The following is a 51,979-nucleotide window of genomic DNA, read 5'->3' as shown; positions in this document are numbered from 1 at the left end:
GGGTGGCGCCGCTGGGGGCGGGGGCGCCGGGGAGCACGGTAACGAGCTCCCAGCCGTCTTCACCCCAGTTATCGAGGATCTGCTTGGTTGCGTGAATCATCAGGGGCACTGTTGCGTATTCCCATTTTTCCATAGCACCAAGCCTAGACCACCGGGGCTAAAAAGACGACTCTTACACCTCTCACAGGTTTTTCTTGGGTGGCTGTGACATGCACGCCGGTGCGCTTTTCGCCCTGAGCCGATAAACTGATGCAATGGCTTCTTCAAAGAATGTGCGAAAGAGGCGCCGTAGCCCCGGCGACCTTGTTCAGTTTGTTGCGCTGAGCATCATTGCCGGTTTTATTGCGGCGCTGATTATGGTGCCGCCCACCACGGCCCTGAGTGCATCTATCAATGCATCAATGAACTGGTTTAAGAGTCTGCCCGCTTCCCTCAGCGACGGACCGCTCTCTCAGCCGTCCGTTATCTACGCGAATGACGGCAAGACTGAGCTGGCGTCCTACTACTCTCAGAACCGCACCGAGGTGGCGCTGAATGATATTTCCCAGCACATGAAGGACGCGATTCTTTCGTCCGAAGACCGTAACTTCTACGAGCACGGTGCGGTTTCCCCCATGGGTATCGCCCGCGCCCTGGTCAACAACGTCATTAACCCTGAGACCCGTCAGGGCGCTTCTACCCTGACCCAGCAGTACGTCAATAATCTGCTCATTGACGCAGCTGAACAGGCAGGTACCGAGGCCAGTACCCTGGGTGCTAATAAGGACTACCTTGATAAGATCAAGGAAATGAAGCTGGCTATCTCGATGGAGCAGAACCTCTCTAAGGACCAGATTCTTGAGGGCTACCTCAACATCATCAACCTGGGCGGTTCCAACTACGGTGTAGAGGCCGCAGCCTACTACTACTGGGGCATCTCAGCCTCAGAGCTCAGTATCTCCCAGTCGGCGATTCTGGCGGGCATGGTGGTTTCACCCAACGTCTACCGCCCCGATGTTAACCCCGAGCTGTCTAAGCAACGCCGCGATGTAGTGCTGGGCACCATGCTCCGCGACGGCAAGATTACCGAGGACGAGTACTCGGACGCCCTGAATGAAGAGATTACTCTCGATATTCACACCACCCCCATGGGCTGCTCAACCGCCGGCGACTTTGCGCATTTCTGCTACTACGCTATCTATGATTTCCTGAACGACGAGACCTATGGTGCCACCGAGGACGACCGTGCGAATGCCCTCTACCGCGGTGGCTACAAGATCGTTACTACCGTTGATGCTGACGCTCAGAAGGACGCCAAGACCCAGGTTGAGACTACCCAGCCCTCAAGCAACAATCCCGACCGCGTTAGCGCATCTCTGGTTTCTGTTGAACCCGGCACCGGCAAGATTATTGCCATGGCTCAGAACTCCGGTTACGGTGACTCTGACCAGACTGACTTTGCGGATAACTACTTCAACTTCAACGTGGGTGTCTCCCACGGTGGCACCGCAGGCTTCCAGCCCGGCTCAACCTTCAAGTCCGTGATTCTGGCCCAGTGGATTAAGGACGGCAAGGGCGTCAACGCCACCATTGATGGCACTTCCCTCAGCTACCCCAAGAGCTTCCAGTGGCCTGCTAAGTGCGAGGACGGCGGCTTTGTTACCTCCGAAGATGCTGATGGCTACGTCTTCACCAACGCTGAAGGTGGTAACCAGAGCTGGGGCACCGTGGCCTACGGCCTGAAGAACTCCATTAACTCCTACGCCATCAAGATGGCGTCGGTGACCGATGCATGTGCCCTCAACGACCTACGTGCCAAGCTCCGTATCACCGACGGTAATGGGGCAGACCCCTACACCATCACCCGCCCCTCCTACCTTCTGGGTGGTTGGGACCAGGGTACCACCCCCCTGATTATGGCTTCGGCCTACGCCACTTTTGCTAGCGGCGGCACCTACTGTGAGCCCCGTTCACTTGAAACCGTCAGCAAGAACGACACCGAAGTTAAGGCCTACGAGTCCACCTGTGAGCGCGTACTTGAAGAAGACGTTGCCAACGGTGTGAGCTACGTACTCAAGCAGGTTCTGGTAGACGGCTCAGGTTACCAGCGCGGTATCGGCTTGGCCGATGCGTCCGCCGCTAAGACCGGTACCACCAACAACTCAACCCAGACCTGGATGGTGGGCTACACCCGCGGCCTCTCCACCGCATCATGGGTAGGCAACATGGAGAACGGTTCACGTTCCCTCAACGGCCTTTCCATCAACGGTAAGGTTCTGGACTACGTGGACGGTGCCACCTACGCAGGTGCCCAATGGCAGAAATTCATGCAGGCCCAGGCTAAGAACTACAACACCGATAAGTTCGATACCCCCTCGAACACGGTTCTTGGTACTAACCAGTAAGGACTCCCTTGAATTCTCAGAATTCTCGTGGCGTGGCGGCTTCAGCTGGCGCTCTTGCCCAGACCCTTTCAGCGGTTCTGGCAGCGGGTGCCGTAGCTGGGGCCGCCACGGCCGCTTATGCCCACTTTATTGAGCTCAATAACTTCCAGGTGCGCCGGGAAACCCTGCCGATTCTGCCGGCAGGTAGCCCCGACTTCAAGATCCTGCATATCTCGGATATGCACATGATTCCGGGGCAGACCCAGAAAACCGCCTTTATGCATTCTCTGGCCGAGCTAGAGCCTGACCTGGTCATCAATACCGGCGATAACCTCTCCCACCTCGACGGCCTTCCCGCTCTGCTAGAGGCCCTGGACCTCCTGCTGGATTATCCGGGTGTCTATGTGCCGGGCTCTAACTGCTACTTTGCCCCGGTGCCCAAGAACCCGGCCCGCTACCTCTGGAAGAAGAACACCGGGGACGAGGCCAACGACCAGACCCGCGCGGTACTCCCCACCCAGGTGATGCACGATGCCTTCGATACCCGCGGCTGGGTAGGGCTGATTAACCGCTATGAGACGCTCCCCCTGGGAGGGCTGCGCCTAGAGTTCTCCGGGGTGGACGACCCCCACCTGGAGTACGACCGCCACCCCGGTTTCTCCCCCACCGCTTTCGACGCGGAGCCGGGCCCGAGCGTCCGCCTGGGTGTCTGCCATGCCCCTTACCTGCGCACCCTGGACCGGTTTGCGGACGACGGCGCCCAGGCTATCTTCGCGGGCCATACTCACGGTGGGCAGGTGTGCCTCCCGGGTGGGCGGGCCCTAGTGTCCAACTGTGACCTACCCCCGGCCCGGGCCAAGGGTCTCTCCTACCAGGGGGACGTGCCTGTGCAGGTAACGGCTGGCCTGGGTACCTCACGCTATGCCCAGGTGCGACTCTTCTGCCCGCCCGAAGCTGTACTGGTGACGCTGACAACCCGGTAACCTATCTGGTTTTTGCAGGAATGCAAATATAAGATAGATTACTATGGCTTCTCGACTACTGCGCGTCTCCCCCATACCCATACCTCCCCCTGTGCCCCACGGTGCCCGCACCGAACAGGACATCACCCTCTGGCAGTATTCCCGCCCTATTCGCGCGCGCTGGGTCTGCGGGCTTTTCGTAGCACTCACCGCAGCCATTATCGCTATCTCTATCCCCCAGGTACTGGGCTGGATTGTCGATGCCATGCTGACCGACCAGCCCACCGTGGGGGCAGTCTGGGCAGGCGGCGCCCTGGTTTTTGCGCTGGGTCTAGCCCAGTCCGCCCTTTTCTTCTTACGCAGGCAACTGGTTATTGAACCCGCCAGCACGGTAGAAAACACCATGCGCATCGACCTCTTCGACCGTCTACTGCGCTCCCCCGTGGCCTTCCACGACCGCTGGCCCTCGGGCCAACTCCTGACCCGTGTCATGAGCGATTTGGGCACTATCCGCCGCTGGACGGCCTTCGGCCTGATTCAAATCATTACCGTAGCCGTACAGGTAACTGTCGGCAGTTTCTACATGTTTACCGGCTCCTGGCAGCTGGGACTGGTCTTCCTGGCCAGCATGCCGCTGACTCTCTTCTGCGTCTGGCGGTTTGTGCTGACCTTCCGCACCCTGACCCGCAAGGCCCAAGAACACACCGGCGACCTGGCAACAACCGTCGAAGAATCGGTGCAAGGTCTACGCGTGCTCAAGGCCTTGGGGCGGGGCCCGCACGCCCTGGCCGGGTTCCGCCAAGAAGCCCAAGAACTACTAGACCTTGAAGTTGCCCGAGGCCGGGCCATGGGGCGGGTCCGTATGCAGACCACCCTCATTAGCGGAGCCTCCCTCTGTGTGGCCCTGCTTTGGGGCCTGCACTTGGTGAGTACCGGCGTCATGACGGTTGGTGTCCTCACCAGCTATTTCGCAACCGCCACCATCCTGTTTACCCAGGTGGAGCGCTCGGGCATGCTGATTTCCATGTATCTGGCATCGAGTGTTTCTATGGACCGCCACCGCCAGGTCATGGTGGGCGAGGCCGGTGAAGATATCGACATGCTGCCCGTCCACCGTGAGCGCCCCGAGGCGGCAGCTGCCCGCCTCGATTTTAAGGACGTCGCCTTCAGCTACGGGAAGCAGGAGCAGCAGGTACTCACCGGCTTCTCCCTGCAGGTACGCCCGGGAGAGATTATTGCCCTGGTCGGTTCGACCGGGTCGGGTAAGTCTACCGTCCTTCAGCTGGTGCAGAGGCTCTATGAGCCGACTTCGGGCAGCATCAGCCTGAACGGTCGCGATATCGCCTCCCTTCCCCTGCCTGAACTGCGTTCCCAGGTGGCAATTGCCTTTGAAGACCCCCTGCTGTTTTCGGCGAGCGTGCGCAATAACGTCCTGCTGGGTCTAGACCGCAGCGGACTTACCCCGGCTGAGGAAGAGGCCATTCTGACCCGTGCCCTGACCGTGGCTGCCGCTGACTATGTGTACCAGCTCCCAAATGGACTCGATACCGTCATCGGTGAAGAAGGTATGAGCCTATCTGGCGGCCAGCGCCAGCGCCTCTCATTAGCGCGCGCTATCGCCGCGAGCCCGGCCGTCCTCCTGCTCGATGATCCGCTCTCTGCCCTCGACGTGACGACCGAAGAAAAGGTGGTGGGGCTGCTCAAGCAGGAGCTGACCGAAACCACCACTCTGCTCACGGCCCACAGGCCCTCTACGGTGGCTCTGGCCGACCGGGTTGTGCTCTTGCAGCAGGGGCAGGTAGCTGCGGTGGGCACCCACACCGAGCTGCTCAGCAACCCCATCTACCGCGACCTGATGAGCACCGACACCCAGCTCACTCCCGCAAGGCCGACGGACACCGGTGAGGTTGAGAGCAAGATGCAGGAGGGCGGGCGATGAGCCAGAGAATTACCGATTCAGAAGATAAGATTCAGCTCTCTCAGAGCGAGGCTAAGGCTGTTCGCCGCCGGTCGGTGGCGCTCTTACTCGATGTGCTGCGGCCGGTACGGGGCCACCTGCTCTTCACCCTTTTCCTGGTGATTCTGGCAACAGCCCTGACCACGGCCATGCCCTGGCTCATTTCTACGGCTATCAACGACGCCCTAGAACCCCTGCTGGCTGGAGACAGCAGCTACGCGATTGTGTTGGCGGCCCTCTATGTAGCGGCAGCGGTCGTCGCCGGTTTAGCCACCTACACCAATATTCTGCTCACCTACAAGATTTCCCAGAAGGTACTCTTTGACCTGCGCCAGCGCATGTTTGAGCACGCCCAAAAACTCTCGGTGGGCTTCCACGACACCTACACCTCGGGCCGCGTAATCTCTCGCCTCACCAGCGACCTCGATACGATTCGGCAGTTCCTCGACTCGGGGCTTTCTGAGCTTGCAGCTATGCTGCTTTCCATCTCCTTTACTATTGTGGCCCTCTGCCTCATGGACTGGCGGGCTGGCCTCGCCCTGCTGGTGATGATGCTTCCCGTCGCCTGGCTCACCGTCTGGTTCCGCCGCGAATCTGAACTGGCCTACCGGGCCCAGCGGGTGGCGTCCGCCCGCATCATCTCCCGCTTTGCCGAGACCTTCACCGGCCTACGCGCCGTCAAGGCCTTCCGCGCCGAGGCAAGCTCGCGCGCAGCCTACGCGGACGCCGCCGAGGACTACCGGGTGCACGTCATGCAGTCCATCAAGGTGCACGGCACCTACATGCCAGCCCTTCAGGCTCTGGGTAACACCTTTGTTGCCATTGTGCTCGTCATCGGTGGCTACTCCATTCTGGGCGGGTCCATGCAGGCCGGCACCCTGCTAGCCCTGGTCATCTACGCCAACCGGGTCTTTGAACCTATCTTCATGTTCTCGGACTACTACAACATGTTCCAGTCAGCGGTCTCCGCCCTTGAAAAGGTGTCGGGCTTCCTCGCCGAAGAGCCCGAGGTAGCCGAACCCGAGCGTCCGGCCCGCCGAACCGCCCCCGCAAGCGGCCATCTGGTCTTTGACGAAGTTGAATTTGAGTACGTCGAAGGACGCCCCACCCTACACCGCCTGAACCTCGACATCCCTGCCGGGCAGCGCCTAGCCCTGGTGGGAGAAACCGGCGCCGGTAAATCAACCATCGCCAAGCTCATTGCCCGTTTCTACGATGTCACCCACGGTCAGCTCACCCTCGACGGGGTAGACCTGCGCGACCTATCCGATGAGCAGCTGCGCCGTGAGGTCGTCATGGTCACCCAGGAGGCCTACCTTTTCAAGGGCACCGTGGCCGACAATATCCGCCTGGGCAACCCGGCCGCCAGCGATGAAGAAGTGTTCGAGGCGGCCCGCAAGGTCGGGGCCTACGACTTCATCACCGGCCTACCCCAGGGTTTCGATACCAACCTCTCTAAGCGCGGCGGGCGGGTCTCTGCAGGCCAGCGTCAGCTCATTTCCTTTGCCCGGGCCTTCCTCGCCGACCCAGCCGCCCTAATTCTCGATGAAGCCACAGCCTCCCTCGATATTCCCACCGAAAAGCTGGTGCAGCAGGGGCTTGAGTCCCTGCTGGCGGGGCGCACCTCTGTGGTGATTGCCCACCGCCTCTCCACGGTCCTCACCGCCGACCGGGTGCTGGTGGTGTCGGACGGACGCGTGGTGGAGGACGGCTCCCCCGCCGCCCTGGTCGAGGCCGGCGGCCGCTTTGCCGCCATGGCTCGGGCCTGGGAAGAGAACAACAGCACCGAGGGCTAAATCGGGGTGATTTGGCAGGCTTAAGACCACCGCGCTATACTTGAGAGGTTGTTATACGCAACAATCGGGATGTGGCGCAGCTTGGTAGCGCGCGTCGTTCGGGACGACGAGGCCGCAGGTTCAAATCCTGTCATCCCGACCAAGCATAACCGCCCCTGGTTCTAGCCGGGGGCGGTTTTTTCTTGCTCTCTTCTGCTTTCATAGGGTCACACAGCGTCACAGATGCTTGCCTTGTAAAGTTTATTGGGTGTAGGCTGAAGAAAAATGTAGAAGTGAAAGGACGACCCGTGTCACAGAAAATTCTCGTTATCTCCGGCTCAGACCGCGACGGTTCATTCAACACCCAGCTCGCCGAGCAGCTCGTCGAAGCCCTAGAAAATGAGGGCCAGCGCGCTGAGGTCTACGATTTCTCGGCAGTTCCCCTGCTCAGCCAAAACTCCGAATTCCCCGCGCCCGAATCTGTGCAGAAACTGCGCGCCGATATCGCTAACGCCGCCGGCCTGATTCTGATCTCCCCCAAATACAACGGCTCCTACCCTGCCCGCCTGAAGAACCTGATTGACTGGGCATCACGCGCTGTTATCGCGGGCGACCGCGAGTCCCCCACCGTATTGAACGGCAAGAAGGTCGGTATTGCCTCGGTTGCTAATTCAACCTACGGTAAGTTCGTGCGCGAGAGCCTGCGCCACCTGGTCCCCTACGTCCGTGCCAACCTGATGGAGGGCGAGGGCCTGGGCGTCCGCATCCCCGGCGAGGCTTGGGGTACCGGCAAGCTAGAACTAGATGAAGAGCAGCAGAAGAACTTTGACGAGTTCGTCGCTAACTATATGAAGTTCCTCGGCACCTAAAACGGCACTAGGTATGCGGCGGCCCTCCCTGCTTGGCAGGGAGGGCCGCCGCATGTCTATCTTTACAAACGATAACCTAGCTGGTGAGGCTCTCAGCCTTCTCTAGTTCTTCAGCTAATTGGTTACCGATAACCCAGGTGTTAAGGGGACCTTCAACGCGACGGCCATTGATATAGAGAATAGGATCAGCTGATTCGCGAAGCTCTTCTGGCAAATCGCTATTATCTCGATCAATTCTGGCCTGATCTATACCACTGCTAATACGCTCCTGCATAGCAACAAAGTCTAGTCCCAGAGAATCAGCAAGTTCTTTCACTATAGACTCGTCATAACTAGCGACCTCATCAGCAATATGCGAGATAGCATTATGGTACTCACCAAATTTTCCTTGTGCCGCAGCGGCTTCGATAGAAAGTGCAAGGTAGTTTGAGAGAGCTCCTTCTGTCTTATGACGCACGGTATATGAAATTCGCGAATCATTATCTAGTTCATTGTAGGACTGCCAGAGTGCGCCTGCGAATTTAGCGACCTTGTTGGGGCTGTAATCGGTATAAAAAACTACCTGAGCCACTGCGTTAGGGTCACCGTAAAGATGGTCCTTTTCAGGATCGATAGCCCGGGGAAGGCGTTCACCAGCTGGCGGCTCAAGCGGTGCGAAACGGTCACCCAAGCGGAAAATGATGGTTGCCAGGATAAGGGCAAAGAGAGATGCAAGAAGCACACCGATACGGGCCTGGTCACGGACCACTTCATCATCAATAGCCATACCAGCAACTAGCAAGGAAATCGTAAACCCGATGCCAGAGAGAGCGCCAATACCTGCGATGCGAGGCATATCGAGACCGGGGAGACGGCTTGAAGGCATCAGCCTAGTCACAGCCCATGCCCCTAGAACAACACCCAAAAGCTTGCCTAGAACAAGACCAAAGATAACACCCCAAGTAACAGACGAAGTAGCTGCTGCTGAAAAGCTCTCACCTGTAATCACAATACCCGCGTTGGCTAGAGCAAAAAGTGGCACAACCAAGTAATTCACATACGAGGGCAAAAAATCTGATAGACGCTGATTAAGCGGGATTGCATATAGCAAGCTTTGACGGACAGCCATAGCTGTACCTGGGACAGGATCTTGTCGATAAAGATTAAAGAGGCCACTCGCGGCATCGGCGTCAGAGCGGCGAGGGGCATAAACTGGCATCAGCAGAGCGATCAGTACGCCTGCCAAAGTTGCATGGATTCCAGATGAATACATTGCTGCCCAGGTAAAAATACCAATGACAATGTAGGGGAAAGATTGCCATGCACCACGACGGGCCATTAGCCATATAGCGGCCAGGCCGAGAGCTACAAAGAATAGCCCTGTGGGGTTCAAATCGTCAGTGTAGAAGATTGCGATAACACTCAGTGCCCCGATGTCATCAATAACCGCAAAAGCCAATAAAAAGGCTCGCAGACGGGGAGCATTTTTGGGGCCAATGAGGGCCAGCATACCCAGTGCAAAAGCTGTATCGGTGGAGATAACGATTCCCCAGGCTGATTCAAAGCCTGAACCGTTTGTCATGAAATAGAAGATTAAGGCAGGAACAGCCAAGCCGCCCAAAGCTGCAACTGTGGGAAGTACCGCCTGTTTGGGATTGCGCAGCTCTCCTAAAGCGATATCACGTCGGACATCTAAACCCACCATAAAGAAGAAAAAGGTCATCAAACCTTCGTCTACCCATTCATGGAAGGTGAAGTGAAGGTCAAAGTTGGCAATAGTGAACCCGGCTTCAGTGTGCCAGAAGTGGCTGTAGCTCTCGCCACCGAAGTTAGCCCAGATAAGAGCTGCAGCAGTAGCTAGTGCTAGAGCTAGGGCAGCGTTAGTTTCACTTCGCAGAAAACGATATCGTCGAACGTACTTCCGCAAATAGTTACTGGTTATTATTGATTCTTGAGACACGACGGTCCTTAGCTCATCAGGTAGTGGTGTGTTTCCCTGCATTTCCTATCTATAAAGTTCAGATAGGTTTAGTGATGGCAGAAAAGAAGTTAGTCTGAATAGACTAGCCTTTTTCTGCCTAGCCAGGCAGGCACACAGGCTGTGATGTTGGTAGCCTTGGGGCAAAGTAAAGCCGGGCCCTATAGCAGCAGGCCAAGCATATGACGAGCAGGGCGATCTATCCCCTGCCAGAGACCCAGGCTAAGGTGGTCTCAAGCGGGCCGCGCCATAAGAAAGTCTGGCCGAGCAGGCGCTGCCAGACCCAGGCAAAGAGCAGGGCACCCAGAATCAGGCCAAACATCATGGCCCAAGAGTTATCAGAGGCAGGCAGGCCGTAGGCTGGGGCGTAGTTAGCGTACAGGGCCAGCACGGCAATCTGGAGCACGTAAAGGGAAAGGGTCATACGCCCGGTTCCCACCAGGGCACCGGCCAGGTGCTCCCGCCCGGCTAGAGCACGCGCCAGCAGGCAGCACCAGCCCAAGGTCGCCAGGCAGGCTGCCAGGCTAAAGGCAATCTCAAGCCGGCTGGAAGTGTAGGGAAGGAACTCTGCAACAGCAAAACGGGAGTACCAGAAGAGGCCACCGGTTGCCAGGCTTCCCAGCAGGGCCAGGGCTACATCACCCCAGACACCCCAGCGTTCGATGAGGAAGGCGATCACCGCACCGATGCAGGCGTAGGTCAGCAGGGTAAAAACCTGGTAGTTCTGGCCGGTGAACGTCCACTCGTAGAGGTAGGCAGTGTAGCTGCCGTCGAGAGAGGCCTGGATAGCATGGGGCTGGAAGTAGGTCCGGGCGGACGCCGCAAACCACCAGCTGCCCACAGCCAGGAGGGACAGGGCCCAGGAGGGCAGGAAGACAAGGGGGGCCATGAGCAGGCTCAGCAACCCCAGGTACTCCAGCACGATATCGACCTGGGCACCCCAGGTACCGATGTAGAGCCCCAGAGCAACCAGCACAATAGCCCGCACCACCGAGGAGGCAAAGAGGGCAGGGAAGCTCATACGCTGAGATGAGAAGAAAGCGCCCGCTCCCAGGAGGAAGGCAAAGAGCGGGGCGGTCAGAAACTCACTCAGGTTCAGCACCCCACCGGGGCCACCGCCGGGGGCTCCATGGACGATAAACATGCTGATCAGGGCAGCACAGCGAGCCAGGTCAATACCGATAACACGGCCTGCGGTCTTTAGGTCGGTCACGCAATACTCCTCAATAAATACCTGCTTTAGCCTAACACTGCCCCGCCACCCTGCGCGGGCAGGGGCACACATGGCACACTGGTTAGGTTGCCCCTCACCTCTTTGAAAGTCACTATGAGCACCCACTCCACCGACGTCGTCCTTCTGGCCGCCAGTTCATCGGCGACCAGCGAGTATATTTCTATTTTCTGGATTACCGCTGCGGCGCTTTTAGCGCCCCTGGCGTCCGCCCTGGTGAAAAAGAAAATTCCAGATGTTGTCTTCCTGATTATCTTCGGCGTACTCATCGGCCCGCAGGTTCTAGGGCTTGCCAGCACCGATGGCGGGGTTGCTCTGGTGAAGGATCTGGGTCTGGGCCTGCTCTTTTTGCTGGCTGGTTACGAAATTAACGCCGGAGCCCTGCGCGGACGACAGGGGGCTTTCGCTGTGGGGTCCTGGCTGGTGAGTTTCACCCTCGGCCTGGTTCTGGCGGTGAGCCTCTCCCAGTTTTCGGGTTCTTTCTCGACCTACGCGGTCATCGGTATTGCCCTGAGTTCTACCGCCTGGGCACCCTGCTGCCCCTGCTCAAAAGCCACGGTAAAGCGGGCACGAAAGTCGGCAACGGGGTGATGGTGCACGGGGCTATCGGCGAGGTGCTCCCTATCTTTGCGATGTCCCTGCTGCTCTCGTCGCACGCCCCCTGGGTTGCGGTGCTGATTCTGCTGGCCTTTATGGTCATTGCTGTCATTTCAGCGGTTGTGCCCCACCGCCTCTTCGAGCATATTCCGGGCCTGCGCCGCACCATGGCGGCTGAGGCTAACACCACCAGCCAGACCATGCTTCGCCTGGCCATGTTCCTTCTGGCTACCCTCATGATGGTCGCCGCGGTCTTTGAGCTCGATGTGGTGCTCGGTGCTTTTGCCGCCGGCATTATCCTGCGCTCTCTCACGCCCGAGGGCGCCTTTGAGCCCTTCTCCAAGCGTCTTGAGGCCCTGGGCTTTTCCTTCCTCATTCCCCTCTTCTTCGTGAGCTCGGGTATGGGTATTAAGGTGTCGGTCATCTGGGAGCAGCCGTTGCTTCTTGCCGGCATTGTGCTCGGCATTCTGGTAGTGCGCGGCCTGCCGGTCTTTGCCGCTGAAAAGTTCTTCGACACCGGTTCGGGGCTCACCACCGTGCAGGAAAAGCTCCAGCTGGGGCTCTACTCTGCTGCGGGCCTGCCCATCATTGTTGCTGTTACCGAGGTGGCACTGGCCAACGACCTGCTCAGCGAACAGAATGCCTCCCTGCTGGTGGCAGGTGGGGCGCTGACCGTCCTTCTCTTCCCCTTGTGGGCCTCGGCCATCGGGGCAGTGGGGCGCAAGGACGCTGGCCCCCGTCCGGGTGCCTCTGGCGGCTCAAGCTCGCGGCAGCGCCGCAGCGCTAAGAAACTAGAGCGGGCCGCCGCGGTGCGGGCGGCAACGGGCGCTCTTCCCGTCATCAAGCGTCCGAATTCCTAGCCTCCCCCTAAAGCACCCGGCAGAAAGGGCCCCCTTGCCTGAGCAAGGGGGCCCTTTCTATCACAGAGCGGGTTTCAGCCTACTTGAGGATGATGACGTCCAGGGTACGGGGGCCGTGCACACCTTCAACGCGGATCAGCTCGATATCTGAGGTCGCTGAGGGGCCTGAGATCCAGGTGATGGGCTTGTCGAAGTTCAGACGGGCCACGGTCTCGGGAATCAGCTCGACGATGGTATCGACGGGGACCACGCAGATGTGGTGGTCGGGTACCAGGGTGATGGCGCGGCGGCCTTCGGTCTCGGTGCTGTTCAGGGCGATGGTGCCGGTCTCGGCGCAGGAGACGGTTGAAGAGGTGACAACCGCGTCGATGGCGTCGAGTTCGCGTACGGAGAGGGCACCGGGCTTGTTGGCGTTACCGGAGTCAACCACGCGGGAGCGGGCTGCGGTGTCTTCGGGCAGCCACTCGGTCTTGAGACCGGTGGGCACCACGTAGCGGGAGGACTTACCGAGCAGTTCGCCTACGCGAGCGGCGATGGTCTCTTCGGTCTCGTGGTAGACGTTAGCCTTGTAGTCGATCAGGCGGTCGACCAGCATCTCGATAATTTCTTCGGTGCCCTTGTCGCTTTCGCGGCGGTAGGCGCGGACGGGCTCAGCCGGCTGGGGATTGTCCCAGAGGGAGGCGCGGATGCGGCCCAGGATTTCTGCTTTTGCATCAGACATTAGTTGGCCTCCTTGGGGGCGATGGGGTTAGCGGTCTCAGCGTTGGCGTGGGCCTCGGCAATCTTGGCCTGGTTAGCGGCAATGATGGCCTGCAGGTCAACGCGTTCGCCGCCTACACGCTTGGGGGCAGAACCGCGTTCCTTCTTCCACTCGTTGCGGAAGGAGGACTTGGGGGGTGCCGGGATGTCGCGGTATTCGGTCCAGCCGCCGACGATACCGGGCAGCTTGGTGATCTTGCCCTTCTTGCCGGTAATCAGCTTGGAGGCGGGAAGGCCCTTGGTGGCCAGAGCCATAAGGGCACCTGAGCTGAAGAGCTTCTTGGCGCCGAACATCATGGCGTCCATCTGCACGTGGCGTTCCTTCTTGCCGCCTTCGAACTCGCCCTGGGCCTTTTCGTGGTCAACTGCCTTGCCGCGCAGGTGAACCAGCACGTCGGGGATGTTGATCTTGACGGGGCAGGCTTCGTAGCAGGCGCCGCAGAGGGAGGACGCGTAGGGCAGGGTGGAGTTGTACTCGTTCTCGATACCGCCCAGCTGGGGGGAGAGAATTGCGCCGATGGGGCCGGGGTAAGTGGAGCCGTAGGCGTGGCCGCCTGCGCGTTCGTAGACGGGGCAGACATTCATGCAGGCTGAGCAGCGGATGCAGTGCAGGGCCTGGCGGCCGACCTGGTCGGCCAGGGCTGCGGTGCGGCCGTTGTCCATGAGGATGACGTGCAGGTTCTGGGGGCCGTCACCGGGGGTTACACCGGTCCACATGGAGGTGTAGGGGTTCATGCGCTCACCGGTGGACGAGCGGGGCAGCAGCTGGGTGAAGACCTCGAGGTCCTGCAGGGTCGGCAGCAGCTTTTCGATGCCCATGAAGGTGATTAGGGTATCGGGCAGGGTCAGGCACATACGGCCGTTACCCTCAGACTCAACGATGGTCATGGTGCCGGTTTCGGCGATACCGAAGTTGACGCCTGAGATGGCGACCTTGTTGGTCAGGAACTTCTCGCGCAGGCGGAAGCGAGAGGCTTCTGCCAGTTCTGCCGGGTCGTTGGTGAGGTTGGGGTTGACGCCCTCAATCTTCTTGAGGAAGATGTCGCGAATCTCGGTGCGGTTGCGGTGAATTGCGGGCACCAGGATATGGGAGGGGCGGTCGTTGTCGCCCAGCTGGACGATTTCTTCTGCCAGGTCGGTTTCAATAGCGTGGATGCCGTGCTCTTCGAGGAACTCGTTGAGGCCGGTTTCGGCGGTGGCCATTGACTTGATCTTGTTGACCTCGGTGACGCCTTCTGCCTGGATCAGCTTGAGGGCGATTTCGTTGGCCTCGTGTGCGTCGCGGGCCCAGTGTACGTGTCCACCGCGGGCGGTGAAGTTCTTTTCGAACTCTTCGAGGTAGGTGTCGAGGTTGGCCATGACCTTCTGCTTGATCATGGAACCTGTGGTGCGCAGATCCTGCCAGTCGGGCAGTTCTGAGATGACGGCGGCGCGCTTGTTACGGATCTTGTGGGTAGCAAAGCCCAGGTTGGCGCGCAGCTGCTCGTTCTGGAGTTCCTTCTCTGCATATTCGGGGAAGGGCTCGAATTCGAAGATGTTGCCGACGCCGTGGCGGACCTTGGGCATACCGAGTGCGGTGGTTGACATGGCTTTACTTACCTCCTGCGGTAACAGCTACGGGGCCGGTGACCTTGAGCGGGTTTTCCTTGGTGGATGCAAGAATCTCGGCGAAGTGTACGGTCTGTACGGGTGAGTTCTTGCGGGAGAGAGCGCCGCCGATGTTCATCAGGCAGGATGAGTCGCCGCCGGTGCAGACCGATGCGCCGGTTGCTTCAATGTTCTCTACCTTGTCGGCAACCATGGCGCCGGAGGTGTCTGCGTTCTTGAAGGAGAAGGTTCCACCGAAGCCACAGCACTGGTCAAGGCCGTCAATCTGGGTGTATTCCAGGCCCTCAACGGTGCGGATCAGGTCTTCCTGGCGGGTACCCAGACCCAGCAGGCGCATGCCGTGGCAGGATGAGTGGTAGGTGACCTTCTCGGGGAAGTAGGAGCCCAGCTGTTCTGCAGCGTTGGTGATGCCGCAGACGTCGATGAGGAACTGGGAGAGCTCGAAGGAGCGGGCAGCCAGTGAGGCGGCAGCGCGGGCGGTGGCGTCGTCGCCTGCTCGCTCTGCGATCATGGGTTGCTGGTGGCCGAGGGAGGCGACGCAGGAGCCTGAGGGCGCAACGATGGCGTCGAAGTCCCATTCTTCAAAGGCCTGTACGTGGGTTTTGACGATGGGGTAGGCGTCGTCGAAGTAGCCCGAGTTGACGTGCATCTGGGAGCAGCAGGTTTGGCCCTGCGGGAAGACGACCTCGTGGCCGAGACGCTCCAGGATGTCAACGGTAGCCTTAGCTACCTTGGGGTACATTGCGTCGACGATGCACGTTGAAAACAGTGCGACACGCATGTTGGTTCTCTCTTCTTCTGTGCGGCATGGGTAGCCTGCGTCTTCCTCACCGATTCAGGGGCGCGGACGCCGGCGGCTGGGTGGGAGAGGAAGGGCGGGCAGGTGCCTGTTAGATTCTTTTCCTACTCCCTCATTTAACACGATGGGGTAGGTGTTTCGATACTTTAAATAGGGCATATTTTCTTATGCAAATAATCTAACGGTCTGACCACATAAAGAAAGCTGAAAGAACTCCGCTCCCCCGCCGTGGGCGTCCGCGTCCCCCAAGACCCACACAAGCAGGCGCATACCAACACAAGAGCGCACCCAAAAACCCCGAAAAATCCATAAAACCACAGGGGTGAAAAAAATACCGCAAATAGATGCGGCCACAGCTTGGCGAAGGTGAACCACCTCATGTAACGTAGACCTCGAAAAACAACGGTCTGACCACAGGAGGTTAGGCCTCATATTTTTTGGCTCAGCGCCCCACAGATATGACGCCCAGCCATACCACACATCACTAAGGAGAATACGGTGGAAAATACCTATACCGCTGTAACCGACGCCGTAGGAGGAAGCCTCGCGCTCAGCGCCCTGGTCTCCACCCTGCCGCTGTTGGCATTCTTTATCATGCTGCTCGGCCTCAAGGCCCGCGCCCACGTCGCCGGCCTGGTCTCCCTGCTGGTCGCCCTGCTCGTTGCCATCTTCGGCTTCGGCATGCCCTGGGACCTCGCCGGTATGTCCGCCTTCCGCGGCGGCATCTACGGCCTCTTCCCCATCGTCTGGGTTATCCTCATGGCCATCTGGTTCTACCAGGTCACCGTGCTCTCCGGCCGCTTTGAAGACCTGCGCCGCACCTTCGACCTCATCGGCGGCGGCGACCTGCGTATTCAGGCCATCCTCATCGCCTTCTGCTTCGGCGGCCTGCTCGAAGCACTCGCAGGCTTCGGTGCCCCCGTTGCTATCACCGCAACCATGATCCTGGCCCTCGGCGTCAAGCCCCTCAAGGCTGCCACCACCGTCCTCATCGCCAACACCGCCCCCGTAGCCTTCGGCGCCGTTGCTATCCCCATCACCACCGCCGGTGAAGTCGGCGGCAAGGACGCAACCGTCATCGCAGCCCTCATCGGCCACCAGGCTCCCTTTATCGCCTTCTTCGTGCCCTTCATCCTGCTCTGGATCCTCGACGGCGTAAAGGGCCTCAAGGACGCATGGATGCACGCAGCCGTCATCGGCGCCTCCTTCGCCATCGCCCAGTGGTGGGCAGCAACCTACTTCGTCTACCAGCTCACCGACGTCGTAGCCTGCATCGTCTCCATCGCAGCAGCCGTTGTCTTCTTGCGCTTCGTCAAGCCCCGCGGCGTTGAAGGTATCCGCGAACGCTATGGCATCACCGCCCCCCTCGAAGTTGAGCACCTGCCCGGTCGCCGCATCTGGATGGCCCTCATGCCCTACCTGGTCGTTGTCATCATCTTCGGTGTCGCCAACCTCTACACCCCGCTCGTCGACTGGATGAAGACCACCGCCATCAAGTTCGACATACCCCTGCTGGCTGAGCGCCTACTGACCGCCTCCGGCGACCCCGTCAATTCCGCCTACACCTGGTCCTGGCTCAACAACCCCGGCACCTACCTGCTGATCTCTGGCATCCTGGTCGCCATCCTCTACGCCATCTTCAACGAAAACGGCAAGTACAAGCTCTCCATCGCCGACGCCTTCAAGGAAATCGGCGCCGTAGCCTACAAGATGCGCTGGTCAGCCGCCACCATCGCCCTGGTTCTGGCCCTAGCCTTCGTCATGAACTACTCCGGCCAGACCGTTGCCATCGGTGAATACGTCGCCTCCCTCGGCGTAGCCTACGCCTTCCTGGCACCCGTCCTCGGCTGGGTCGGCACCGCCGTCACCGGCTCCGACACCTCAGCCAACGCCCTCTTCTCCAAGCTCCAGGTCACCGCCGCTGAGCACCTGCAGGAAGGCGGCATGACCGGTGCCCACCCCGAACTCATGCTGGCAGCTAACACTACCGGTGGTGTGGTCGGCAAGATGATTTCGCCCCAGTCCCTCGCCATCGCGGCCACCTCGGTCAACATGGAAGGCAAGGAGTCCGAAATCTTCAAGGCAGTTCTCGGTTGGTCCTTCATCCTGCTGCTGGCCGTCTGTGCCCTGGTCTTCCTCCAGGCAACCGTTCTCTCCGGTCTGCTGGTTGAGCCCTACCTCACCGGCCACTAATCACAGGTTCACACCTATGAGCTAGGCACACAAAGGGCGGTGCAGTCCCACGTAACATACGTTGGAACTGCACCGCCCTTACCTATACCTTGTCTATAAGGTTTATTCAGAAGGTATGCCAGGCTCACGCTCGCTGCGAGCCTGCCTAACCTTTCCTTAATCTAGTTATCTCTCAATCTGAAAGACAGCGCGTGAAAGAAAAAGAGCCCACCTATACCGCCCTGCTCGAGTCCATCGAACACCGGTTGCGCCACGGCCAGCTGCGCGTCGGCGACCGCCTGCCCGGTGAACGCTCCCTAGCAGAGGAATACGGCATCTCACGGGCTTCGGTGCGCGAAGCCCTGCGTATTCTCTCCGCGGTGGGGCTCATTCGGTCAGGTGTAGGCTCAGGCCCCAAGGCCGGTGCTGTCGTGGTCTCGGAGCCCTCGGATGCCCTCGGCTGGGCCCTGCGCATGCACATCGCCACCCGCACCCTGCCGGTGGCAGACATCGTGAGCACCCGCGTCCTGCTCGAAGGCGAAGCCGCCGCCCACGCCGCCGACGTAGCCCATCAGCCCGAACACGCCGCGTCCCTAGCCACAGCCCGCCGCTACCTCGAAGAAATGGACCACGCAGATATTAGCGACGACCGCTTCCACTTCTGCGACACCCGCTTCCACTACGAAATATCAACCCTCAGCGGGAATATCGTGATGGACACCGTCATCGACTCCCTACACCTAGCAACCGTAGGCTACGTGCAAGAGGCCGTACCCTACCTCGACGACTGGGAGGCAACCAAACGGGAACTCCAGGACCAGCACCGGGCCATCTACGCGGCGGTTATTGCCGGAGATGCAGAACGTGCCCAGCGAACAGTCGCTGAGCACATTCGTTGGTTCTACGCCCTCTCAGAAATCGGGGCCGCCCACTACGAGTACCACCAGAAGGTACGCGATACGCAGGTCTAAGCCTCGAACTTCTGCCCGGTCAGACGCTCGTAGGCCTCAACGTAGCGGGCGCGGGTCTTCTCCACAACCTCGGCGGGAAGCTCAGGCACGGGGCCGGTGCCATCCCAGCCCGACTCCTCGCTCTTGAGCCAGTCGCGCACGTACTGCTTATCAAAGGACGCCTGGGCGCGGCCGGGCTCGTAGTCGTTGGCATCCCAGAAACGCGATGAATCAGGGGTCAGTACCTCATCGCCCAGGGTAATTTCACCGCGGTAGGAGTCGGTACCGAACTCAATCTTGGTGTCGGCCAGAATGATGCCGCGCTCACGGGCAATCTTCTCAGCGGTCTCGTAGACGTAGAGGGTCAGTTCCTGCAGGCGGTCGGCGATAGCCTCCCCCACCTCAGCGTCGAGCTCTTCACGGGTGATGGGCTCGTCGTGCTCCCCCACCTCTGCCTTGCCGGTGGGTGTGAAGAGGGCAGGCTCCAGACGGGAGCCATCTACCAGGCCGGCGGGCAGCTCAAACTCGTTGACCTTACCGGTCTTGCGGTAAGAAGCCAGGCCGGAGCCGGTCAGGTAGCCACGCACGATGCACTCAACCGGGAACATGTTCAGAGACTTACAGATCATGGCGCGGCCAGCCACTACCTCGGGCACGTCGGTAGACAGCACGTGGTTGGGCACACCCTTGAGCTGCTCAAACCACCAGAGGGACATCTGGGTCAGAATCTTGCCCTTATCGGGAATCTCGGTGGGAAGCACCTGGTCAAAGGCGCTGATACGGTCGGTGGCAACCACCATCACGGAGCCGGCACGCAGTTCGGCGTCGTCCTTCACGTTCAGGCCGGTGACGTCCTGGGTGTCCTCGTCAGGGATGTAGAGGTCACGGACCTTGCCGGAATACACGTGCTTCCAGCCGGGAATGTCTACGGGGGTATGGCTCATGATTTTCTCCTGGGGGCGTGCAGGTGGGCTGTGAGGTGATAGAAAAGTGACTGCCCACGCGGGTGCGGTGGGCAGTCACAGGAAGCTAGTTCTGGGTGGGAATCTGAATACGATTCTCGGCGGCAGCGAGCGCAATGTCTGAACGGTACTGGGCGCCATTCCAGGCAATGTCGCGCACGCCGGCGTAGGCGGCCTCGCGGGCTTCGGTGAGGTTCTCGCCCAGGGCGACGACAGCCAGCACACGGCCACCGGCGGTGACGATTTCTTCACCGTCGAGGGCGGTACCTGCGTGGTCAACGTGCACGTTCTCGCGCTGGTTGGCGGCATCCAGGCCGGTGATGGCATCGCGCTTGCGGGGAGTGTCGGGGTAGTTCTCTGCGGCCATGACCACGTCGACGGCAGTGCGGGGGTCCCAGTCAAGAGCAAGATCAGCAGGCAGTTCACCCTTAGCAGCAGCCAGTAGGACGCCACCCAACGGGGTGCGTAGACGAGCCAGTACTGCCTGGGTTTCGGGGTCGCCAAAGCGGGCATTGAATTCGATTACGCGGATACCGCGGGAGGTAGCTGCCAGACCACAATAGAGAACACCCACAAAAGGTGTGCCACGGCGAGCCATCTCGTCGATGGTGGGCTGGGCTACGCGTTCAATGACTTCCTCTACGAAACCTTCAGGCAGCCAGGGCAGGGGGGTGTAGGCACCCATACCGCCAGTGTTGGGGCCCTCATCGTTGTCAAAGATGCGCTTGAAGTCCTGGGCAGGTGAAAGGGGCAGGCAAGTGCTGCCGTCGGAGATCACAAAGAGAGAAACTTCAGGGCCGTCCAGGTACTCTTCAATGACTACAGTGCCACCAGCGGCAAAGCAAGATTCAGCATGAGCAAGAGCAGTATCGAAGTCCTCGGTGACAACAACGCCCTTACCGGCAGCCAGACCGTCATCTTTAACAACGTAGGGGGCGCCGAAAGTAGCGAGAGCGGTTTCAGCTTCTTCGCGGTTGGTGGCGACCTTAGCCATAGCGGTGGGTACATTGGCGCTGGCCATGACTTCCTTGGCAAAGGCCTTAGACCCCTCGAGCAGGGCAGCGGGCTTGGACGGACCGAAAACAGCGAACCCGGCATCGCGCAGGGTGTCTGAGACGCCTGCGACCAGGGGGGCTTCGGGGCCGATGACGACCAGGTCAGCAGCCAGCTCAGTGGCTAACGCAAGGGCTGCCTCGGGGTTATTTGCATCGATAGCGTGCACGGGGACGTCCTGGGCGATACCCGCGTTGCCGGGAGCTGAGTGCACCTCGGTAACGGCTGGATCTTTCAGGAGTGCTCGAATAATTGCGTGTTCACGACCGCCGGGGCCCAGTACCAAAACCTTCATTCTTTTAGGCTACCGGCAAGGTCACGATTTGATGAAGTCTTTACCGCAGTTTGAGCGCTTTTTGCCGGTAGTTTTTTGCGGACGCCCGCACCCGTTCCGTGCCCAACCCCACACCTCAACTATTTGCAGTTTCTGCAATATTGCAGTTACTGTAAATACATGCTCAAACACACGCCACCCCTCGACCAGCGCCGGGCCCGATCAACAGCATCCAAACGCAAAATCGCTGCTGCCGCCGAACACATTGTTCGTACCAGCGGACGCACAGGCCTGACCGCCTCAACACTGGCAGAGCAAGCGGGAGTATCAGAACGCACCGTCTTCAACCACTTCAAAAAACTTGAAGACGCCCTCACTTACCAGCTCTCTGCCCATCTCGAACCCTGCATCGATGAGCCTCCCTTTCCCCGAGGCCTTGCCATCGAAGATCTACCGCAGGCTTTGGTAGAGCATTTTCACGAAGCGGTTGAGACCGAACGAGTACAGCAGGACCTCGTCCGTTTCATCACCCTGGGCGCAGCCCTCGTCGAGGAAGAGTTTGACCTTGTAGCACGCGAAGTTACGCTGACTCTAGGCGATATCTGCAATACCCTTTGCAGCGAAATTGACAGGCTCTACCCCGATTTATCAATCGACCAGTCACTAGCGCTTGGTCTCTTCTCCTACAACCTGCTCATGGGGTACGTTTTTGCTTTCGTTCGGTTCGCGCAAGAACTTGACAAAAATATTTTTGAAAGGCCGTCTGGGCAGCTCGTGATTGAACCTCAGATGTTCGTTCCCCATATCCACGCTTACATCAACCAGGTAGCTGCCGGGGTTCCGGTATTTACCGCAGACGGCTCTGTTAGCGCGCACCAGACCATTTAGAGAAAACACAACCACACGAAAGGGAAACTGACAGACCATGTCTGAGTTCCTCTATAAAATCGGCAGCTTTGCAGCTCGCCGGGCCTGGGCCGTCATCGGTATCTGGGCACTCGTCATCGCCTTAGCAGGTGGCGCATACGCGTCCTTTAAAGGCGAGTTGACAGATTCCATCACTATTCCTGGTACCGAAGCACAGCTGGTTCAGGAAGAGCTGACCGATACCTTTAACCTGAATCTCAACGCCGGTACCGGCTCTGCTATTGTGCAGACCGAAGACGGCTCGGCCTTTACCGACGAGCAGAAAGCTGCTGTAGCGAGTGCCGTTGCAGAGGCTGCAACGGTAGAGGGTGTCGATAGCGTCAGCGATCCCTTCGCTGTAGCTCAGCAGCTGGCTGATGCCCAGTCTCAGCTCACTTCAGGTGAATCTGAGCTGGCCAGCGGCGAACAGCAGTTTGCGGACGGTCAGACGCAGCTTGATGCGGCTAAAGCTCAGCTAGATTCTGGCCAGGCTGGGCTTGATACCCGCCGTGCGGAGCTGGACGCAGCCCAGCAGCAGCTCGATGAAGGCTACGCCCAGCTTGAGGACGCCCAGAATCAGCTCAACGAGAACCGCACCCGCCTTGAAGGTGAAGGCGCCCCGCCGCAGGCTTTTGGTGAACTTAATGCGCAGCAGGCCCAGCTGGATGCTCAGCGAGCTGAGCTCGATGCAACAGCTGAACAGCTCAATCAGGGCCGCACTCAGCTAGACGAGGCTCAGGCTCAGCTTGTTCAGGGTCGAGCTGACTACGAAGCTGGCCTTGCTCAGCTTGAAGATTCACGTGCTCAGCTAGAAAGCGGCAAGACCGCTATCGAGCAGAACGCTACTCTGCTACAGATGTCTGAGAGCGGCGTCGCGATTTCTGATGACGGTTCTACCGCGATTATCACCGTTACCTTCGATGCCGAGACCGGCTCAATTCCCGCTGAAACTCTAGAAGAAACCCCGCAGCAACTGAGCGTGCTCTCTGATAACGGGCTGACGGTCACCTATGACCAGAATATGCAGGGCGTAGAGACTGAGCTAAACGCAACCGCTGAAGCTATTGGTATCGTCATTGCTTTTATTGTGCTCTTCTTGATGCTGGGCACTCTGGTAGCTGCTGGCCTGCCAATTATCATGGCGATTATTGGTGTGGGCGCTTCTGCTCTGGCAGTGCTCTCGCTCTCAAGCGTTATTGAAATGACCTCCACAACCCCCACTTTGGGCACTATGTTAGGCCTGGCTGTGGGTATTGACTACACCCTCTTTATTCTGAACCGTCACCGCACCAACCTTGCTAAGGGCATGGGGGTCAAGGAGTCGATTGCCCTGGCAACAGGAACCTCTGGCGGCGCGGTCTTCTTCGCGGGTGCCACCGTGGTTATCGCACTGCTGGGTCTGAACGTTGTAGGCATTCCCTTCCTGGGCGTTATGGGTAATGCCGGCGCCTTTGCGGTTGCCGTTGCTGTGGCTGTAGCTACTACCCTCTCTCCCGCTGTGATGTCTCTACTGGGTGAGCGCGTCCTGAGCAAGAAGCAGCGTGCAAAGATCGCTGCTGGCCATCAGGCTGCTAGCGAGGACGATACCCAGGCAGCGGCTATTCGTGCAGAGGCTAAGCAGGCGGCAGCTGACCATGAAGAGGCTCGTCGCGGTTGGATTGGTCTGATTCTTAAGAAGCCGATTGCGACCGTCGCCGCTGTTGTCTTGGCCTTGGGCACGGTTGCTCTACCCATGACCGACATGCGTCTGGGCCTACCGACCGGTGCCTCTCAGGCTACCGACTCAGCTGCCTACATCTCTTACACCACCATTGCTGAAAACTTTGGCGAGGGTAAGAACGGGCCGGTTGTAGTTGCTGCCCGTCTGCCTGAAGGTACAACTGAGGAGCAGGCTAAGGCTCTGCAGGTTGAAGTTGGTCAAGATCTTCTGGAGCAGAGCGATGTCGCAGCTGTCGTTCCCGCCATGATTTCTGATGATAACTCTGCTCTGCTCTACCAGGTGATTCCTGATGAGGGCCCCAACGCCGAGTCAACCACCAATCTGGTGCACACCCTGCGCGACCTGACTATTTCAACCGACAATGGCGACGTCACCTTCGGTGTCACTGGCCAGACTGCCATGGCCGTCGATATCGCCCAGAACCTGGCTGAGGTTCTCCCCATCTATGTCGCTCTGGTGATGGGCCTGTCGCTCCTGGTTCTGATTCTGGTCTTCCGTTCTATCCTGGTACCGGTGACCGCTACCGTTGGCTTCCTCTTCTCCCTACTGGCGGCCCTCGGTGCAACCACGGCGGTCTTCCAGTGGGGCTGGGCAGCTGAACTGTTCAACGTTTCAACCCCCGGCCCGCTGCTAGCTTTCCTCCCAATTCTGGCTGTAGGTATTCTCTTTGGCCTTGCCATGGACTACCAGCTCTTCTTGGTTTCAGGCATGCGAGAGGCTTACTCCCATGGACGCGGCGCGAAGACCTCAGTTATCGTGGGCTACCACCACGGTGCCCGCGTGGTTACCGCTGCAGCACTCATTATGGCCGGTGTCTTTATCGGCTTCGTGTTCTCGGGTGACCCCATGATTGCCTCTATCGGTTTCGTGCTGGCTGCCGGCGTCCTTCTCGATGCCTTCGTGGTGCGAATGACCCTGATTCCGGCTCTCATGTACCTACTGGGTGAAAAAGCCTGGTGGCTGCCAGCCTGGCTAGACCGACTGCTGCCCGATCTGGATGTTGAGGGCACCAAGCTCGAAGCCCAGGCACAGGCTCAGGAGCAGGCGCCCGCCCCGACTCTGCCCGCCACAGCAGCTGCTACGGTTCAGGCACCAGCTGCTCCGGAGCGTCCGGTGAACCCCACCCAGGTAGTGGCTGTAGAGTCCACAGCTGCTCTGGCTCAGGCAGCTGTGGTGGCTGCTGACCAGGCTCTGGCAGCGGCAGACGAAGCTCAGGCTGAAGCCCGGCGAGCTGCTAAGGCGGCCCGCGAAGCGCTCAAGGCAATTTCTGAGCAGCAGAAGGATCAATAGAGCTTCCGCCTATAACACACAGTGTCAGCCCGCATTTATTCTGAAAACACCGCAGCTAGTTGCGGATGAATCAGAATAAGTGTGGGCTTCACTCAACACAGAGCAGGAGCTCACGAGTGGGAGTTTTCCCTCCGGCTCATCAATCGCCCATAGCCCCTTGCGCGCTCACGCCTCGGGCACTATAGTGGGTCACATAACAGTTATGACTAACTGGCAATCCTAGGGTTGTTACTTAGGCAGGTTCACCTAGAACCTGCACTGGAGGCAAGACCTAAGCATTATCGCTCTATCTGTAGCGTTAAGGCTTGGGTCTTTTTTGTATCTTCGGACGCCGTACCCCTCCCCCTCGTGGGGCAGGGCAGTGGCGCATTCGAGAGTATGAAGAAGACCCCGGCACCGCGTACCTGAGCTTTCTTTGCTACACATTGATTCATGTAGTGAAGAGAAGCAGATGTACTGACGGCCCGGGATTGCCTTCAGTTCTCAGGGAGAAGACCGTGGCAACCACCAAGGTTGATTACGCCAAGACCGGCCTCGATGTGCTTGAGGCTGTGGGCGGCGAATCCAACATCAATTCACTGGCGCACTGTGCCACCCGCCTACGCTTCAAGCTCAAAGAGGAGTCAATCGTTGATAAGAACAAGGTTCAGTCCATTGACGGGGTTGTCACCGTCATGCAGTCTGGCGGGCAGTACCAGGTGGTGATCGGTAACGATGTGCCGGTGGCCTATAACGCTATTGCCGGTGCCACCAGGTTCGGGTCGGATGCCGGTGGTGAAGACAGCGCCGGTAGTGAAGGGAACCTGCTCAACCGCTTCATTGAGCTGATTTCATCGATCTTCCTGCCGATTCTCTGGACTCTCGCCGGCGCCGGTCTGATTAAGGCTTTCACTGTTCTTGCCGTCACCCTGGGGTTCAGTGCTGAGAGCCAGGAGTACCAGATTATTAACGCAATCGGTGACTCCATCATTCACTTCCTGCCCTTCGCCATTGCGATTACCTCTGCTAAGCGCTTCCGCGCCAACCAGTTCACCTCTCTAGCTATTGCCGGAGTGCTGCTCTACCCCTCTATCATCACCATGAACGATGCCGGTGAGACAGTGAGCTTCTTCGGTATCCCGGTCTTCCTTGTCTCCTACGTTTCATCGGTGGTACCGGTCCTTCTTGCGGTCTGGTTGCAGGGTATCGTCGAGCGCTGGCTCAACCGGGTACTCCCTTCCACCATCCGTAACTTCACTGCCCCGCTGATTACCCTCCCGCTCATTTCTCTTGCAACCCTGCTGACCGTAGGGCCTCTGACAACCTTCCTCTCTAATGCGGTAGCCGGTGGGGTTACCGGCCTGTGGTCCGCGGCCCCCTGGTTGGGTGGCGCCATCCTCGGTGGATTCTGGCAGGTTCTTGCTATCTTTGGCCTGCACTGGGGCTTAGTTCCAGTGATGCTCAATAACCTCACCACTCTGGGCTACGATGTGCTCGTTGCCGCGATCTTCGCCCCCGTCCTGGCGCAGGGTGCTGCCGCTCTCGCCGTCCTTTTCAAGACTAAGGACGCCAAGCTCAAGCAGGTTGCTGGCCCCGCCGCCCTCTCGGGTATTCTGGCCGGCATTACCGAACCGGCGATTTACGGCGTCAATCTTCCCCTGAAAAAGCCCTTCATCTTCGCCTGTATCGGCGGTGCTATCGGTGGCGGCATCTCGGCATCAGGCGGTGCCTATCTGCCAGCCTTTATCGTGCCCTCCGGCCTGTCTCTTTCAGCTTTTGCAGGCTCCGGGTTTGAGGTTTCGATCTTTCTGGGCGTCGGTATCGCTATGGTCATCACCTTCGCCCTGACCTACTTCTTCGGTGTCCCTCAGCAGCAGATGGAAGAAGCGAGCAATCCTTTTGTCGAGAAGCTCGATAACGGTGAAGATTCAGGTGTGCCTGCCCCAACCCTCCCGGCTGACTCCAAGGTAGTTCCCGCGGACGCCCTGGTTGTGCCCGCCAATGCGATTGTCACTCTTCCGGCAGATGCCACCAACACCACTGATTTGGTTGCCCCTGCTACCGGTCACGCTATCCCCCTCTCAGCCATTGACGATCCGGTCTTCTCATCCGGCGCTATGGGCCAGGGCTTGGGCATTGAACCAGTGGACGGCTACGTTTACGCTCCCATTGCAGGTAAAGTCATTACCGCCATGGCATCAGGGCACGCCTTTGGTATTCGCTCCGAAACCGGCGTTGAAGTGCTCATCCATGTGGGGGTCGATACCGTACAGATGAACGGCGACGGATTCACCTCCCACGTGGCCAAGGGCGATACGGTAGAAGTAGGCCAGGCTCTTCTCACCTTCGACCGTGCCAAGGTTGCCGCCGCGAGCTACCCCGATACCGTCATCACTATCATCACCAACTCGGGTTCTTTTGCCACCATCGAACCGCAGGTTGGCCGCGACCTCACTGCCGGTGAGATTGCCGTCATCGTAGAACGATAAACCACTTTTTAGAGTAAGGAAGCACCATGTACCACAAGCAGCCCAAGCCCTTCCCACAGGACTTTCTCTGGTCAGCGTCCACCTCTGCCTACCAGGTAGAGGGCGCCTGGGACGAGGGCGGACGCGGCCCCATCGGGGCAGATCTACGCGCAGACTTTCCCGAGGGAACCAGCGACTACAAGGTCGGCGCAGACCACTACCACCGTTTCAAAGAAGACGTAGCTCTCATGGCTGAGATGGGCTTTCGCGCCTACCGGTTCTCTATTGCCTGGTCACGCATTATGCCTACCGGTCGGGGTGAAGTGAACCCCGAAGGCGTTCAATTCTACCACAATTTGATTGACGAGCTGCTGGCCCACAAGATTGAGCCCATCGTGACCATGTTCCACTTTGACACCCCCGCAGCCCTCGATGAAATCGGCGGTTGGGCTAACCGTGAGGTATCAGAGCTCTTTGTTGACTACGCCAAGGTGCTGTTCACCGAGTACGGTAGCAAGGTCAAGTACTGGCTAACTATCAATGAGCAGAACATGATGATTTTGCACGGTGCTGCTATCGGTATTCTCAAGACCCTGACCGATAACCCGGCCAAGGAGCTCAACCAGATTAACCACAACATGTTCTTGGCCCAGGCTAAGACTATGATGCTGCTGCACCAGATGCACCCCGAGGCTAAGATTGGCCCGGCTCCCAATATCGCCTACGTTTACCCGGCCTCTTCCCGCCCCGAGGACGTCATTGCCGCCGATAACTACAATGCCGTGCGTAACTGGCTTTACCTGGATCTAGCGGCCCGCGGTGAATACAATTCAACGGCCTGGGCCATTATGGAAGCCAAGGGCACCCAGCCCGATATTGCTGAGGGTGACATGGAGATTCTTAAGGCTGCCAAGCCTGACTTCATCGCCTTCAACTACTACGCTACTCACACTATGGCGGATGCCCCCTGGGGCGAGGCTGCCTCAGATATGGACGCCGAAGCTGACCAGCAGATTGCTATGGGCGAGGAGGGTTTCTTCAAGGCCGTCTCTAACCCCCACCTGCGTAAAACCCAGTTCGGTTGGGAGATTGATCCCGTGGGTATGCGTATGACCTACCGGGCTATTTGGGACCGCTACCATCTGCCGCTGATCGTGACCGAGAACGGCCGGGGCGCTTTTGACGAGCTAACCGAGGACGGCCGGGTACACGATGACTACCGCATCGACTACCTGCGCCAGCACCTGGAGCAGACCCAGCTAGCTATTAGCGACGGCGTTGAGGTCCTAGGCTACTCCCCCTGGAGCGCCATCGACCTGGTTTCTACCCACCAGGGTATCTCTAAGCGCTACGGCTTTATCTACGTCAACCGCGACGAGTTCGATCTCAAGAATCTGGCCCGCTACCGCAAGGATTCCTTCTTCTGGTACCAGGAGCTGATCCGCACCAATGAGCTGCCGTCAGCTGACTGGAAGCCCACCTACCCTCAGAGCTAGTCCTTTCGCAAAGACGTTATAAGGAACCACCATGAAAATCGCCCATATCTATAACAACAACGTGGTGCTTGCCCGAACTGCCGAGGACAAGGATGTTGTGGTAATTGGGCGCGGGCTGGCCTTTAACAAGAAGAAGGGCGCTGCTATCGACCCCGCCCAGGTGGAGCAAACCTTTGTTCCTGAGAATCCAGGCACCGACTACGCAGCCGCCATGCTCGCAGAGCTGCCCTCGGACGTCCTTGCCCTGGCCTCTGAACTGGAGCAACATGCTTCGCGTGTTTTGGGCTTCAATCTGGCGCATTCCCTGGTGCTGCCGCTGGCAGATCACCTGTCGTATGCGATTGTTCGGGCTCAGCAGGGGCAGACGATGGAGTTCCCGCTCTCCATCGAGGTGGCTCAGCTCTACCCGCGGGAGTACGGTTTTGGCCAGTATGCAGTGCAGCTGGTTCAACAAAAATTGGGGGTTGCCTTGCAGCCAGAAGAGGCAACAGCGTTTGCGATGCACCTGGTCAATACCCAGTTTGAGGCTGATGACCTGAACAAGACCTACCGTATGACCGAGGTCTTCGCACAAATTTTTAGCGTTATCTCTTTTGCCTATAACCGGCCACTGGATCAGAACCATATGTCGGTCGCTAGGTTTGTGACCCACTTGCGGTATGTCTTTGTGCGTACGGAAAAGGACGCCGGTGCCACGGGCGCAGGGGCAGGTGCAGAAAGTTCTATTCCGGCAATCTATGAGGCCGTGAAATCTAGCTACCCCAAGGCTTTTACCTGTGCGGGAAAGGTCAAGGTGCTCTTAGAGATGCATCTTGGCACTGAGCTCAGTGCCGATGAGCAGACCTATCTCGCCATCCATATTTCTCGCCTGGCTCAGGATTTGTGGGGAGACCCGTCCACCGCTTAGAAAGTACCTACTCATTTAGGTTGTGTCTTTCCGCATTTATTCTGATAACCCCGCAACTAGTTGCGGATGAATCAGAATAAGTGCGGGCTTCACTCATTTCAACGGTAAGGGCTACCCAGTAGACTGGAAGGCATGCAGACTTTTACCGCGCAGCAGGCAGCAGAGCTGGCAGTCGTCACCCGTGGCGATTTCATCGAATCGCGGCATGTGGGGTCACTGGTGGTGCTCAACCCCGATGGCTCTACAGCTCTGAGTTTAGGAGCCCCCGAGGCTCTAATCTATGCTCGTTCTGCGCTTAAACCTCTGCAGGCTATTGCGTCGATGAACGCGGGGGCTGAGCTACAGGGGGCTCAGATTGCGCTGGCTGCTGGTTCCCATACCGGTTCTTTTGAGCATATGAAGGTTGCCCAGTCGGTGCTGGCTGAGGCCGGGCTGACGGCTGAGGCTCTGTTGTGTCCACCGGCTTGGCCTGCTGATGTGCCCAGCTATCATGCCCTCGTGAAGGCAGGGCATGGCAAGCAGAGACTTGCCTTTAACTGTTCGGGTAAGCACGCGGCCTTTCTGTGGGCCTGTGTGAAGTCGGGGTGGTCCACTGAAGATTACACAGACCCCGCCCACCCCTTACAGGAGCTAGTTCTTCAGACTATCAAGGACTTCACCGGCGAAGCACCTCAGCATGTGACGATTGACGGGTGCGGTGCGCCTGTAGCCGCTATTTCGTTGGTGGGACTAGCCCGTGCTTATTCCACCCTGGGGTCAGCTGTTGAAAACATTAAGGCTGATGCCCGGGCCGCTACCGTTGCTACCGCTATGGTGGACTACCCCGAGTACGTTCACACGACCGGTGGGTCCGACACCGTTTTGGCAGAGACTCTTGATGCTGTGGTCAAGCGGGGCGCTGAGGGGGTGCTCGCTCTTGGCCTGCGTTCTGGTGCTTCAGCTGCCCTGAAGATGCTAGACGGTTCTAACCGGGCGGCTTCTCTTGTTGCTGTGCGAGCGCTGCAGGCGGCTGGCTTCCTTGAGGCTGAGGTTGCTGACCGGGCGGTTGCGGCCACGGCCTTCCCCATCACCGGTGGCGGGCAGCCCGTGGGTTCTATCGAGCCCGGTGCGGCTTTTGAGGGGCTCCTCTAATGGCGATTCGCCGCAAGATTACCGAGGCGGACGGCCTCGCCGCCCTTGCCCAGGTACGGCAGGTTTTTGAGGGTACAGAGGGTGAGGACGCCCGCGCGGCGGCTTTCGCTGCCCTGCCCCGGGGTGTGAGGGCGGCGTCCGTCCGTTTTCTGCTCGAGGAGCTGGCGACCCTTGCCCCGGGTAATTCTGTGGAGGTGCGGGTGCCGCCCATGGGCGTTACCCAGTGCATTGCCGGGCCGCGCCATACTCGCGGTACTCCGCCTAACGTTGTTGAGACTGACCCGCTGACCTGGTGCGCTATCGCGCTGGGTTATGCCAGCTGGCAGAGTGCCGCCCCCGCGATTTCGGCTTCCGGGCTACGGGCAGATCTGAGCGACTACCTGCCGTTGCTTTAGCCCCGGTGCTCGTTTACGCCTCGCTGCCTGCGGCTTCTTGATAAGGTTGTTAGCTATGAGCATCCTGTCGAGATTCCGTCGCCCCACCGAACCTGCTGCTCCCCTCACCGAGGCTGAGAAGCAGGCAGCCCCCGGCCAGCACTTCGCGCCGGCATCCGCGCCTGACCGTGCCAACCTGACGGTGCGCCGTGCCCCTTCCCTACCTGCTTTCGCTATCACAGGCCTGCTGGTGGGGCTGGTTGTAGCTTTCGTGGTGACAGCCCTGGGCCCCGAAAACCCCAGCTACACCTTCGAAGCAATTTACGGGGTTATGGCAGTTATCTTCGGAGCGCTGTGCACAGCTGTAGCTATTGTGATTGCTCTTCTGCTCGATAAGCGTTCAGCAAAGCGCACCACCACCTATCAAGCAGTCAGCAGCAAAGACTAAACCAAGCCCACTTGTCAACCGTAAGGTTCACACGGTGGGCTTTACTTATCACTTATGCATTGGGCAGGTACACTTTTAATGTTCGCTCGCTCATGTGCGCTACCCCACGCTGCACGGCGAGATAACCACCCCACAACAAGAGACGGAAAACCACCTTGGCTCGTCCTGACGGAAAACTATCCTTCGACCTTGACCCCGTTGACCACGGCCCTAAAGACGAATGCGGCGTCTTTGGCGTATGGGCCCCCGGCGAAGATATCGCTAAGCTCACCTACTACGGCCTCTACGCCCTGCAGCACCGTGGCCAGGAGTCAGCCGGTATCGCCACCAGCGACGGCAAACATCTAAACGTCTACAAAGATATCGGCTTGGTATCCCAGGTGTTTGACGAGGCCACCCTCAACTCAATGACCGGCCACATGGCAGTAGGCCACTGCCGCTACTCCACCACCGGTGGCAACATTTGGCAGAACGCGCAGCCTACCCTGGGTGACACCCCCCACGGCACGCTCGCCCTCGCCCACAACGGCAACCTGGTTAACTCAGCTGACCTCTACGACCGCCTGCTAGCCAAGAACGGCGGCAAGCGCCCCGAACGCGGCGAACTCGCCCAGGGCAACACCACAGACACCGCCCTGGTCACGGCCCTGCTCAAGGACCACGACTTTGACAGCCTCGAAGAGGCCGCCCTCGACCTACTCCCTACCCTCTCAGGGGCTTTCTGCCTGGTCTTCATGGACGAGCACACCCTCTACGCTGCGCGCGACCCCCAGGGCGTGCGTCCGCTGGTCTTGGGCCGCCTTGACCGCGGCTGGGTTATTGCCTCAGAAACCGCTGCCCTCGACATCGTCGGTGCCTCCTTCGTGCGCGAGGTAGAGCCCGGTGAGTTCATCACGATCGACGAGGACGGCCTGCGGTCCCAGCGCTTCGCCGAGGCCAAGCCCGCCGGCTGTGTCTTTGAGTACGTGTACTTGGCCCGCCCCGATACCACGATTTCGGGCCGTAGCGTCTACGAGTCCCGTGTTGAGATGGGGCGTCAGCTGGCCCGTGAGCACCAGGTAGAAGCTGACCTGGTCATGCCTACCCCCGAATCTGGTACCCCGGCGGCGATTGGTTACGCTGAGGAGTCGGGTATTCCCTTCGGCAACGGCCTGGTGAAGAACGCCTATGTGGGCCGCACCTTCATTCAGCCTTCGCAGACCATCCGCCAGCTGGGCATTAGGCTCAAGCTCAACCCCCTGCGCTCCGTGGTGGAGGGTAAGCGCTTGGTCGTGATTGACGATTCTATCGTTCGCGGCAACACCCAGCGGGCCCTGGTACGTATGCTGCGAGAGGCAGGTGCGAAAGAGGTACACGTGCGGATTTCTTCCCCGCCGGTCAAGTGGCCCTGTTTCTACGGCATCGACTTTGCCTCGCGCTCCGAGCTGATTGCTAACGGCCTGACCATTGAAGAGATCGGTAAGTCGCTGGGCGCAGATTCCCTGGGCTTCATCTCAGAAGAGGGCATGATTGCCGCTACCGAGCAGCCCCGCGAGCGCCTGTGCACCGCCTGCTTTACCGGTAAGTACCCCATCGAGCTGCCCAGCGAAGACCGCCGTGGCAAGTCCATCTTTGATGATTCCAAGGGAGGCCCGCTGGCCGGTACTGCGGCTGAGGTGACGGTGGAGCGTCCTGTTGCTCATAAGCCTTCTAAGGCCAAGGCGGTGTCTATCGAAACCCGCCCCGGCACCGAGGCGCTGGAGCATAAGTTTGATGGTGCCCCGGCAGCGTCATCGGGCACCGGTTCTTGTGAGCCTGGCCCCGATTCAGACCTTGAAGATTTAGTCCTTCCCCAAGATACGATTCCTGCCGATTCTACCGGCACTGACCGAGAGGCCCGCTAAATGAGCGAGAACCAGAACGCAGTTACCTACGCTTCGGCTGGTGTAGATGTTGAGGCGGGCGACCGCGCTGTTGAGCTGATGAAGGACGCCGTCAAGGCAACTCACGGGGCCGGTGTGGTTGGCGGGGTGGGCGGCTTTGCTGGCCTCTTTGACCTGTCTGTGCTCAAGGATTACCGTAAGCCCTACCTGGCGACCTCCACCGATGGTGTGGGCACTAAGGTGGCAATTGCCCAGAAGCTCGATATCCACCACACCATTGGCCATGACCTGGTGGGTATGGTCGTTGATGACATCGTTGTGACCGGTGCCCGCCCCCTCTTTATGACCGACTACATTGCCACCGGCAAGGTGGTGCCCGAGCGCATTGCCGATATTGTGCGCGGTGTGGCTGAGGGCTGCTCCCTGGCTGGTACTGCCCTGGTGGGTGGCGAAACCGCTGAGCACCCCGGTCTGCTGGCTGAGGACGAGTACGACGTGGCAGGTGCCGCTACCGGCATCGTTGAAGCCGACGAGCTGCTGGGGCCCGACCGCGTGCGCGAAGGCGATGTGCTGATTGCTATGGCCTCCAGCGGTATTCACTCTAACGGCTACTCCCTAGTGCGCAAGGTGCTTTCAGTTGCTGGCTGGGAGTACGAGCGTGAGGTGGCCGAACTGGGCCGTACCCTGGGTGAGGAGCTGCTGGAGCCCACCCGCATTTACACCGCTGACTGCCTGGATCTGATTGAGGCTTTCCCCGTGAACGGTGAGGACGACCAGACCGGTTCGGGTGTGCGCGGCTTCTCGCATGTGACCGGTGGCGGCTTGGCCGCTAACCTGGCCCGTGTGCTGCCCGTGGGCACTGTGGGTGTGGTGGAGCGTTCTACCTGGGAGATTCCCGCTATCTTCAAGCTGATTGGTGAGCTGGGTTCTGTTCCCCAGGCTGATCTGGAACGCACCCTGAACCTGGGTGTGGGCATGATTGCTGTGGTTGACCCCTCTGTTGCCGATGCGGCTGTTGAGCGCCTGAATAAGCGCGGCCTGCCCTCGTGGGTACTGGGTACCGTACAGAAGGATTCTGGCGAGCACAAGAGCAACCCCGACTACGTGCAGGGTGCTAAGGGCGTGGACGGCGGCGCGGCAGTGCTGCTGGGCTCCTACAAGTAGGCCCTACAGGAACATATACAACGGTGGTGGGCCCGGTCTTTTGACCGGGCCCACCACCGTTTTCCGCAATTGTTAGGGGTTAGGCAACCTTGAGCAGGGCTTGCTGCTCACTTGCCTGCTCGCCCGGCGCAGGCGCGGGGAGGGCAGCGTCCGCGCTCTTTGTCGGTGTGCCCTGCTCTTGATCGGCAAACACCCAGCGGCGCTGCGCCGCGAAACTGACCGAGATGAGTACCAGCTCGACCAGCACCTTAGCTGCCAGCAGCGGCAGCCCTACCTAAGTGAGGGCCTCCAGCAGAGCGGTGTTTGTCGCCAGAATCGCTACAGCTAGTACCGCGTAGCGCCCCAGGGAGTCCCGGACCGGGTTGAAGTGGCTGGTAGGGTTACCCGGCTCGTACACCTTAGTAATCGGCACCTGGGTCAGTTGAACCCCAAAGCGCGGGGCCCGCAGCAGCATATTGAACTCGTACTCGTAGCGGTCACCGGGCAGGTCGAACGCCCAGGGCAGAATCTGCGGGGTCAGCCCGCGCAGACCGGTCTGGGTATCAGCCAGTTTCTGCCCGGTCGACAGGCCAAACAGGGCGGCGGTCAGGGCGTTGCCCACCCGGGAGCGCAGCGGCACCCCGGTCTCGGGGGCGGTGGGGTCGGCAATGGTTCATACACCCATCACCAGGGTTTTTTGCCCGGCGGACGCCTGCACCTCAGCCTCCCTACCCACGGCCAGGATATCAGCGGGCGGGTGCTGACCATCAGCGTCCGCGGTCACGATAACCTCACCGGGTGCCTCAGCCTGAGCCCAGGTGATTCCCGCCCGCAGCGCTGCACCCTTACCGCCGTTAGCGGGCAGGTGCAGCACAGTCACCGATACCAACCCGGACCGGGCAAAACGACGCTCGACCGAGGGGGCAGGGGCTAGCCGGGCACCCAGCTGTTCGACCTGCTCAAAGATAGGAGCGAAGTCTGAGCCGGAGCCGTCGTTGACCACCAACACGCGGGCACTGGTGCCCTCGGCGTGGGCACGGGCGTCTATATCGTCGATAAGACGCACCAGGGAGGTATCGGGCTTGTAGGCGGGAATCAGAATCAGCATGGCGTTTAGGCTCCTGCGATGTAGAGAATGTCGCTGGTTTCGCGTTCTTCGCCCTTACCGAGCGGGTTGTTGACCAGTGAGTCGTTGAAAATCATGACCGATGAGCCGCCACCGTCAATGTTGTAGGCGGTGGTGCAGCCGGCGTCAATCATCATCTGGGCCAGTTCGGTCATGGTGGCACCGCGGGAGTAGCCCTCTGAGCGGCCGTCAACCACCATGAAGAGCAGGTGGTTGGTACCGATGACGCCCACTGCGGTGCGAGGCTGCTCGCCCTGGATTGAATGGTTACCGAAGTTGGTGTCGACTTCGACGTCCTCGATGCCGTCGAGAATCGCGCCGTTCTCTACCAGTGCCGGGCCGAATGAGAGGGTATTGAGCACGCCCTTATCAACGAGAGCCTGGGCGGTGGTGGCGGTTTCGTCGTAGATTTTGACGCTGCCGTCAGCGTAGAAGGCTAGGCCGGTGCGGGCAGGAGAGTCGCGGTAAACCACGCCGTTACGCACCACAATGCCGGTTTCGCGGAAGCCGTAGTAGTCGCCGTTGATAGCCCAGATAGCGTTGTGTTCTGCGCCGATGTTGCTGGGTAGGTCAACAATGTTCAGGCCGAACTGGTTGTTAGCGAAGGCCGAGCGCAGGATGCTCGCTGACCCCAGCTTGACCTCCGCGGTGTAGGCGGTGATTTGGTCGCTGGTGCCCTCGTTGAGCACGATGGTGTTCAGGGCGATAGAGCCGTTATCTGCGGTGACGCCGGTGTCGGTCACCTGCATGTTGGTCAGTTCGGTGTCGGACGCCGCGGCGCTCGTGGTGCTGTTAGAGGCAGCCTGAGCCTCGTAGGCGGCTACGTCTGCGATTTCGGTGTGGTCACGCAGGTAGCGGTTGTAGGCCCAGCCGCCGCCCAGGCCTGCGGTGCCCAAGAGGCCCAGGCCGCCAATCAGGGCGGTACGTCGAGTGGTTTTAGATTTAACCCAGCTGGTCTTCTGCTCAGCCTGGGGCTGCTGCGGGTTCTGTTCGATGTTCTGGTCTACGCTGTTGTTCATACCTTCAACTATGGGCGGCTAACCCATGACAAAGGCTTGTCTAACCTATGCCCCAGCTGTGACTGCAACCGAGCGTACCTAGCCGAGCGCGGACGTCCGTGCCCCGCCCATACAAAAGCCCGCCACCGGCGGGCGGTGGCGGGCTAGAAAAAGAGACGGGAAGAACCCGCGTGGTGCTACGCGGGTTACTTCTCCTGATAATCGTCGGCGTACTTATCTGCGTATTCTGCGTAGTCGTCCTCGTCATCGTACTGATAACCGGACGACTTAGACTGAGAGCCAGCATTCTTGCTGAGCTCCCGCTCAAGTGCAGTGTAGTCGGTGTCGGGGCTGAAGTACTTCATCTCCCGTGCCTGCCGAGTTGCTTTAGCCTTCTGACGGCCGCGCCCCATGGCGAGACCCCCTCTTTATCGCTCGTATCTGGCCACCCGCGTGCGCGCAGGGGTGTGCCAGAAAAACTTTCAGTCTTTTCTGTATCTAAGGGTACATGTTTTTGTGCGTCTTTGCTTGCCTGTTCGCCACATGAGATGTAAGAAACTGCTAAAACCACAAAAATATAGAGAACGGTCGTTTTATTTCACGTAGCTCCCCTCCTGGCAAAGAGAAGCTCCGCGTCACCCGACCAGAAAGAGGTGACGCGGAGCGGCGGTAGGACAGCCGGCGAAGGTCTAGGCTGCGAGTGTCGTTATCGCCAGCTGAGTCTATGGGGTTTAGGGGCGGCCGCCGAAGCCACCCATACCACCTGCGACAGCGCCGGAGGTTGCGGTAGCGGTACCGGCCTCTGAGCCGTTGACGCTGATGGTGTAGGTTTCACCCTCGGTGATGGAGCTACCGGCGACAACTACCTGGGAGATGGTCTTGGTTGAGGTGTATTCAGCTACAACCTCACCGCTGGAGTTGGTGACGGTTACGGTGTCACCCGATGAGACGCTGGCAGAGAACTGGGCGTAGGCACCTTCCATGCCCTCGAACATGTCGCCGGAGTCGCCCTGGATCAGAGTGCCGCCGGTGATGGTCAGGCCGCCCGCGGCGTCGGTTGCGCCGTTGCCGCCGGTGGAGGGTCCGTTGACGATGACGGTGCCGCCCGAAATTTCAGCGGTGCCGTTGGAGTCTATGCCGTCGCCCTCAACGTTCAGGGTGAGCTCTCCGCCGGTGATGGAGATGGACGCGTCAACCACCTGGTTCATACCGCCGCCGGAGGTGGTGGTTGAGGTTGAGTCGGTGGAGGGGATGGTGGCGTTGATACCGTCATCGGAGCTGGTGGCGTTAGTGACGCCGCCGCTGATGGTTAGGTACTGGCCCTCGATGGCTTCGACCGATTCTTCGATGGTCAGGGTGCCACCGGCGATTTCAAGTTCGCGTTCTGACTTGAAGCCGTCATCACCTGCGCTGATGGTGACGGTGCCATCCAGCAGGCGTACCCAGCCGCGTTCGGCGTCGGTGTCGTTGGTTGCCTTGATGCCGTCGCTGGTGGCGGTGATGTCGATGGTACCGCCGATAATATCGACGTAGTCCTTACCCTTGATGCCGTCGTCTGCGGCGGTGACGTTGATGGTGCCGCCTGCGATGGTGAGGCCGTCGCCGCTGGCGATGCCGTCGCCGTAGTTACCGGTGACGGTCAGGGTGCCTTCACCGGCCAGGGTCAGGTCGGTGCGGGCATAGAGGGCGGCGTCGGGGTCTTCTTCACCGGTGGCTGCGTAGGTGGAGCCGTCGGTGACGGTGTTAGTGGTACCAGCTTCGGTGTAGATGATGGTTTCGTTGGCGCTTTCAGCGTCGATGGCGCCCCCGTCACTGTTGGTGATGGAGGCGTTGTCGAGGATCAGGCGTACGACCTCCTCGTCACCGGCGGCGACCACAACCTTCCCGTCGGCCAGGGTGCCGGTGAGGCGGTAGTTACCGGCGGCGGTGATGGTGATGACGCCGTTTTCAACGGTGACGCCGTCGGTGGCGGTGGGGTTGGAGAGGTCGATGGTGACTTCGGTTGAGGCATCCCAGGTGAGGTCATCTGCGTCGTAGTGGGTGTCGTAGCTGATCACGGAGGCTACGGTAGTTCCGGACGCGGTCGCTACAGCGGTTGCCGCAGCTGAGCTTGATGAGGTGGTGGTTGAAGTGCTGGAGCTTGCGGTGGTTCCTGCGGAGCAGCCTGCCAGAGCCAGGGTGCCGACCAGGGCTACGGAGGTCAGGGCTTTGGTGAGGGTTGCGGGCATCTTCATGGGTTTTTCCTTTGTTTTCTGGTCTTGATTTATGGAAAGTTTGTGGGTCTAGCTACCGGCAGGCACCGGGCTCGGGCTGGTTTGTTGTAGCTGGCTGGTTTTAGCTGGCCAGGGCCGCGAAGCGGGCTTCGGCTTCGACCGGCTGCAGGTACATGTTGCGGGCGATGGTCCGGTTCCACTTGTTGGAGGGCAAATCGGGGTTGAGGGCTGCCATGCCGGTGGCGAACTTTGAAATCTTCGAGGGGCGGATGCCTGCCCGCCACAGGTGTTTGTCTGCTACCGAGGGGGCAGAGCCTGACTTGGTTTCGATGATGACCATGCCAGCTGCTGTGTAGTCGGTGCCGACTTCATACTGGGAGTGGCGCCCCAGGGCTCGTTCGCTCATGGGGGTCCAGGTCAGGTGGGTGTCGATGGTCATGCGGGAGTCGACCGGGTTGTGTTCGGATACCGGTAGCAGCACGGTGGTGCGGCGGTAGGCGGTGGTCAGGATGGGCTCGAAGGCGGTGGCTGGGGCATCGATGAGACCGCGTAGGGATTCTTCGACGTAGTCGCGGCCTGCGGCGTTGAGGTAGGCCCGGTCTGCGGCGGGGTAGGGGATGCGTTCCTTGACGGTGACCGCCCGGGCGCCTTCGGTTTTGACTTCGAGGAAGGTGTCGCCGGTGTCTACGTAGGAGCGGGTGCGGATCTTGTAGCGGTTGCGGCGGCCGGTGGCGGCGAGCTTGTAGGAGTCGAGGTTTTCGGTGTCGAAGTAGACCGAGTCGTAGGCGAAGTCGCGTTCGCCGTTGATTTCGAGTACGGACGCATCGGCGGGCAGGTTAGAGAGGACGGCTGCGGCGTAGAGGCTGTCGACGATGTACTTGCGGTCGACGCGGGTCTGCATGGCTGCTTTGGCGTTCAGTTCGTCCAGGCTGATGCCGGGCCAGTGGGCCGGGACCAGGGGGGGCTGTGTTCTGAGTGAAGGCTGTAGCAGTCATGGCGGTCTTTCTGTTGTGCTCTGTTCTGGCTGTTGTTAACAGTCTGGTGGGCGAAGCTATGTTTAAGCTGTGGTGAACTTAGCTTGAACTTATGCATACCAAACTTTTTCATTTCCCCTTGTCAAAAGGTAAAAATAAGGACGTCCGCCCCGGCTTTCTTGCCCCTGGCAAGTAAAGCGGGTGCGGGCGTCCTGCTCGCTCACTAACCTCTAGCGCACGCTGGTGAGGGAGCCGGTGGTGGCGGGCAGAGTCTTCTTGGAGTCCCCCACGGTGTAGCGGATGTTGGCGATGGTCTTGTCGTTGATGAGGTCAAGCTCGGCGATGGTAGCGTTCTCGATGCTGTAGCCCAGCTGGGTTGAGAGGTAGGCCTTGAGTTCTTCTTCGTCGCTGATGGCGCGGTCGACGATGATGGTCTGGCTGCGCAGGGTGGTCATGAGCTTGGAGTGGTCAACCACGAACATGATGGCCAGCAGCAGGGCTGAGAGGCCGATAGCCAGGCCGATGGGTTCGAGTCCGATACCCATGAGCAGGCCCAGGGCGAGGGCTGCAAAGTAGTAGGCGACTTCGCGCTGGTCGAGCTCGGTGGAGCGCAGGCGGATGATGGACAGTACGCCAAAGAGGCCCATGCCCATGCCCGCACTGGTGGCGTCGGCGTTAGCAAGGGCGACGGTGACGGCGAAAACGCCCACGTTGATGATGATGTAAGAGACCACGAGGTCGCGGCGGCGGTGGCGGGTCACGTACATGCCGCACAGAATCAGGATGGCGACGAGATTGAGGGCGGCTGCTGTGATGATGGTGTTCACGGGGTTCTCCGAGGGGTGTATCTGGTCTTGTTTTGCTTGATAACCAGTGTTCTCCCAGAGTCTGTGTTTAGCCTGTGTTGTACTTAGCCTTCACTTATGAGCACCTACAGACAGCCCCTTTAGTGCCTTTGACCTGGTGAAACTCACAGAAGAAAAAGTTTTAGATGCCTTCATGCGGGGCTGTAACAGCGTAGAGGGCGTCGGTCACGTCGGCGCGCCAGAGGTAGGTGGCACGCGCGTCCGCCCGGCCCGGGCCCTGGTTGATGACGGCGATGGGCTTGCCCGCGCGGGCAAAGTCGAGGGCGATTTTGTAGGAGCTCATCACGGCCAGGGATGAGCCGAGCACCAGCAGGGAGCGCGCTTGCTCCCCCAGTTCTTTCACGGCCTGCTTGCGGGCAGGCGGCACGGGTTCGCCGAAGTAGACCACTGCGGGTTTGAGCTTGGTTGAGCCGCAGGCTAGGCAGCCGACCATCTGAAAATCTTGGATAAAACGGGCGTCGATGTCGGCATCCCCGTCGGGGTTAACTTGCAAGGTGGTGCTGGCAAGGCGTTCGAGGTAGCCGGGGTTGGCGGCTTCGATGCGGGCGTCCAGGGAGGTGCGTCCCTCGTCTGCCCCGCAGTCTAGGCACTCGATGCGGGAGAGGTCCCCGTGCAGGGTAACGACTGTGCGGGAGCCAGCTGCGGTGTGCAGACCGTCCACGTTTTGGGTAATCAGCCCGGTAAGGCGCCCCTGGGCTTCGAGGTCTGCGAGTAGGTAGTGGGCGGTATTGGGGCGGGCCCGGTTCATCTGCCGCCAGCCCACAAAGGAGCGGGCCCAGTATCGCTGCCGCGCCACCTCGTCGAAGCGGAATTCCTGGTAGGTCATAGGCCGGTGGTTGCGCAAGGACCCGGCGGGGCCGCGGTAGTCAGGGATCCCTGAGCCTGTGGAGATTCCTGCCCCGGTGAGCACCAGAACCTGCCCGTCGCGCAAGATTTGCCGGACGCCGTCCGCCGCTACCTGCGGGTCAGTGGGCTGGGCCGTTTCAGCCACCACCCGGTCGATGGATCGCAGGGCCGCCGCGTGGGTGGCGGCGATATCGGCGTGCGCGGTGATGGACGCGGACGCCCCGACAAAGCGGGTATCGAGCGTGTTGGGTGCGAGGCGGGGCTGGGTCTGGTTCACTCTTCCAGTTTAAAAGATAAAGACCCTATCGTTTCTCTCTTGACCCCGAGATAATCCGTAGGGTCAAGGGAGAAACGATAGGGTCATTCCCGGCTTTTACTCGGCGGTGACGACCAGCCCGTCCACGGCGACGTCGGGGTTGACGTCCACGCACACGGTGTCGCCGTCCTTGATGGCACCGGCTAGGATTCCCTTGGCCAGGCGGTCGCCGATTTCGCGCTGCACGAGGCGGCGGAGCGGACGCGCACCGTAGGCCGGGTCGTAGCCGGCAAGTCCCAGCCACTCGGTGGCGGCGGGGGTGACGTCCAGGGTCAGGCGGCGGTCTTCCAGTCGGCGGGCCATGGAAGCGATCTGGAGGCCCACGATAGAGGCCAGGTTATCGGCTGAGAGGGGCTCGAACATGATGACCTCATCCAGGCGGTTGAGGAATTCCGGCTTGAAGCTGGCGTTGACGGTGTTCATGACGGCGCTCTTGCGGGCTTCATCATCGAGGTTCTGGTCAATCAGGAACTGGGAGCCCAGGTTGGAGGTCAGAATCAGGATGACGTTGCGGAAGTCCACGGTGCGGCCCTGGCCATCGGTCAGGCGTCCGTCGTCGAGTACCTGGAGCAGGATGTCGAAGACCTCGGGGTGGGCTTTTTCAACCTCGTCGAGGAGCACGACTGAGTAGGGGCGGCGGCGTACAGCTTCGGTGAGCTGGCCGCCCTCTTCGTAGCCGACGTACCCGGGAGGGGCACCAACCAGGCGGGCAACGGCATGCTTTTCGGCGTATTCGCTCATGTCGATACGCACCAGGGCACGTTCGTCGTCGAACTGGAACTCGGCCAGGGCCTTGGCGAGCTCGGTTTTACCGACGCCGGTGGGGCCCAGGAAGAGGAAGGAGCCGATAGGACGGTCGGGGTCGGCGATGCCTGCGCGGGAGCGGCGGACGGCATCGGCGACAGCGGTGACTGCCTGGCGCTGGCCGATAAGGCGCTTGCCCAGCTCGTCTTCCATGTGCAGGAGCTTCTCCGATTCGCCCTGGAGCATGCGTCCGGCGGGAATGCCGGTCCAGGAGGAGATTACCTCGGCGATATCGTCGGCGGTTACTTCTTCAGAGACCATGGACTCTTCGGACACGGTGCTCTCGGCCTGCTGGGCTGCGGCCAGCTCGGCTTCGAGGGCGGGGATTTCACCGTAGAGCACGCGGGAGGCTTCAGCCAGGTTGCCTTCGCGCTGGGCGACTTCTGCCTTGGAACGCAGCTCGTCGATTTGGGTTTTGAGGTCGCCGACGCGGTTGAGCCCGGCCTTTTCAGCTTCCCAGCGGGCGTTAAGGGCGTCCAGTTCTTCCTTCTTGTCGGCCATGTCTGCCCGTAGGGCTTCAAGGCGCTCGACGGAGGCAGGGTCGGTCTCGTTGGCCAGGGCCAGTTCTTCCATGGTCAGGCGGTCAACGGCGCGGCGCAGGGCGTCGATTTCTTCGGGAGCCGAGTCGATTTCCATACGCAGACGGGAGGCTGCCTCGTCGATCAGGTCGATGGCCTTGTCGGGCAGCTGGCGCGAGGGGATGTAGCGGTTGGACAGGTTGGCGGCAGCCACCAGGGCGGAGTCTGCAATGGCGACCTTGTGGTGGGCCTCGTAACGTTCTTTAAGGCCGCGCAGAATACCGATGGTGTCATCGACGCTGGGTTCACCCACGTAGACCTGCTGGAAGCGGCGTTCCAAGGCGGCGTCCTTTTCGATGTTTTCGCGGTATTCGTCGAGGGTAGTTGCACCGATTAGGCGCAGCTCGCCACGGGCTAGCATGGGCTTGAGCATGTTGCCGGCGTCCATGGACCCTTCGGAGGCACCTGCCCCAACAACTGTGTGAATCTCATCGATGAAGGTGACGATTTGCCCCTCGGACTTCTTGATGTCTTCCAGCACAGCCTTGAGGCGCTCTTCGAACTCGCCGCGGTACTTGGCACCGGCGACCATTGCGCCCAGGTCGAGGGAAACCAGGGTCTTACCGCGCAGGGATTCGGGCACGTCGCCCGAGACCATGCGCTGGGCCAGGCCCTCAACGACGGCGGTTTTACCGACGCCGGGTTCGCCAATGAGCACGGGGTTGTTCTTGGTTCGGCGGGAGAGCACCTGGATGACGCGGCGAATTTCGCTATCGCGCCCAATAACGGGGTCAAGTTTTCCTTCGCGGGCGACGGCGGTCAGGTCGGTGCCGTACTGTTCTAGAGCGCCGAAGGTGCTTTCGGGGTCGGGAGTGGTCACGGTGCGGTCTCCTCTCACGGTCGGAATGGTGTCTTCAATGGTCTTTTCAGTGGCCCCGGTCTGCTGTAGGGCGCGGGCGGTGGCGTCGTCCCCCGCTGCGAGCGCCAACAGCAGGATTTCGGTAGAGATGTAGGTGTCCCCGAACTGGGCTGCCTTAGCTTGGGCGGTTTGAATGGCGGTCAGGACGGCGCGGCCCGACTGGGCCTGGGCGGCTGAGGCGCCCTGCACCTTGGGGAGTTTAGAAATCTCGGTGGAGGCTGCTAGCGAGATGGCGTCAACGTCGAGACCTGCGGTTTTAAGGACGGCCACTGCCACTCCCTCGCGCTGATCCATGAGGGCCTTGAGTAGGTGGGAGGTGTCAAGGGTGGGGTTACCCGCGGTTTGGGCGTTCATATTGGCTGCCGAGAGCGCTTCTTGGCTCTTGGTTGTAAATTGTGCGTTCATTATTCCCCTTTACCTTTTGCGTAGGTAGTTCGTTCATACTTGAGTGTATTCCACTCAGCTTTAACTTGAGTCTACTACACTCAACTTATTTGCACTAGATATTTACAAGAACTTTTTCACACCCAGCATTGGCCAGCCATTGACCTGCCTAATATTTCTGAACTAGATTTAAACAGGAAGCCCCCTTCATGTTGCTAACCACCAACCTATGGAGGACTCCCATGTTTTCTTCACATCCGCCGTCCTACCTCTACGCCCCGCACCGGCTCTATTGGGGTGCTCTCCTCTTCACCGCCATCGCCACCCTGGCAGCACCCCTCTATCTCCTCTTCTCTCCGGCCTATCTCACGATTATCGGCCCTATCTTTGCGGGCCTTGTGGCCCTACAGCTACCTGCTGCCCTAATCTTCTACCTCATTGCCAGTCGGGTGCTACGAACACTCACCCCATCAACCGAAGCCGGGGAAGACCGTCCTATCAAATCCGCCTACGGCTGGGTAACCCTCGCTACATCTACCTTACCCGGCCTCCTTGCCGTCACCTATGCCCTCCCCGCCTTAGCTGAACAGCATCTCGGCTGGGCATTTTCACCCCCCCTTCTACGGCATCACCGAACACTTCGTCGACCGTTATACCCTCTGGCTAGGGCTGTTCTCGCTTAGCCTGACGTTCACACCACTCATCATACTCACAGCCCTGGCCCGCTCTCTGCCTCAGGTTCTCGGCATGAAAGCCCTTGCCCCGCTCTTCCTTGCCTTCTTTGCCCCGCTCTATTTCCTCCAGTGTGGCCTGATCGGTGTAGAGCTCCCCTTCTCATAGCAGCCTTACTGGTCGCCCTTCTCCTGGCAGGCGGGCGAAGTCTCGCGTCCAGCGGTTATAAGGTAGGCCTCTCCCTCGGGTAAGCTATCTGTCAATCGCTTCACATACAGGGAGAACCATGACCCTCACCGCCTACGCTATTCGCCACGTCGCCTTGAAGATTTAGGCATCTTTGAAGATTTACTGACCGAACGCGGCTTTGCTGTCGAATACCGTGACGCCGGTATTGACGCCCTCAACACCCCCGAGGTTCGCGAGGCGGATTTGTTGGTTATTCTGGGCGCTCCCATCAGCGTGAACGACACCCAGGACTACCCCTTCCTCTTTGAAGAAGCGGGGCGCCCCTGCGCGCTGGCCCTCCAGTTCCATCTTGAGGTCAACCCCCACCATATCGAGCAGTGGCTCATCGCCTATGCCGACTACATCAGGGCCTCAGAGCAGGATGTGGCGGTCATTCGCCGCGAAGCCTCCCTTTATGCCGAAAAACTCACTGCGGCCGCCACCGAGGTACTCACCGGATGGCTAAAGAAGCTAGGGCTCTAAGGAGCTTTGGTGCTTTTCTAGTCGAGAAAGTCGTACATGGACTCTTCTCGTTCGAGGCGTTCGCGGGTTGCGTCGTCCAGCCCACGCGTGAGAGCCCGCGCTTTTCGGTAGTCACTCATGGCCAGAAGTAGAGTGGCAATGGCGAATGAAAAGGTCAGGATTCCGCTGGTATTCCCAAAGGCTGCAGAGAGGCCAATGACGTCGGGGCCCAGCAGGGCTGCCGCCGCCGAGATATTCTCTCCCTGCAACCGATCAGGGGCAACCATGCCAAAGAAGCCAGCCAGAACCCACGTAGAAACCGCCACCAGGGCTGTGATAGGCGGCAAACCAGCCCGCACCCCGGCAGCCTGTAGCCCCATTTCCTTAAAGGAAAACAGGGCAGCCACCAGCAGAATAATGAGCAAGGCAGGCCCGAACGATATCGCATAGATAGGCACAAGCTCTCCCCCAGCGCCAAAAAGGGCGCGCCCGGCGGTAATCCAGGTAGCCGAGATAAAAGCCATGGGTACCAGCAAGTAGGCCAAGGCCTGCCGGGCGGGGCTCGCTTGCCGCCGTAGACGCGGGTGGGCAGAAGCAGAGTCAGGGCTAGATGTAGAGTGCTCTTGGTTCACCCCACCTATCTTAACCGGGCAGAGCTCTGCGGACGGGTAGGGTGGTATATATGAGCAGACTTGAAGCTATTTTCTTTGACCACGACGGAACCCTTGTAGATACCGAGCCCCTCTGGGCTGAGGCTAAAACCGCCCTGACCGCCGAGTTCGGAGCCTCCTGGACCGAACAAGATACGCTCATGGCCCTGGGCAAACCTGCCGCAGTCACCTTTGCCCGCATGCAGGAGCTGGGTGCAGATGTTTCTGCTGACGAGCTGTACGACCGACTTAAGGCCAAGATGTCAGTTCTCTTGAAGGACGCCCGTGTTGAGCTGCTGCCCGGTATTGAGGCGCTCTTGGCGCAGGTGGCTGAGGCTGGCGTCTCCGCGGGAATTGTCACCAACGCGACCACCGAGGTTGCTGCCAACACCGCCAAGCTGGCGCCGGAGGGGCTTTTCAAAACCCTGGTCACCGATGAGCAGGTCACTCACGCTAAGCCCGACCCCGAGCCCTACCTGCTTGCAGCCCGTAATTTAGGGGTAGACCCCGCCAACTGTGTTGCGGTAGAGGATTCTGCTTCTGGCGCGCAGAGTGCTATGGCCGCAGGCATGAAAGTGGTCATAGTGCCCGGCATGACCGAGGTGTCCGAGCACCTGGGCCACGCCCGCTACACCCACACAGAACTCACCCTCGATAAGATTCGAGCACTGATCGAGGGCTAAGAGCTGCATTACCACATAGAGAAGACAGGTCTATCGCGTGATAGACCCGCCTTTAGTGCGTGGTTCAAGTTTTGAAGCTCTAAGGCTTACTTGAGGTTGCCCTGACCGTCTTCGAGGTGGCCACGCAGGAACCACTGGAAGAGCTCCAGCTCAGCGGTCTGACCAATCAACAGATCCTCGGTGATGGGGTCGATGTCGCCCACCTTGGCAATAGCTGCACGGTGGTCTTCAACTACAACGTTGTAGACCTCATTCAGGGCACGAATGTGAGTCATAGCGTCCGCGCGGTCAACATCGTATTCAGCCCAGGTGCGCTTTTCGACCAGGTCGCCGGAGAGGCCATTGGGAGCCACACCCATGGTGGCCATGCGCTCTGCAATGGCGTCGACGAAGCCGCGCACCAGGTCGACCTGGGGGTCGAGCATTTCGTGAACAGCGATGAAGTTGGGGCCAACAACATTCCAGTGGGCGTGCTTGAGCACCAGGTGCAGGTCGTTCAGGGCGTGCAGGCGAAGCTGCAGAACGTCGGCTACATGGTGGCCTGATTCTTCGGTGAGACCGGGGACGGTGAATGATGCGTACTTGCTCATAGCAGGCTTTCCTTTCGTTAGAGTGCCAGGCTATGCGGGAGAGCCTGGCGGCTTGTCTACATCTAACCTTACGCATCTCGTTGCAGCTTTTCAAGGCTTATTATGAATAAATCATAATAAGTAAAACCTGGCATGACTAGGAAATATACCTACATTTCAGCTTATGCAAGCCTAACCTCAGTGGTGGTGACCAGCATAAACACCGCCGCAAACACTACACATCTGAATTAGCGCAAAAGAACCAGCGCTAATTAAAACCGTCAAAAAAATTTTCTGCCTTCAGCTCGCTCCCCACCCACAGGCGTCCGCGCAGAGCTACATATCACTTTGCACAGAAAGTACCTGAGTAGATAAAGTAGTAGGCGACGAAGGGGAGTAGTTCCCACAGGCGCCCAGCGCCAAAGCGGTTTATCGACATACTGGCTCGCCCACCCCAGGTGCGGCACCCGGTAAACCACCGCTTCTCACAAGCGGCGAGCGAGACCTTCGGTTAAGAAAACTACAGTTTCTTTAGCCGAAGTGTATGCAATTTTCGCCCCGCTTCGGCTCCTGACCAAAGGTAAACACCATGCCAGCAGCCGCCCCCCATGCCCCCTCCACCCAGCCAAGCCGCGCTCAAATTCGCCGCTGGCGTCGCTATCTCGCCGAAGAAATCTCAGAAGCCCGCATCTATGCCGCTCTGGCCGACCGGGCTGAGGGAAAAGAAGCAGAAATCCTCAGAGAAGTCGCCCAGGCAGAACTCCGGCACCAGGACCACTGGCGCACCCTGCTAGGCGAACACGCCACCCCCGAGCCGCGTCCGTCCGTTTCCGCCCGCTTTCTAGAGCTTCTTGCCAAGAACTTCGGCTCAGTCTTCGTGCTCGCCCTAGCTCAGCGCGCCGAGGGCCGCTCCCCCTACGCGGAAGACCCCGATGCCACCGAAGCTATGGCAGCTGACGAGGCAATCCACGAAGAAATCATTCGAGCACTTTCCACCTCTGGTCGCGAAAAGCTCTCGGGTAACTTCCGCGCCGCCGTCTTTGGCGCCAACGATGGCCTGGTCTCAAACGCTGCCCTCATCATGGGTGTGGGCGCGACCGGCGTCAGCAGCTCCATGGTGCTTCTCTCCGGCGTTGCCGGCCTACTTGCAGGCGCCCTGTCTATGGCTGCCGGTGAGTTTGTTTCGGTGCGCTCCCAGCGCGAACTCCTAGATGCCTCCCGCCCCACCCAGGTCACCCTCGACGTGGCCCATCAGCTAGACATCAACCAGAACGAGCTGGAACTAATCTATAAAGCCCGCGGCATGAGCGAGGAGGCCGCCCGCCACCGCGCCATGGAACGCTTTGGCTATTTCACCTGCGACTGCGACCCTTCGCTCTCCTTCCGCGACGATATTGAGGGGGAGGACGCCGAGGATGCCCACGGTGCGCTCGGCAGCGACATGGGGGCTGCCGCCTCAAGCTTCTGCTTCTTTGCATCCGGCGCCCTCGTCCCGATCCTGCCCTACATTTTCGGCATGTCTGGCGGCGCAGCTATGCTGATTTCCATGCTGCTGGTGGGCTTTGCCCTGATGGTCACCGGCGGCGTAGTGGGTCTACTCTCAGGTGCCTCACCCCTCAAGCGCGGCCTGCGCCAGCTAACCATCGGTTACGGCGCAGCCCTAGCCACCTACCTGCTAGGTTTAGTATTTAATGCCAGCTTCTTGTAGATAAAGAGACTTACTCATATAAAATACCCCCAGGATTTAGTCAGATTTATTGCAGCTAAGAGGGTTATTCAAAAGCTCCCACCACCAACTAGACAACGACCCTCACCCAACAGGCAACCTTGATTGTCAAATTTCTACAAATAACCTCAAACCAGCTGGGAAGAACCGTTGTAACACCAGCGTACAACTGGGCTCACCACCACGCAGCAATTCGCTAAACTCCTCACAGCCCCCCCATCTACCATCTCACCTGGGCAGCAGACTCAATGCCCTCCAAGCATTGAAAGCAACCTTGCTCCGTCACCGGCAGAATTACACCCCATAGAAACCCTAGCCGACCACTTTGAGGTCTCCCAGCTCAACTTACCAGGGCTATCAGCAAAATCGAAAACGCCCTACTCAAGGTCCTAAAACCAGCAGTTAAACCACGAGAATATCCCCTCCTTGAAAACACCAAGTTCCCTGATGATTGCTCCCTTGTTCCCACCAAGAACTGGCTTCATTAGGCAAAACAAATTTCTCTGACAAACACAAACACGCCGGGGTCAATCACCAGGTCATCTGCGCCCTGGACAGCCAGCTCCTTGCTATCGCTGACCCGGCATCTGGAGCTAAGTATAATGCTTCTGCTGTCAAGACTCACAGGCTAGGGAAGTGTCCAAATGAGACGACGCTGGAGGGTAAGGGTTATGTGAGTTTGGGGCTGATTACTCCGGTTAAACACTTGCCAGGGAATTGGGTTCACCGCCCCGCAGAGGCGGAATAATCAGGTGCTCAACCGGTTGCGGTCGGTGGTGGAGCGGACTTACCGCTTATATCAAAACTTAGCAGGTGTTACATTCGGGGTTCCGGAGGCCACTTGGCGTGTATTATCAGGTGCTTTCGGTGATACGGGGGGGGTGTTTTGGGTGGATGGAAGAACTTTTGAATAAACCTCAATAGACAGAAGCAGAAATAAAAGTATAAGCCATCGCCTCTTTGAGAGTACATTTACAGTTTAAATAAACTTCTAGAATTTGCTGCTCTGACAAAATCCACTTATTTCTAATGTTTAAAATATCTTACAAAATAAAGACCCTTACACTAACTTGAAGCAGACGATTACTAGGATTTTTCGCAGCACAGAGCAACACCATGGTTATCGAAGAGTTTTCCTGGTCTTACATAGAAAAAGCTTAAAATATTATCTATATATAATTCCTATGGATTAAGCTTCGAAGTAATCGTTAGCCCAGTAATATTTTGAGTAACAGTACCTCCATCAGCAGAATAAGTGATATTTGCCGGCTGGACAGACGAGGTGAGAGAAAAATAGTCCCATCCGTAAGATGGATTCAACGCAATCGTCGCAGGCATAATTATAACCTGACCCTAATACTTATTTCCTTTTTGAGTAAGGGTTAAAGTCTTAGTTGTTGTATAGGTAATAGTTGATACAAAAGTATAAGAACCATCCGTATTGCGCGTATTTGTAGGAGCTTGCGCTATCCACTTTCCAGCAACACTAGCTACCTGAAGATAAGTACTCTGAGTTATCTAATCTGTTAGAGTCCCAGTCAGTTGCTTATTCCACAAACTACCATTTATTTTCATATTTGATCCTGGCCAGCTTGCTTGACTACCTGCCGGAACAGTAAATTCAACCTGGGTAATAAAACTAGCTCCCGCAGCTAAGGTAGCCGTAGACCCAGAAATATAGTCAGTCCTAGTTGCAGTATTATTTGTAGGTACTGAAAACCAAAATCCGCTACTAGTGCCGTAAGTGCCAGCAACGCCGGTCGCTCCATTAGTAACAGGAGTAAAAGACCCCTCACCATTCGCATATAGGGAGTTATTAGTAGGCTGGCTGGTAGCGTCACTCCAGTTTAAATCAGCCTCAGGGGTATTAGGTGCAGAAGCAAAATACTGCAAGGGAGTAGTTTCTGCATGGCCTGCGGAATCAAGAAAGGCTTGGTAACCAACAAATCCACCACTATATTGGGTCGTGACAAATAAACCCATTTGGATGCCGGAGGTGGCCTGATAATAAATATCTCTAAAAGAGTGATATGTACTGGGTTTAGTTCCGACCCCGTACATTGGAAACAAACAAAAAAGAGCAAAGGAACTTCACCCATGCCCACCAAATACCCCCAAGAACTCAAAACAAGAGCCCTACGCCTACTGGCCGA

General features: G+C 59.1%; 44 protein-coding genes and 1 tRNA gene. 24 read left to right on the top strand and 21 right to left on the bottom strand.

Features of this window, described 5'->3' with window-relative positions; translation table 11 throughout:
- Positions 1-133: DUF4177 domain-containing protein (locus E4U03_RS06375; RefSeq protein WP_135012567.1), on the bottom strand; the 133-nt coding region annotated here is incomplete at its 3' end.
- 139 nt (positions 134-272) lie between these two features.
- On the opposite strand from E4U03_RS06375, the gene E4U03_RS06370 reads away from it, so the two are divergent.
- The 6 genes from E4U03_RS06370 (at position 273) to E4U03_RS06345 (ending at position 7,926) form a co-directional block, all read left to right on the top strand.
- Complete coding sequence (locus tag E4U03_RS06370) at positions 273-2,384, top strand: transglycosylase domain-containing protein (RefSeq protein ID WP_342447729.1); 2,112 nt, start codon at positions 273-275, stop codon at positions 2,382-2,384.
- A gap of 32 nt (positions 2,385-2,416) precedes the next feature.
- Positions 2,417-3,346 carry a metallophosphoesterase gene (locus E4U03_RS06365; protein WP_194210390.1) on the top strand — a complete coding sequence of 310 codons (930 nt, stop codon included), beginning with the start codon at positions 2,417-2,419 and terminating at the stop codon, positions 3,344-3,346.
- Between the two features lie 43 nt (positions 3,347-3,389).
- Positions 3,390-5,264 (top strand): ABC transporter ATP-binding protein, encoded by a 1,875-nt coding sequence (locus E4U03_RS06360; RefSeq protein ID WP_135012561.1) that lies wholly within the window; start codon positions 3,390-3,392, stop codon positions 5,262-5,264.
- Positions 5,261-7,078, top strand: a complete 1,818-nt coding sequence (locus tag E4U03_RS06355; RefSeq protein ID WP_135012559.1) for an ABC transporter ATP-binding protein — start codon at positions 5,261-5,263, stop codon at positions 7,076-7,078. The genes E4U03_RS06360 and E4U03_RS06355 overlap by 4 nt, the downstream gene beginning before the upstream one ends.
- 65 nt (positions 7,079-7,143) lie before the next feature.
- Positions 7,144-7,220 (top strand) — tRNA-Pro (locus E4U03_RS06350).
- Between the two features lie 145 nt (positions 7,221-7,365).
- Positions 7,366-7,926: an NADPH-dependent FMN reductase gene (locus tag E4U03_RS06345; RefSeq protein ID WP_167752335.1), complete on the top strand. Its 561-nt coding sequence runs from the start codon at positions 7,366-7,368 to the stop codon at positions 7,924-7,926.
- A 76-nt stretch (positions 7,927-8,002) separates the two neighbouring features.
- On the opposite strand, the gene nhaA is transcribed toward E4U03_RS06345, so the two are convergent.
- Positions 8,003-9,865 carry a Na+/H+ antiporter NhaA gene (nhaA, locus tag E4U03_RS06340; protein WP_209304133.1) on the bottom strand — a complete coding sequence of 621 codons (1,863 nt, stop codon included), beginning with the start codon at positions 9,863-9,865 and terminating at the stop codon, positions 8,003-8,005.
- A gap of 217 nt (positions 9,866-10,082) precedes the next feature.
- Positions 10,083-11,096, bottom strand: a complete 1,014-nt coding sequence (locus E4U03_RS06335) for an acyltransferase family protein (RefSeq protein ID WP_135012553.1) — start codon at positions 11,094-11,096, stop codon at positions 10,083-10,085.
- A 114-nt stretch (positions 11,097-11,210) separates the two neighbouring features.
- Between E4U03_RS06335 and E4U03_RS13560 the strand changes: the two genes are divergently transcribed.
- Positions 11,211-11,705, top strand: a complete 495-nt coding sequence (locus E4U03_RS13560; protein ID WP_265588567.1) for a cation:proton antiporter — start codon at positions 11,211-11,213, stop codon at positions 11,703-11,705.
- On the top strand, positions 11,702-12,571 hold the full coding sequence (locus E4U03_RS13555; RefSeq protein WP_280741480.1) for a cation:proton antiporter: 870 nt from the start codon (positions 11,702-11,704) through the stop codon (positions 12,569-12,571). Before E4U03_RS13560 ends, E4U03_RS13555 begins: the two co-directional genes overlap by 4 nt.
- Positions 12,572-12,650: 79 nt before the next feature.
- On the opposite strand, the gene E4U03_RS06325 is transcribed toward E4U03_RS13555, so the two are convergent.
- From E4U03_RS06325 to E4U03_RS06315, 3 genes are read right to left on the bottom strand one after another with little or no spacing between them, the layout of a single operon-like run.
- Positions 12,651-13,292, bottom strand: coding sequence for a LutC/YkgG family protein (locus E4U03_RS06325; RefSeq protein ID WP_135012551.1), 642 nt, complete (start codon positions 13,290-13,292; stop codon positions 12,651-12,653).
- Positions 13,292-14,917: a LutB/LldF family L-lactate oxidation iron-sulfur protein gene (locus E4U03_RS06320; RefSeq protein ID WP_135012549.1), complete on the bottom strand. Its 1,626-nt coding sequence runs from the start codon at positions 14,915-14,917 to the stop codon at positions 13,292-13,294. The genes E4U03_RS06325 and E4U03_RS06320 overlap by 1 nt, the downstream gene beginning before the upstream one ends.
- A gap of 4 nt (positions 14,918-14,921) precedes the next feature.
- The gene (locus E4U03_RS06315; RefSeq protein WP_135012547.1) at positions 14,922-15,719 is read right to left on the bottom strand and encodes a (Fe-S)-binding protein; all 798 of its coding nucleotides are present in this window, start codon (positions 15,717-15,719) and stop codon (positions 14,922-14,924) included.
- A gap of 516 nt (positions 15,720-16,235) precedes the next feature.
- Here E4U03_RS06315 and E4U03_RS06310 point away from each other — a divergent pair.
- Both E4U03_RS06310 and E4U03_RS06305 read left to right on the top strand, forming a co-directional pair.
- Entirely contained in the window at positions 16,236-17,930 is a 1,695-nt protein-coding gene (locus E4U03_RS06310) for an L-lactate permease (RefSeq protein ID WP_135012545.1), read from the top strand.
- A 191-nt stretch (positions 17,931-18,121) separates the two neighbouring features.
- Complete coding sequence (locus E4U03_RS06305) at positions 18,122-18,880, top strand: FadR/GntR family transcriptional regulator (protein ID WP_245207681.1); 759 nt, start codon at positions 18,122-18,124, stop codon at positions 18,878-18,880.
- Here E4U03_RS06305 and E4U03_RS06300 read toward each other — a convergent pair.
- Positions 18,877-19,803, bottom strand: coding sequence for a phosphoribosylaminoimidazolesuccinocarboxamide synthase (locus tag E4U03_RS06300; protein WP_135012541.1), 927 nt, complete (start codon positions 19,801-19,803; stop codon positions 18,877-18,879). The two genes, E4U03_RS06305 and E4U03_RS06300, sit on opposite strands and share 4 nt — an antisense overlap.
- An 85-nt stretch (positions 19,804-19,888) precedes the next feature.
- Positions 19,889-21,169 (bottom strand): phosphoribosylamine--glycine ligase, encoded by a 1,281-nt coding sequence (gene purD / locus E4U03_RS06295; protein ID WP_135012539.1) that lies wholly within the window; start codon positions 21,167-21,169, stop codon positions 19,889-19,891.
- Positions 21,170-21,328: 159 nt separating this feature from the next.
- Between purD and E4U03_RS06290 the strand changes: the two genes are divergently transcribed.
- The 10 genes from E4U03_RS06290 (at position 21,329) to purM (ending at position 34,893) form a co-directional block, all read left to right on the top strand.
- Positions 21,329-22,036, top strand: a complete 708-nt coding sequence (locus E4U03_RS06290; protein WP_135012537.1) for a TetR/AcrR family transcriptional regulator — start codon at positions 21,329-21,331, stop codon at positions 22,034-22,036.
- A 37-nt stretch (positions 22,037-22,073) separates the two neighbouring features.
- Entirely contained in the window at positions 22,074-25,064 is a 2,991-nt protein-coding gene (locus E4U03_RS06285) for an MMPL family transporter (protein ID WP_135012535.1), read from the top strand.
- 497 nt (positions 25,065-25,561) lie between these two features.
- Positions 25,562-27,532 carry a beta-glucoside-specific PTS transporter subunit IIABC gene (locus E4U03_RS06280; protein ID WP_209304132.1) on the top strand — a complete coding sequence of 657 codons (1,971 nt, stop codon included), beginning with the start codon at positions 25,562-25,564 and terminating at the stop codon, positions 27,530-27,532.
- 26 nt (positions 27,533-27,558) lie between these two features.
- Entirely contained in the window at positions 27,559-29,007 is a 1,449-nt protein-coding gene (locus E4U03_RS06275) for a glycoside hydrolase family 1 protein (protein ID WP_135012533.1), read from the top strand.
- Between the two features lie 31 nt (positions 29,008-29,038).
- Positions 29,039-29,914: a PRD domain-containing protein gene (locus E4U03_RS06270; protein ID WP_135012531.1), complete on the top strand. Its 876-nt coding sequence runs from the start codon at positions 29,039-29,041 to the stop codon at positions 29,912-29,914.
- Between the two features lie 132 nt (positions 29,915-30,046).
- Positions 30,047-31,045 carry an asparaginase gene (locus E4U03_RS06265; RefSeq protein WP_135012528.1) on the top strand — a complete coding sequence of 333 codons (999 nt, stop codon included), beginning with the start codon at positions 30,047-30,049 and terminating at the stop codon, positions 31,043-31,045.
- Complete coding sequence (locus E4U03_RS06260) at positions 31,045-31,440, top strand: sterol carrier family protein (RefSeq protein ID WP_135012526.1); 396 nt, start codon at positions 31,045-31,047, stop codon at positions 31,438-31,440. Before E4U03_RS06265 ends, E4U03_RS06260 begins: the two co-directional genes overlap by 1 nt.
- Positions 31,441-31,495: 55 nt before the next feature.
- A complete protein-coding gene (locus E4U03_RS06255; RefSeq protein WP_135012524.1) occupies positions 31,496-31,867 on the top strand; it encodes a hypothetical protein in 372 nt (123 codons plus the stop codon).
- Between the two features lie 155 nt (positions 31,868-32,022).
- Positions 32,023-33,750, top strand: a complete 1,728-nt coding sequence (gene purF / locus E4U03_RS06250; RefSeq protein WP_135012522.1) for an amidophosphoribosyltransferase — start codon at positions 32,023-32,025, stop codon at positions 33,748-33,750.
- Positions 33,751-34,893, top strand: a complete 1,143-nt coding sequence (gene purM, locus E4U03_RS06245; protein WP_135012520.1) for a phosphoribosylformylglycinamidine cyclo-ligase — start codon at positions 33,751-33,753, stop codon at positions 34,891-34,893.
- Between the two features lie 79 nt (positions 34,894-34,972).
- On the opposite strand, the gene E4U03_RS13365 is transcribed toward purM, so the two are convergent.
- The 10 genes from E4U03_RS13365 to clpB all read right to left on the bottom strand — a co-directional run bounded on the left by E4U03_RS13365 (position 34,973) and on the right by clpB (position 44,857).
- Positions 34,973-35,140, bottom strand: coding sequence for a hypothetical protein (locus E4U03_RS13365; RefSeq protein WP_228065944.1), 168 nt, complete (start codon positions 35,138-35,140; stop codon positions 34,973-34,975).
- A gap of 27 nt (positions 35,141-35,167) precedes the next feature.
- Positions 35,168-35,512 (bottom strand): hypothetical protein, encoded by a 345-nt coding sequence (locus tag E4U03_RS13360; protein ID WP_228065942.1) that lies wholly within the window; start codon positions 35,510-35,512, stop codon positions 35,168-35,170.
- 33 nt (positions 35,513-35,545) lie between these two features.
- Entirely contained in the window at positions 35,546-35,980 is a 435-nt protein-coding gene (locus E4U03_RS13355; protein WP_228065940.1) for a glycosyltransferase, read from the bottom strand.
- Between the two features lie 5 nt (positions 35,981-35,985).
- Positions 35,986-37,017, bottom strand: a complete 1,032-nt coding sequence (locus tag E4U03_RS06235; protein ID WP_135012518.1) for a phosphodiester glycosidase family protein — start codon at positions 37,015-37,017, stop codon at positions 35,986-35,988.
- Positions 37,018-37,202: 185 nt separating this feature from the next.
- Entirely contained in the window at positions 37,203-37,409 is a 207-nt protein-coding gene (locus E4U03_RS06230) for a DUF3073 domain-containing protein (protein ID WP_135012516.1), read from the bottom strand.
- A gap of 318 nt (positions 37,410-37,727) precedes the next feature.
- A complete protein-coding gene (locus E4U03_RS06225; RefSeq protein WP_228065938.1) occupies positions 37,728-39,230 on the bottom strand; it encodes a carbohydrate-binding domain-containing protein in 1,503 nt (500 codons plus the stop codon).
- Positions 39,231-39,330: 100 nt separating this feature from the next.
- Positions 39,331-40,110, bottom strand: coding sequence for a polyphosphate polymerase domain-containing protein (locus E4U03_RS06220; RefSeq protein WP_135012515.1), 780 nt, complete (start codon positions 40,108-40,110; stop codon positions 39,331-39,333).
- A gap of 303 nt (positions 40,111-40,413) precedes the next feature.
- A complete protein-coding gene (locus tag E4U03_RS06215; protein ID WP_135012513.1) occupies positions 40,414-41,010 on the bottom strand; it encodes a DUF4956 domain-containing protein in 597 nt (198 codons plus the stop codon).
- A 160-nt stretch (positions 41,011-41,170) separates the two neighbouring features.
- Complete coding sequence (locus tag E4U03_RS06210) at positions 41,171-42,103, bottom strand: Sir2 family NAD-dependent protein deacetylase (protein WP_209304134.1); 933 nt, start codon at positions 42,101-42,103, stop codon at positions 41,171-41,173.
- A gap of 165 nt (positions 42,104-42,268) precedes the next feature.
- The gene (gene clpB, locus E4U03_RS06205; protein WP_135012511.1) at positions 42,269-44,857 is read right to left on the bottom strand and encodes an ATP-dependent chaperone ClpB; all 2,589 of its coding nucleotides are present in this window, start codon (positions 44,855-44,857) and stop codon (positions 42,269-42,271) included.
- A gap of 221 nt (positions 44,858-45,078) precedes the next feature.
- Between clpB and E4U03_RS06200 the strand changes: the two genes are divergently transcribed.
- Positions 45,079-45,519: a hypothetical protein gene (locus E4U03_RS06200; protein ID WP_135012509.1), complete on the top strand. Its 441-nt coding sequence runs from the start codon at positions 45,079-45,081 to the stop codon at positions 45,517-45,519.
- Between the two features lie 421 nt (positions 45,520-45,940).
- Entirely contained in the window at positions 45,941-46,219 is a 279-nt protein-coding gene (locus E4U03_RS06195) for a hypothetical protein (RefSeq protein ID WP_209304131.1), read from the top strand.
- A gap of 17 nt (positions 46,220-46,236) precedes the next feature.
- Here the strand turns inward: E4U03_RS06195 and E4U03_RS06190 are convergent, their stop codons facing one another.
- Entirely contained in the window at positions 46,237-46,830 is a 594-nt protein-coding gene (locus E4U03_RS06190; protein ID WP_135012507.1) for a hypothetical protein, read from the bottom strand.
- Positions 46,831-46,880: 50 nt separating this feature from the next.
- Here E4U03_RS06190 and E4U03_RS06185 point away from each other — a divergent pair, with 50 nt between their 5' ends.
- Entirely contained in the window at positions 46,881-47,531 is a 651-nt protein-coding gene (locus E4U03_RS06185; RefSeq protein ID WP_135012505.1) for an HAD family hydrolase, read from the top strand.
- 86 nt (positions 47,532-47,617) lie between these two features.
- Here E4U03_RS06185 and E4U03_RS06180 read toward each other — a convergent pair whose 3' ends face one another.
- Positions 47,618-48,121 (bottom strand): Dps family protein, encoded by a 504-nt coding sequence (locus tag E4U03_RS06180; RefSeq protein WP_135012503.1) that lies wholly within the window; start codon positions 48,119-48,121, stop codon positions 47,618-47,620.
- Positions 48,122-48,689: 568 nt separating this feature from the next.
- On the opposite strand from E4U03_RS06180, the gene E4U03_RS06175 reads away from it, so the two are divergent.
- Positions 48,690-49,808: a VIT1/CCC1 transporter family protein gene (locus E4U03_RS06175; protein ID WP_135012501.1), complete on the top strand. Its 1,119-nt coding sequence runs from the start codon at positions 48,690-48,692 to the stop codon at positions 49,806-49,808.
- Positions 49,809-51,344: 1,536 nt separating this feature from the next.
- Here E4U03_RS06175 and E4U03_RS06170 read toward each other — a convergent pair.
- On the bottom strand, positions 51,345-51,809 hold the full coding sequence (locus tag E4U03_RS06170; RefSeq protein WP_135012499.1) for a hypothetical protein: 465 nt from the start codon (positions 51,807-51,809) through the stop codon (positions 51,345-51,347).
- Positions 51,810-51,979 lie beyond the last annotated feature (170 nt).

Source organism: Rothia nasimurium (genome assembly GCF_004569295.1).
GTDB lineage: Bacteria > Actinomycetota > Actinomycetes > Actinomycetales > Micrococcaceae > Rothia > Rothia nasimurium_B.
Note: the sequence above shows the minus strand (reverse complement) of the source record. Positions and strands in the feature narration are given on the sequence as shown.

Bases quoted from the DNA above. Each gene is read 5' to 3' on its own strand.
- E4U03_RS06360 (WP_135012561.1), top strand. From the start codon at position 3,390: ATGGCTTCTCGACTACTGCGCGTCTCCCCCATACCCATACCTCCCCCT.
- E4U03_RS06355 (WP_135012559.1), top strand. From the start codon at position 5,261: ATGAGCCAGAGAATTACCGATTCAGAAGATAAGATTCAGCTCTCTCAG.
- E4U03_RS13560 (WP_265588567.1), top strand. From the start codon at position 11,211: ATGAGCACCCACTCCACCGACGTCGTCCTTCTGGCCGCCAGTTCATCG.
- E4U03_RS06325 (WP_135012551.1), bottom strand. From the start codon at position 13,292: ATGTCTGATGCAAAAGCAGAAATCCTGGGCCGCATCCGCGCCTCCCTC.
- E4U03_RS06320 (WP_135012549.1), bottom strand. From the start codon at position 14,917: ATGTCAACCACCGCACTCGGTATGCCCAAGGTCCGCCACGGCGTCGGC.
- E4U03_RS06315 (WP_135012547.1), bottom strand. From the start codon at position 15,719: ATGCGTGTCGCACTGTTTTCAACGTGCATCGTCGACGCAATGTACCCC.
- E4U03_RS06300 (WP_135012541.1), bottom strand. From the start codon at position 19,803: ATGAGCCATACCCCCGTAGACATTCCCGGCTGGAAGCACGTGTATTCC.
- purD (WP_135012539.1), bottom strand. From the start codon at position 21,169: ATGAAGGTTTTGGTACTGGGCCCCGGCGGTCGTGAACACGCAATTATT.
- E4U03_RS06290 (WP_135012537.1), top strand. From the start codon at position 21,329: ATGCTCAAACACACGCCACCCCTCGACCAGCGCCGGGCCCGATCAACA.
- E4U03_RS06285 (WP_135012535.1), top strand. From the start codon at position 22,074: ATGTCTGAGTTCCTCTATAAAATCGGCAGCTTTGCAGCTCGCCGGGCC.
- E4U03_RS06275 (WP_135012533.1), top strand. From the start codon at position 27,559: ATGTACCACAAGCAGCCCAAGCCCTTCCCACAGGACTTTCTCTGGTCA.
- E4U03_RS06270 (WP_135012531.1), top strand. From the start codon at position 29,039: ATGAAAATCGCCCATATCTATAACAACAACGTGGTGCTTGCCCGAACT.
- E4U03_RS06265 (WP_135012528.1), top strand. From the start codon at position 30,047: ATGCAGACTTTTACCGCGCAGCAGGCAGCAGAGCTGGCAGTCGTCACC.
- E4U03_RS06260 (WP_135012526.1), top strand. From the start codon at position 31,045: ATGGCGATTCGCCGCAAGATTACCGAGGCGGACGGCCTCGCCGCCCTT.
- E4U03_RS06255 (WP_135012524.1), top strand. From the start codon at position 31,496: ATGAGCATCCTGTCGAGATTCCGTCGCCCCACCGAACCTGCTGCTCCC.
- purM (WP_135012520.1), top strand. From the start codon at position 33,751: ATGAGCGAGAACCAGAACGCAGTTACCTACGCTTCGGCTGGTGTAGAT.
- E4U03_RS13355 (WP_228065940.1), bottom strand. From the start codon at position 35,980: ATGCTGATTCTGATTCCCGCCTACAAGCCCGATACCTCCCTGGTGCGT.
- E4U03_RS06235 (WP_135012518.1), bottom strand. From the start codon at position 37,017: ATGAACAACAGCGTAGACCAGAACATCGAACAGAACCCGCAGCAGCCC.
- E4U03_RS06230 (WP_135012516.1), bottom strand. From the start codon at position 37,409: ATGGGGCGCGGCCGTCAGAAGGCTAAAGCAACTCGGCAGGCACGGGAG.
- E4U03_RS06225 (WP_228065938.1), bottom strand. From the start codon at position 39,230: ATGAAGATGCCCGCAACCCTCACCAAAGCCCTGACCTCCGTAGCCCTG.
- E4U03_RS06220 (WP_135012515.1), bottom strand. From the start codon at position 40,110: ATGCAGACCCGCGTCGACCGCAAGTACATCGTCGACAGCCTCTACGCC.
- clpB (WP_135012511.1), bottom strand. From the start codon at position 44,857: ATGAACGCACAATTTACAACCAAGAGCCAAGAAGCGCTCTCGGCAGCC.
- E4U03_RS06200 (WP_135012509.1), top strand. From the start codon at position 45,079: ATGTTTTCTTCACATCCGCCGTCCTACCTCTACGCCCCGCACCGGCTC.
- E4U03_RS06185 (WP_135012505.1), top strand. From the start codon at position 46,881: ATGAGCAGACTTGAAGCTATTTTCTTTGACCACGACGGAACCCTTGTA.
- E4U03_RS06180 (WP_135012503.1), bottom strand. From the start codon at position 48,121: ATGAGCAAGTACGCATCATTCACCGTCCCCGGTCTCACCGAAGAATCA.
- E4U03_RS06175 (WP_135012501.1), top strand. From the start codon at position 48,690: ATGCCAGCAGCCGCCCCCCATGCCCCCTCCACCCAGCCAAGCCGCGCT.
- E4U03_RS06170 (WP_135012499.1), bottom strand. From the start codon at position 51,809: ATGGGTTTATTTGTCACGACCCAATATAGTGGTGGATTTGTTGGTTAC.